The organism is Cryptosporangium phraense, assembly GCF_006912135.1.
Taxonomy (GTDB): Bacteria; Actinomycetota; Actinomycetes; order Mycobacteriales; family Cryptosporangiaceae; genus Cryptosporangium; species Cryptosporangium phraense.
This window is the reverse complement of sequence record NZ_VIRS01000033.1, coordinates 1-57,671: the sequence shown is the minus strand read 5'-3', so window position 1 is coordinate 57,671 and position 57,671 is coordinate 1. Positions and strand designations below refer to the sequence as shown.

Annotated in this window: 46 protein-coding genes, 1 tRNA gene and 2 pseudogenes (1 of these 49 running past the window's edge); 20 read left to right on the top strand and 29 right to left on the bottom strand. The window is 71.1% G+C overall.

Annotation, left to right across the window (positions count from 1 at the left end; genetic code table 11):
• On the bottom strand, positions 1 to 18 hold the start of the coding sequence (locus FL583_RS32775; protein ID WP_142708756.1) for a methylmalonyl-CoA mutase subunit beta. The gene continues 1,833 nt to the left of window position 1, outside the view; 18 of the gene's 1,851 nt are visible here — the first part of the coding sequence; the start codon lies at positions 16 to 18; the stop codon falls past the left edge of the window.
• Positions 19 to 98: 80 nt separating this feature from the next.
• Positions 99 to 710 carry a histidine phosphatase family protein gene (locus FL583_RS32770; RefSeq protein WP_142708755.1) on the bottom strand — a complete coding sequence of 204 codons (612 nt, stop codon included), beginning with the start codon at positions 708 to 710 and terminating at the stop codon, positions 99 to 101.
• A gap of 73 nt (positions 711 to 783) precedes the next feature.
• On the opposite strand from FL583_RS32770, the gene FL583_RS32765 reads away from it, so the two are divergent.
• The gene (locus FL583_RS32765) at positions 784 to 2,226 is read left to right on the top strand and encodes a YibE/F family protein (RefSeq protein ID WP_142708754.1); all 1,443 of its coding nucleotides are present in this window, start codon (positions 784 to 786) and stop codon (positions 2,224 to 2,226) included.
• 3 nt (positions 2,227 to 2,229) lie between these two features.
• Here FL583_RS32765 and FL583_RS32760 read toward each other — a convergent pair whose 3' ends face one another.
• From FL583_RS32760 to FL583_RS32750, 3 genes are read right to left on the bottom strand one after another with little or no spacing between them, the layout of a single operon-like run.
• Positions 2,230 to 2,856: a GOLPH3/VPS74 family protein gene (locus FL583_RS32760; RefSeq protein WP_142708753.1), complete on the bottom strand. Its 627-nt coding sequence runs from the start codon at positions 2,854 to 2,856 to the stop codon at positions 2,230 to 2,232.
• A 3-nt stretch (positions 2,857 to 2,859) separates the two neighbouring features.
• Positions 2,860 to 3,084, bottom strand: a complete 225-nt coding sequence (locus FL583_RS32755; RefSeq protein ID WP_142708752.1) for a type II toxin-antitoxin system antitoxin — start codon at positions 3,082 to 3,084, stop codon at positions 2,860 to 2,862.
• 9 nt (positions 3,085 to 3,093) lie between these two features.
• Positions 3,094 to 4,011: an SPFH domain-containing protein gene (locus FL583_RS32750; RefSeq protein ID WP_142708751.1), complete on the bottom strand. Its 918-nt coding sequence runs from the start codon at positions 4,009 to 4,011 to the stop codon at positions 3,094 to 3,096.
• 152 nt (positions 4,012 to 4,163) lie between these two features.
• Between FL583_RS32750 and FL583_RS32745 the strand changes: the two genes are divergently transcribed.
• The 3 genes from FL583_RS32745 to FL583_RS32735 are packed head-to-tail and all read left to right on the top strand — an operon-like array spanning position 4,164 to position 8,092.
• A complete protein-coding gene (locus tag FL583_RS32745) occupies positions 4,164 to 4,961 on the top strand; it encodes an alpha/beta fold hydrolase (RefSeq protein WP_142708777.1) in 798 nt (265 codons plus the stop codon).
• A 36-nt stretch (positions 4,962 to 4,997) separates the two neighbouring features.
• Positions 4,998 to 7,724, top strand: a complete 2,727-nt coding sequence (locus FL583_RS32740) for a SpoIIE family protein phosphatase (protein WP_142708750.1) — start codon at positions 4,998 to 5,000, stop codon at positions 7,722 to 7,724.
• Positions 7,721 to 8,092, top strand: a complete 372-nt coding sequence (locus tag FL583_RS32735; RefSeq protein ID WP_142708749.1) for an STAS domain-containing protein — start codon at positions 7,721 to 7,723, stop codon at positions 8,090 to 8,092. Before FL583_RS32740 ends, FL583_RS32735 begins: the two co-directional genes overlap by 4 nt.
• On the opposite strand, the gene FL583_RS32730 is transcribed toward FL583_RS32735, so the two are convergent.
• Complete coding sequence (locus tag FL583_RS32730) at positions 8,089 to 9,177, bottom strand: LCP family protein (RefSeq protein WP_142708748.1); 1,089 nt, start codon at positions 9,175 to 9,177, stop codon at positions 8,089 to 8,091. The two genes, FL583_RS32735 and FL583_RS32730, sit on opposite strands and share 4 nt — an antisense overlap.
• Positions 9,178 to 9,667: 490 nt before the next feature.
• Between FL583_RS32730 and FL583_RS32725 the strand changes: the two genes are divergently transcribed.
• Positions 9,668 to 11,518, top strand: coding sequence for an acyltransferase family protein (locus tag FL583_RS32725; protein ID WP_170323987.1), 1,851 nt, complete (start codon positions 9,668 to 9,670; stop codon positions 11,516 to 11,518).
• A gap of 218 nt (positions 11,519 to 11,736) precedes the next feature.
• Positions 11,737 to 12,324, top strand: a complete 588-nt coding sequence (locus FL583_RS32720) for a TMEM165/GDT1 family protein (RefSeq protein WP_142708746.1) — start codon at positions 11,737 to 11,739, stop codon at positions 12,322 to 12,324.
• Here the strand turns inward: FL583_RS32720 and def are convergent.
• Genes def through FL583_RS32705 form a run of 3 tightly spaced genes read right to left on the bottom strand, consistent with a single transcriptional unit; the run spans position 12,321 to position 13,972 of the window.
• The gene (def, locus tag FL583_RS32715; protein WP_240746885.1) at positions 12,321 to 12,893 is read right to left on the bottom strand and encodes a peptide deformylase; all 573 of its coding nucleotides are present in this window, start codon (positions 12,891 to 12,893) and stop codon (positions 12,321 to 12,323) included. The genes FL583_RS32720 and def overlap by 4 nt on opposite strands.
• Complete coding sequence (locus FL583_RS32710) at positions 12,881 to 13,363, bottom strand: ArsR/SmtB family transcription factor (RefSeq protein ID WP_142708745.1); 483 nt, start codon at positions 13,361 to 13,363, stop codon at positions 12,881 to 12,883. Before FL583_RS32710 ends, def begins: the two co-directional genes overlap by 13 nt.
• Positions 13,364 to 13,393: 30 nt before the next feature.
• A complete protein-coding gene (locus FL583_RS32705) occupies positions 13,394 to 13,972 on the bottom strand; it encodes a QsdR family transcriptional regulator (protein WP_205752678.1) in 579 nt (192 codons plus the stop codon).
• A gap of 120 nt (positions 13,973 to 14,092) precedes the next feature.
• Here FL583_RS32705 and FL583_RS32700 point away from each other — a divergent pair, with 120 nt between their 5' ends.
• The gene (locus FL583_RS32700; RefSeq protein WP_205752677.1) at positions 14,093 to 15,595 is read left to right on the top strand and encodes a GGDEF domain-containing protein; all 1,503 of its coding nucleotides are present in this window, start codon (positions 14,093 to 14,095) and stop codon (positions 15,593 to 15,595) included.
• Between the two features lie 430 nt (positions 15,596 to 16,025).
• Here the strand turns inward: FL583_RS32700 and FL583_RS32695 are convergent, their stop codons facing one another.
• Positions 16,026 to 17,234: a lytic polysaccharide monooxygenase gene (locus FL583_RS32695; protein ID WP_170323986.1), complete on the bottom strand. Its 1,209-nt coding sequence runs from the start codon at positions 17,232 to 17,234 to the stop codon at positions 16,026 to 16,028.
• 188 nt (positions 17,235 to 17,422) lie between these two features.
• Here FL583_RS32695 and FL583_RS32690 point away from each other — a divergent pair, with 188 nt between their 5' ends.
• The gene (locus FL583_RS32690; RefSeq protein ID WP_142708742.1) at positions 17,423 to 18,934 is read left to right on the top strand and encodes a CYTH and CHAD domain-containing protein; all 1,512 of its coding nucleotides are present in this window, start codon (positions 17,423 to 17,425) and stop codon (positions 18,932 to 18,934) included.
• Positions 18,935 to 18,999: 65 nt separating this feature from the next.
• A complete protein-coding gene (locus FL583_RS32685; protein WP_142708741.1) occupies positions 19,000 to 20,655 on the top strand; it encodes a carboxylesterase/lipase family protein in 1,656 nt (551 codons plus the stop codon).
• A 19-nt stretch (positions 20,656 to 20,674) separates the two neighbouring features.
• On the opposite strand, the pseudogene FL583_RS32680 reads toward FL583_RS32685, so the two are convergent.
• The 3 genes and pseudogenes from FL583_RS32680 to FL583_RS32670 all read right to left on the bottom strand — a co-directional run bounded on the left by FL583_RS32680 (position 20,675) and on the right by FL583_RS32670 (position 23,029).
• Positions 20,675 to 21,568, bottom strand: a pseudogene (locus FL583_RS32680) (IS5 family transposase).
• Between the two features lie 37 nt (positions 21,569 to 21,605).
• Positions 21,606 to 22,547 (bottom strand): pirin family protein, encoded by a 942-nt coding sequence (locus FL583_RS32675; protein ID WP_142708740.1) that lies wholly within the window; start codon positions 22,545 to 22,547, stop codon positions 21,606 to 21,608.
• 50 nt (positions 22,548 to 22,597) lie between these two features.
• Complete coding sequence (locus FL583_RS32670) at positions 22,598 to 23,029, bottom strand: MarR family winged helix-turn-helix transcriptional regulator (RefSeq protein ID WP_142708739.1); 432 nt, start codon at positions 23,027 to 23,029, stop codon at positions 22,598 to 22,600.
• A gap of 106 nt (positions 23,030 to 23,135) precedes the next feature.
• On the opposite strand from FL583_RS32670, the pseudogene FL583_RS32665 reads away from it, so the two are divergent.
• The 5 genes and pseudogenes from FL583_RS32665 to FL583_RS32645 all read left to right on the top strand — a co-directional run.
• Positions 23,136 to 23,822 (top strand): annotated as a pseudogene (locus FL583_RS32665) (ABC transporter ATP-binding protein); the annotation flags it as partial.
• Positions 23,823 to 23,875: 53 nt separating this feature from the next.
• Entirely contained in the window at positions 23,876 to 24,610 is a 735-nt protein-coding gene (locus tag FL583_RS32660) for an ABC transporter permease (RefSeq protein WP_205752676.1), read from the top strand.
• A gap of 70 nt (positions 24,611 to 24,680) precedes the next feature.
• Positions 24,681 to 25,625 carry a cation diffusion facilitator family transporter gene (locus FL583_RS32655; protein WP_205752675.1) on the top strand — a complete coding sequence of 315 codons (945 nt, stop codon included), beginning with the start codon at positions 24,681 to 24,683 and terminating at the stop codon, positions 25,623 to 25,625.
• A 121-nt stretch (positions 25,626 to 25,746) separates the two neighbouring features.
• Positions 25,747 to 28,758 (top strand): PAS domain S-box protein, encoded by a 3,012-nt coding sequence (locus FL583_RS32650; protein WP_142708736.1) that lies wholly within the window; start codon positions 25,747 to 25,749, stop codon positions 28,756 to 28,758.
• Entirely contained in the window at positions 28,755 to 30,359 is a 1,605-nt protein-coding gene (locus FL583_RS32645; RefSeq protein ID WP_142708735.1) for a chemotaxis protein CheW, read from the top strand. Before FL583_RS32650 ends, FL583_RS32645 begins: the two co-directional genes overlap by 4 nt.
• Here FL583_RS32645 and FL583_RS32640 read toward each other — a convergent pair.
• From FL583_RS32640 to FL583_RS32630, 3 genes are read right to left on the bottom strand one after another with little or no spacing between them, the layout of a single operon-like run.
• Positions 30,345 to 31,616, bottom strand: a complete 1,272-nt coding sequence (locus FL583_RS32640; RefSeq protein ID WP_142708734.1) for an EAL and HDOD domain-containing protein — start codon at positions 31,614 to 31,616, stop codon at positions 30,345 to 30,347. The genes FL583_RS32645 and FL583_RS32640 overlap by 15 nt on opposite strands.
• 35 nt (positions 31,617 to 31,651) lie before the next feature.
• Positions 31,652 to 32,596, bottom strand: a complete 945-nt coding sequence (gene speB / locus FL583_RS32635) for an agmatinase (protein ID WP_142708733.1) — start codon at positions 32,594 to 32,596, stop codon at positions 31,652 to 31,654.
• Positions 32,597 to 32,614: 18 nt separating this feature from the next.
• Positions 32,615 to 33,226 (bottom strand): TetR/AcrR family transcriptional regulator, encoded by a 612-nt coding sequence (locus FL583_RS32630; protein WP_142708732.1) that lies wholly within the window; start codon positions 33,224 to 33,226, stop codon positions 32,615 to 32,617.
• Positions 33,227 to 33,300: 74 nt separating this feature from the next.
• Here FL583_RS32630 and FL583_RS32625 point away from each other — a divergent pair, with 74 nt between their 5' ends.
• Positions 33,301 to 34,704 carry a DHA2 family efflux MFS transporter permease subunit gene (locus tag FL583_RS32625; protein ID WP_170323985.1) on the top strand — a complete coding sequence of 468 codons (1,404 nt, stop codon included), beginning with the start codon at positions 33,301 to 33,303 and terminating at the stop codon, positions 34,702 to 34,704.
• Between the two features lie 85 nt (positions 34,705 to 34,789).
• Here FL583_RS32625 and FL583_RS32620 read toward each other — a convergent pair whose 3' ends face one another.
• Positions 34,790 to 35,191, bottom strand: coding sequence for a hypothetical protein (locus tag FL583_RS32620; protein WP_142708731.1), 402 nt, complete (start codon positions 35,189 to 35,191; stop codon positions 34,790 to 34,792).
• Positions 35,192 to 35,292: 101 nt separating this feature from the next.
• Between FL583_RS32620 and FL583_RS32615 the strand changes: the two genes are divergently transcribed.
• Positions 35,293 to 35,700, top strand: coding sequence for a hypothetical protein (locus FL583_RS32615; RefSeq protein WP_142708730.1), 408 nt, complete (start codon positions 35,293 to 35,295; stop codon positions 35,698 to 35,700).
• Positions 35,701 to 35,750: 50 nt separating this feature from the next.
• On the opposite strand, the gene FL583_RS32610 is transcribed toward FL583_RS32615, so the two are convergent.
• The 3 genes from FL583_RS32610 to FL583_RS32600 all read right to left on the bottom strand — a co-directional run bounded on the left by FL583_RS32610 (position 35,751) and on the right by FL583_RS32600 (position 39,915).
• On the bottom strand, positions 35,751 to 36,911 hold the full coding sequence (locus tag FL583_RS32610) for a damage-control phosphatase ARMT1 family protein (protein WP_170323984.1): 1,161 nt from the start codon (positions 36,909 to 36,911) through the stop codon (positions 35,751 to 35,753).
• Between the two features lie 67 nt (positions 36,912 to 36,978).
• On the bottom strand, positions 36,979 to 37,563 hold the full coding sequence (locus FL583_RS32605; RefSeq protein WP_142708729.1) for a biotin transporter BioY: 585 nt from the start codon (positions 37,561 to 37,563) through the stop codon (positions 36,979 to 36,981).
• Positions 37,564 to 37,614: 51 nt separating this feature from the next.
• Positions 37,615 to 39,915 carry a putative bifunctional diguanylate cyclase/phosphodiesterase gene (locus FL583_RS32600; protein WP_142708728.1) on the bottom strand — a complete coding sequence of 767 codons (2,301 nt, stop codon included), beginning with the start codon at positions 39,913 to 39,915 and terminating at the stop codon, positions 37,615 to 37,617.
• A 174-nt stretch (positions 39,916 to 40,089) separates the two neighbouring features.
• Between FL583_RS32600 and FL583_RS32595 the strand changes: the two genes are divergently transcribed.
• The 3 genes from FL583_RS32595 to FL583_RS32585 all read left to right on the top strand — a co-directional run bounded on the left by FL583_RS32595 (position 40,090) and on the right by FL583_RS32585 (position 44,967).
• Positions 40,090 to 40,860, top strand: a complete 771-nt coding sequence (locus FL583_RS32595; protein WP_142708727.1) for an FAD binding domain-containing protein — start codon at positions 40,090 to 40,092, stop codon at positions 40,858 to 40,860.
• Positions 40,857 to 43,523, top strand: coding sequence for a molybdopterin-dependent oxidoreductase (locus FL583_RS32590; protein ID WP_142708726.1), 2,667 nt, complete (start codon positions 40,857 to 40,859; stop codon positions 43,521 to 43,523). The genes FL583_RS32595 and FL583_RS32590 overlap by 4 nt, the downstream gene beginning before the upstream one ends.
• 721 nt (positions 43,524 to 44,244) lie before the next feature.
• Complete coding sequence (locus FL583_RS32585) at positions 44,245 to 44,967, top strand: toll/interleukin-1 receptor domain-containing protein (protein ID WP_142708725.1); 723 nt, start codon at positions 44,245 to 44,247, stop codon at positions 44,965 to 44,967.
• Positions 44,968 to 45,236: 269 nt separating this feature from the next.
• On the opposite strand, the gene FL583_RS32580 is transcribed toward FL583_RS32585, so the two are convergent.
• The 4 genes from FL583_RS32580 to FL583_RS32565 all read right to left on the bottom strand — a co-directional run bounded on the left by FL583_RS32580 (position 45,237) and on the right by FL583_RS32565 (position 51,741).
• Positions 45,237 to 45,542 carry an STAS domain-containing protein gene (locus FL583_RS32580; protein ID WP_142708724.1) on the bottom strand — a complete coding sequence of 102 codons (306 nt, stop codon included), beginning with the start codon at positions 45,540 to 45,542 and terminating at the stop codon, positions 45,237 to 45,239.
• Positions 45,539 to 49,507, bottom strand: coding sequence for a SpoIIE family protein phosphatase (locus FL583_RS32575; protein ID WP_142708723.1), 3,969 nt, complete (start codon positions 49,505 to 49,507; stop codon positions 45,539 to 45,541). Before FL583_RS32575 ends, FL583_RS32580 begins: the two co-directional genes overlap by 4 nt.
• Before the next feature lie 63 nt (positions 49,508 to 49,570).
• Positions 49,571 to 50,650 carry a CoA transferase gene (locus FL583_RS32570; protein ID WP_205752674.1) on the bottom strand — a complete coding sequence of 360 codons (1,080 nt, stop codon included), beginning with the start codon at positions 50,648 to 50,650 and terminating at the stop codon, positions 49,571 to 49,573.
• Positions 50,651 to 50,886: 236 nt separating this feature from the next.
• Entirely contained in the window at positions 50,887 to 51,741 is an 855-nt protein-coding gene (locus FL583_RS32565; RefSeq protein WP_170323983.1) for an N-acetylmuramoyl-L-alanine amidase, read from the bottom strand.
• 439 nt (positions 51,742 to 52,180) lie between these two features.
• On the opposite strand from FL583_RS32565, the gene FL583_RS32560 reads away from it, so the two are divergent.
• Positions 52,181 to 52,828, top strand: coding sequence for a cyclase family protein (locus FL583_RS32560; protein WP_142708720.1), 648 nt, complete (start codon positions 52,181 to 52,183; stop codon positions 52,826 to 52,828).
• Between the two features lie 120 nt (positions 52,829 to 52,948).
• Here the strand turns inward: FL583_RS32560 and FL583_RS32555 are convergent, their stop codons facing one another.
• The 5 genes from FL583_RS32555 to FL583_RS41225 all read right to left on the bottom strand — a co-directional run.
• A complete protein-coding gene (locus FL583_RS32555; protein ID WP_142708719.1) occupies positions 52,949 to 53,560 on the bottom strand; it encodes a hypothetical protein in 612 nt (203 codons plus the stop codon).
• A 234-nt stretch (positions 53,561 to 53,794) separates the two neighbouring features.
• A tRNA-Arg gene (locus FL583_RS32550) sits at positions 53,795 to 53,866 on the bottom strand.
• 52 nt (positions 53,867 to 53,918) lie between these two features.
• A complete protein-coding gene (locus FL583_RS32545) occupies positions 53,919 to 54,791 on the bottom strand; it encodes a DUF3105 domain-containing protein (protein ID WP_205752673.1) in 873 nt (290 codons plus the stop codon).
• A gap of 752 nt (positions 54,792 to 55,543) precedes the next feature.
• The gene (locus FL583_RS32540; RefSeq protein WP_142708718.1) at positions 55,544 to 56,398 is read right to left on the bottom strand and encodes a DUF305 domain-containing protein; all 855 of its coding nucleotides are present in this window, start codon (positions 56,396 to 56,398) and stop codon (positions 55,544 to 55,546) included.
• Positions 56,399 to 56,416: 18 nt separating this feature from the next.
• On the bottom strand, positions 56,417 to 57,671 hold a 1,255-nt coding region (locus FL583_RS41225; RefSeq protein ID WP_205752672.1), incomplete at its 5' end, for a DUF3105 domain-containing protein.

The window sequence follows — 57,671 nt, the reverse complement described above, 5'->3', positions numbered from 1 at the left end:
CTCGGACGGCACCGTCATGTCCGGATGGTAGGGCCGGATGCGCTCGACCCCCGCGGAAGTGTGGCCCGGGTAACCGCTGGATCGGTTCTGTCCGGGCGCTACTCGGCGTCTGACCGGAGCCGCTCGGCCGTGCGCCGGACCGTCCAGGCCCCGGGCCGGCCGGACAGGTCGGTCCGGGTCAGCGGAGCGACGTCGAGGCGCCAGAACGCCGACGGCGGGGCGTTCAGCGCCACCACCAACACGGCCTTCACGATCGACGCGTGGGTCACCGCGACCGTCCGGACCGGGCCGGTACCGACCTCGTCGAGCCACTTCGTCGCCCGGTACAGCAGGTCGCGCACGGACTCGCCGCCGTGCGGGGCGGCGTCCGGGTCGGTGAGCCAGGCCTCCAAACCGGACGGATCGGCGGCGGCCAGTTCGTCGAGCGTCCGCCCGCGCCAGTGCCCGAAGTCGCACTCGTCGAGGCCGTCGTCGATCGTGACGCCGGTGCCGCCCAACGCGGCGACGGTCTGCCGGCAGCGCAGGGCCGGGCCGCACCGCCAGGCCGCCGAGCGGAACCCGGCCAGCCGCCCCGCCGCGTCCCGGGCCGCCCGCACTCCGGCCGGGAGGAGCGGTTCGTCCTGGGGAAACGCGGTGGTGGCGAGCGCGTCGGTCGCCGGGTGCGTCAGTAACGTCAGCCGGACGCCGTCCGGGCGGCTCTCAGCGGTCACACCCGCTCCTCGCGTTCGGTAGGCACGTCTGCTTTGATTCGGCGGAACTGTAGCCGTGTCGGAGGAGCATCAGATGGCCGACCGGAACGGTCCTCCGCCGGGCTGGCCGCCCGCCGACGATCCGTACGCCTACGGTGCGCCCCCGCCGCAGTACGCGGAAGGTACGTACGACCAGCTCAACTTCCGCAACCCGGGCCACCCACCCGACCACCCGGACCACTCCTCCGGCCGAGCCGCCGTACCGATCCCCCCGCAGCCGGCCCAGCCCCGCCAGGACGCACGCCACCACGAACAGCACCAGCACGTCGGGGCCGGGCTGGCCGAGGGCGAGTACGTGCACAGCCACGTCCACTCGGCCACCAACCCGGTCTCCGAGCGCACCCGCAAAGCCGTGATCGCGATCCTCGTCCCGGCCGTCCTGGCCACGATCGTCGGCCTGATCCTGCTCTGGCCGGGCCAGATCCACTACAGCAGCGCGAACCAGCAGAGCGCCCAGCAGCAGCGCGCCGAGGGCACGGTCACCCAGGTCGTCGAACAGTCGTGCCCGCAGACCTCCGAGGCCGACGCCGGCTCGATCACCGGCCCGTGCGGCACCGCCACGGTCAAGGTCACCGACGGCACCGGCCAGGGCGACACGGTCTCGATGGAACTCCCGCAGGGACCGGGCTCGCCGAGCGTCCACGTCGACGACAAGGTCGTGCTGCTGGTGATCGCCGGCACCGGCGACAACGCGTCCCGCTACACGATCGTCGACAAGCAGCGGGCCGGTTCGCTCTGGCTGCTGGTGGCGCTCTCGGCGGCCGTCGTCATCGCGTTCGGACGGATCCGCGGCCTGGCCGCGATCGGCGGGCTGATCGTCAGCTTCGCGGTCCTGCTGCTCTTCGTCATCCCCGGCATCCTCGGTGGCTCGCCGCCGTTGCTGGTCGCGGTCGTCGGCTCGGCCGCGATCATGTTCGCCGTGCTGTACCTGACGCACGGCGTCTCGGTCCGGACGTCGGTCGCGATCCTGGGGACGCTGGCCAGCCTGGTGCTGACCGGCCTGCTCGGGGCCGGGTTCACCGCGCTGACCGAGCTGACCGGCCTGGGCGACGAGTCGAGCGTCTACCTCTCGACCGTCGAGGGCGGCGTCGACATGCGTGGCCTGTTGCTGGCCGGCATCATCATCGGCTCGCTGGGCGTCCTCGACGACGTGACCGTGACGCAGGCCGAGGTGGTGGCCGAGCTGGCCCGGACGCCCCGCAGCCGCTTCGACCTGTACCGGGCGGCGATCCGGGTCGGGCGGGCGCACGTCGGGTCGGCGGTGAACACGATCGTGCTGGCGTACGCCGGGGCCTCGCTGCCGCTGCTCCTGCTGATCTCGGTGAGCGGCCAGAGCCTCGGCTCGCTGGTGACCGGCCAGTCGATCGCCAGCGAGATCGTCCGCTCGCTGGTCGGCACGATCGGCCTGGTGGCCTCCGTCCCGATCACGACCGCGCTCGCCGCCCTGGTCGCCGAGCCCCCGCTCGAGGACGAGTAGCCGTCAGCCCGACGCGGCCGCCGCCTGCTGTGACTGGACGGCCTTGCGCAGTGCCCGCACGGTCGGCCCGACCTGCTCCGAGAGCGCGTCGATCCGCCGCTTGTACTGCCGCCGATCGCCGCGCGAGACGACGTTGCCCAGCAGCCCGGCCGCGGCCAGCGCCACCACCGCCGCGTCCCGCCGGTCGACGCGTTCGACCGGCTCGCCGCCCCGTAACGTCCGGCGGGCGTTCTCGGCCAGCTTGCTGCGCAGCCTGGTGTCGCGCAGCTCGATGCTCCAGACCGGGAACAGGCCCAGCACCTTGCGTCGCTCGGCCCGGATGACGTGCGAGGCCGCCAGCTGCTCCCGCACCGCGGCGATCGTCGCCGACGTGCGCCGGTCGACCCAGCTCTGCCACTTGCGCGGCCGGGTGCCCGCGGCGACGTCGGCCAGCACCGGCGAGAGCACCGGGTCGCTGGTGGCCCCGCCGGCCACCACCCGGCCGTCGGCGTCGGTCAGTTGCCCGTCGAACACCAACTCGGTCAGTGCGGCCGACCGCAGCAGGACGCCGAGGTGGGTGCGGTTGGTCAGCCGACGCTTCTTCGGGTCGTAGGCGAGCAGGAACAGCCTCGCCGGAAGGGAGAGCTCCATCGTTCATTCCTCCTGTTCGGAGCCGGTCTCGTCGCTCTTGCGGGGCCGGCCGGGGCCGCGCATGCGGCCCGCCTCGCGGGGCAGCCGGCCGGCCTCGCCCAGCGCGCGGCGCAGGACGAACTCGATCTGCGCGTTCGTGCTGCGCAGTTCGTCGGACGCCCACCGCGCCAGCGCGTCGTGCACGGCCGGGTCGAGCCGCAACAAGAGCTTCTTGCGCTCGCTGGCCATCGGGTTACCTCAGTACAGGGTTCCGGCGTTGACGATCGGCTGCGTGCCCCGGTCGCCGCACAGGACGACGAGCAGGTTGCTGACCATCGTGGCCTTCCGTTCCTCGTCCAGGTCGACGACGTCCTGCTCGGCCAGCCGGGCCAGGGCGATCTCGACCATGCCGACCGCGCCCTCGACGATCCGGCGCCGGGCCGCGACCACCGCGTTCGCCTGCTGACGCTGCAACATGACCTGGGCGATCTCCGGGGCGTACGAGAGCCGGGTGATACGCGATTCGATCACTTCGACGCCGGCCGCGGTGACCCGGGCGGCGATCTCGGCCGAGAGCCGGCCGGTGATCTCGTCCGCGTTGTCGCGCAGCGAGAGCTGGTCCTCGGCCGCGTCGTAGGGGTAGCTGTTCGCGATGTGCCGGACCGCGGTCTCGCTCTGGATCGCGACGAACTCGACGAAGTCGTCGACCTCGAACACGGCCTTGGCCGTGTCGGAGACCTGCCAGACGACCACGGCGGCGATCTGGATCGGGTTGCCGTCGGCGTCGTTCACCTTGGCCAGCTCGGTCTCGTGGTTGCGGACCCGGGTCGAGACCTTCTCCCGCTTGGTGAGCGGGTTGACCCAGCGCAGGCCGTCGGTGCGGATCGTCCCGGTGTAGTGGCCGAGCAGCTGGACGACCCGGGCCTCGCCCGGGGCCACCGCGGTGAGCCCGGCCAGGCAGATCAGCACGGCCAGGCCGAGCAGGGCGCCGAGGATCGCCAGCGTCACCGGCACCACGCCCGGCGCGGTCACCCCGCCCACGATCACCAGCGCGACGCTGACCAGCAAACCCAGGAACAACAGACCGGCCATCGGCCAGCCCGGCAACCCGTCGGTGCGCTGCTCGCGGACCTGCGGGGCCGGCATCTCGACGAGCTGTTCGGTGGTGGACATCATGCTCTCCTCCTGTGCGGATAGCTCCAGACTAGCAAAGTGATATCACTTTTTTCAACGGGGATTCTCGCGTCGGACTTCGGTGAAGCGGTAAGGTCACCCCCGGATGACGCTGTGTAGCCACGCCCTTTCGCCCCCCTCGAATGCGAGTCGTGATGAGCATCCTGACCAGGAACAACGTTTCGCTGACCGGACGCGAAGGCGGACCGGCCATGGTGTTCGCGCACGGGTTCGGCTGTGACCAGTCGATGTGGCGGTACCTGATGCCCGCCTTCTCCGACCGCTACCGGATCGTCGCGTTCGACTACGTCGGGCACGGAAAATCGGAACTGGCGGCCTACGACGCCGACCGGTACTCGTCGCTCTCCGGCTACGCCCGGGACGTCCTGGACGTGCTCGAGGAGCTCGACCTGAACGACGTCGTGTTCGTCGGGCATTCGGTGAGCTCGATGATCGGCGGGCTGGCCTCGATCGAGCAGCCCGACCGGTTCAAGAGCCTGGTGATGATCGGTCCGTCGCCGCGCTACCTCGATGACGACTCGACCGGATACGTCGGCGGATTTCGCGAAGAGGACCTGACCGGTTTACTCGACTCGATGGAAAGCAACTACCTGGGATGGTCGAGCTCGATGGCCCCCGTGATCATGGGCAACGGCGATCGTCCGGAGCTCGGTGAGGAGCTGACGAACAGCTTCTGCCGCACCGATCCGGCGATCGCCCAGCAGTTCGCCCGGGTCACGTTCCTCGGCGACAACCGGGGCGACCTGGCCAAGATGCCGGTCCGGTCGCTGGTGCTGCAGTGCACCGCGGACGTGATCGCGCCGGAGGTCGTCGGCGAGTACGTGCACGAGCACCTGCCGGAGAGCGAGTACGTCCTGCTCTCCGCGACCGGTCACTGCCCGCACCTGAGCGCGCCGGCCGAGACGATCTCCGCCATGCAAGGTTTCTGCTGACCGGTCGTAATGCTCTGGGGGGAGTAGGGAGTGGACATGTCGGAGCGGCCGAACCCGGCTGCCGAGATCACGTCGGCCGCTACCGGATCCGGCCGGCGTCGGCCGATGGCCCGTCCGCGTCGGCGGGTGGCCGGCTTCGTCTCGTCGTCGGCCGACGACCCGGCCGCCGCTGATCCCGCGCCGGACGACTCCGAGCTGGCCGAGCCGCTCGACCAGGCCCCCTGCGGCTTCGTCGTCACCGACCCCGGTGGCCTGATCGTCCAGGTCAACCGGCACTTCCTGGCCTCCACCGGGTACGACGCCGACGAGGTGGTCGGCCGGTTGCGCTTCCAGGACCTGCTCGTGCCGGGCGACCAGATCTTCTACGAGACGCACTACTCGCCGCTGCTGCTCATGCAGGGGCACGTCCGCGAGATCGCCGTCGACATCAAGGACGTCCACGGGCAGAGACAGCCGGTCCTGGTCAACGCGGTCCTCGACCGCGACGACGCAGGCAACCCGGCCGTCATCCGGACGACGGTGTTCGGCGCGATCGACCGTCGCCGTTACGAGCTGGAGCTGCTGGCGCAGCGTCAGCGCGCCGAGCGTTCGGAGGCGCGGGTCCGCGCCCTGCAGGCGGTCGCGGCCGAGCTCGCCGCGGCCGGCGACCTGCCCGCGGTCGGACAAGCCCTGGTGGACGCCGCCCTGCTGGTCGTCCAGGGCGACCGGGCCGGGCTCTGGCTGCTCGACCGCAACGAGCTGGCGACCGCGACCGAGGCCGACGAGGCGCTCGGCAACGACACGGCGACGCTCCCGGCCAACGGGCTGATCCAGATCGCCGCGGTGAACATCAGCGACTTCTCCGAGTTCGCGCACATCCCGATGCCCGACCCGGCGACGTTCCGGACGAGACGCAACGGCCCGGTGCTGATCGACTCGCCGGAGTCCATCCAGCCGCACCACCCGCTGATCGCCGCCGCGATGGAGCGCACGAACGTCGGGACGCTCGTCGTCATCCCGCTCGACGTCGGCGACCAGCGTGTCGGCGTGCTGGCCGCTGGCTGCACCGAGCCGCGTCTGCTCGACGAGGAAGACCGCGAGCTGCTGCACGCGCTGGGCCGGCAGGGCGGGCAGGCGCTGGAGCGGGCGGTGCTGCACGCCGAGGCCGAGAAGGCGGCCGAGCGCTCGGACTTCCTGGCCTCCTCGGGCCGGGCGCTGGAGGAGCGGGTCGGGCTGGTCGACCGGGCCGAGAAGCTGGTCGAGATGGTCACCCGGGAGCTGGCCGAGGTCGCGAGCGTCGAGTTCGTCGAGCACGAGGGCACCCGCCGGCTCGCCCACGCCCGCTCGGCCCGGCTGCCGGCCACCGGCATCGGCAACCTGATCGGCATCGAGCCCGGCCGGGCCGGCAACCTGATCGCCCAGGTCGTCGCCGGGAACCGGCCCAAGCTGGTGGCCGAGCGGCTGCCGATCACGCCGTCCGGGCCGCGGCCGGCGAACTGGTGGCTCGCGCTACCGTTGCGCGCCTCCGGCCGCACGCTCGGCGCGCTGGTGCTCGGCCGCTACGGCCGTGCGTTCAGCGTCGACGAGGTCGCGTACTGCGCCGAGGTGGCGGCCACCGCGGCGCTCGCGCTGGACAACGCCCGCCGCTACGAGCAGGAGCGTGAGGTCGCGTACACGCTGCAGCGCAGCCTGCTCTCCGGCGGCCTGCCCCGCCGCCAGGGCCTGCGGATCGCCACCCACTACCGGCCGGCGATGGAGAACCTCGAGGTCGGTGGCGACTGGTACGACGCGTTCGAGCTGGGCGACGACCGCATCGGCATCGTCGTCGGGGACGTCGTCGGCCGAGGGTTGAACGCGGCCAGCGCGATGGGTCAGATCCGCAGCGCGATCCGCGCGCTGGCCGGGGCGGGCCTCGGCCCGGCCGCGCTGCTCGACCAGCTCGACCGGTTCGTCGGTCAGTTCGACGCCGGACGGATGGCGACGCTGATCTACCTGGAGCTCAACCCGCGCACCGGGTTCGTGCGCTACGCCTGCGCCGGCCACTTCCCGCCGTTGCTGGTCCAGGGCGACGAGGAGGCGCAGTACCTCTGGGACGGCCGGTCGACCCCGCTGGACGCCTACGCCGGACAGCCGGGCCGGTCGGAGGCCGAGGTCACGCTGCTGCCGGGCGCGCGGCTGCTGCTCTACACCGACGGGCTGGTCGAGCGCCGGGGCCGGCTGATCTGGCGCGGGCTCGAGCTGCTGCGCGAGGAGATGGAGAAGCACCGGACGTCGTCCGCGGCGGCGATCGTCGAGAGCCTGTCCGAGACGATGCTGCTCGACGAGGGCGCCCGCGACGACGTCTGCCTGCTGGCGCTGTCGCTCGCGGAGTCGACGCCGTTCGAGGAGGAGATCCCGGCCGATCTCGGCGAGCTCACCGGCGTCCGCAACCGGCTCCGGGCCTGGCTGGCCGACCACGAGGTCGACAAGCACGACGGGTTCGCGATCGTCCTGGCCTGCTCGGAGGCGATCGGGAACGCGATCGAACACGGCTACCGCACCGGGGGGAGCGGCGCCGGGCCGCGCACGGTGTCGATCTCGGCCTCGATCGTCGACGAGCGCGTCGACGTGACGATCCGCGACAGCGGACTCTGGCAGCCACGGGAGACCCCGCCCGACCGCGGGCGCGGGCTGATGCTGATGAAACGACTGATGGACGAAGTCACGGTCGATCGGGTCAGCGCCGACCGGAGTCGGGGCACGACCGTGACGATGTCCCGGCGGGTGAGATGGGTGGGGCCATGACGGGGGACGAGGTAGCGATCGAGAGACCGGCGGCCGTCTCGGTCGGCGATCTGGAGAACGGTGCGGCCAGGCTGGTGTCGTTCTCGGGCGAGATCGACCTGGGCACCGCGCCGGAGCTGGGCGACGTCGTGAGTCAGGAGACCGCGGACGCGCTGGCCGTGGTGCTGGACCTGACCGGGGTGACGTTCCTGGACAGCGCCGGAGTGCGGTTGCTCGACACGCTGGTCGGGGCGGCGGAGAGCCGGGGGTGCGTGATGAAGCTGGTTGCGCCGGAGCACGGGGTTGCCCGGTTCACGTTGACGCTCTGCGCGTTCCGGTCCGATCTGCTGGAGTCGACGGTGGCGCGAGCGGTAGCCAGCCTCAACTAGTTGGTCGCGGTGCTGGCGCTCGGGGCGGGAGCGTCGTCGCCGGCGAGGCTCGTCGTCTTGGTGTTCTGCGTCGCCTGCCACTCGGGCAACGCATCCTCGTTGATCGCGGCGAACATCGACGCCATGGCCTTGTCGTCGAGCTTCACCGCGTCGCCGAACGGCGTCCAGTACGAGTCGGACGTATAAGGCAGCGTCGCGAACGTGATGTCGTCGGGACGGAGGTTGCGCAGCGCGAGCGCGAGCCCCTCCACGTTCATGTCGTCGTCGACGGTGATCGCGCCGGTCGCGGCCCGGAGGAACGCGTCGAAGCGCAGCGGGTTGGAGAGCGTGCCGCCGCTGACCGCCCGGGCCAGCAGCGACTTCAGCACCAGCTGCTGGTTGTGGATGCGCCCGAAGTCGCTGCCGGGGACGTTGTAGCGCTGGCGCATGAAGTCCTGGGCCGAGTCGCCGCCCATGTGGTTGCAACCCTTGGGCCAGACCCGCCCGGTGTGGATCGAGCGGACCGTGTACGTCGTGCAGACCCGGATGCCCCCGACCGCGTTCACCATCGTCCGGACGCTGTTGAAATCGACGACCACCGCGCCGTCGAGCGGCAGGCCGGTGAGCTCGTAGACGGTCTTGGCGGCCAGCGCCGGCCCGCCGAACGAGAACGCCGCGTTGATCTTGTTGTTGCCGCCCTGCCAGCCGCCGCCGGCCGGGATGTGCACGTAGCTGTCGCGCGGGATCGAGACGACGTATGCGCTCTTCAGATCCGTAGTGACGTGGACCAGCATGATCGTGTCGGAGCGCTGCCCGATCGTGTCGGCCTCGATCCCGGTGACCGCGAGCCGGGAGTCGGAGCCGAGCACCAGGAAGTTCAGCGGGCCGGTGATGCTCCGGTCGGGAACGACCGTGTTGCCGCTCTCGTCGGTGCGGACCGTCGTCGGGATGTCGCCGAGCAGGTCGGCGCGCTTGATGTTCTTGTCGTAGCGGGCGCTGATCGCCCAGGCGGCACCGATCGTGCCGACCGAGACCAGCAGGAGGGCAACGCCCACGATCAGCCCCACCGTGGTCCACGGCGTGCCGGTCTTCCGCCCTGCTGCCACGCGCCCCGCCCTCGTCCTGCCGGTCGTGTCTCTTCCCGGCTACATCGGCATCATTGCGATGGAGTCAAGCTCTCGATTCGGATACCCGCTGACCCTGGCGATAATCGCTGTTCGCACCCGGGTCTGCCAGGGGTTACGTGGGCTCGAAGCGGCAACGAACAATGGCGGGGTCCAGTTCCGGTAATGGCTGTTTCCCCGGTCGGGAAATGCCGCAGAAATGGCCGCGCCAAATCGTCGACGTAATTCGACGGGAGAAGAATGGGCAAAGCGGGCCCTACCGGACGGGCGCGTGAGCGCCGCTCGCTGACTAAACGGACGAGCCCCACGGGACCGCACCAAATAGCGCATCTCGCTAGCATCCGTTCTGATGCAAACCCGGCGAAATATCACTCAACTACATAATCATTCGCGACAAATAGCGCAATTGTCGCGCCTTGGTGATGTTAGTCGTGTGAAATGGCTCACTACCGAGCTTTCGTACGTTCCGGGTTTGGACGGTGTGCGCGCGCTGGCCGTCATCGCGGTGCTCGTCTACCACCTCGACGCGCGCCTGCTTCCGGGCGGATTCCTCGGCGTCGACGTGTTCTTCGCGCTGTCCGGGTTCCTGATCACGACGCTGCTGGTGCAGCGTCCGGGGCTGACCAGGTTCTACGTCCGGCGGGCCCGCCGGTTGCTGCCCGCGGCGCTGCTGATGGTCGCGGTCGTGTGCGCGGTCGCGGCGTTCACGATGCCCGCTTACCGCCTGAGCTCGTTGCGCGCGGACGGCCTCTGGACCGTGCTCCAGGCCGCGAACTGGCGGTTCGTCGCGTCCGGGCAGTCGTACGTCGACGCGTTCGCGCCGCCGTCGCCGCTGCGTCACGCGTGGTCGCTCGCGGTCGAGGAGCAGTTCTACCTCGTCTGGCCGGTGCTGGTGGTCGTGATCAGGCGTCGGCTGCTGGTCGTCGCCGGCGTCCTGGCGGTCGTCTCCGCGGTGTGGATGGCCGCCCGGTACAGCGCCGACGACCCGTCGCGGGCCTACTACGGCACCGACACGCGAGCCCATGCCCTGCTCGCCGGGGCCGTGGTGGCGCTGCTGCTGCTCGGGCGGTACGGCACGGTGGTGCGTCGGTGGTTGGTCCGGGCCGCGCTGCCGGCCGGGGCCGGGCTGCTGGTGGCGTCGGCGCTCGTGTCGGACTCCTGGGCCGGCTACTACTGGGGGGCCGGGTTCGGGGTCGCGGTGGCGGCGGCGGTGCTGGTCGGAGCGGTGGCGTCCGGGGCCGGGAAACTGCTGGCCGTGGGGCCCCTGCCGCAGATCGGGCGGGTCTCCTACGCGCTGTACCTCTGGCACTGGCCGGTGTACTGCTGGATCGACGGGGCCGCGGTGTTCACGTCGGGGGCGTTCGCGTCGGTGCCGGTGGTGGCCGTGGTCGCCAAGGTCGGGCTCACCGTGGTGCTGGCCGTGTCGTCGTACGTGCTGGTCGAGACCCGGTTCCGGGCCGGGTCGCGGGCCCGGCACCGGCCTCCGCCGAGGCGGAGGCACCTGCTGCTGGCCCCGGCCGCGTTCGCCGTCGTGCTCGCCGTCGTCCTGATCTCGACGATCCGGGCGGCCCCGCCGCTGGTGGACGACCACGTCGAGGCGCCCGGGGAGGCGGCCGCGGACGAGCCCGTCCGGCTGGCCACGGCCGGTGACTCGGTCGCGCGGAGCCTCGCGCCCGCGCTGCGCCGGGTGGCCACCGCGAACGGGTGGGGGTACGCCGACGGTTCGGTCAGCTCCTGTTCGGTCGCCGCGCTGCTGATGGTCGAGTCGGACGGCTCGGCGTACGCGGCCGGCCGCCGCTGCCCGTCGGTCGTCCCGTCGGTGCAGGGTCAGTTGCTGACCCGCTTCCACCCGACGCTGGTCCTCGTCCACTCCCGCTGGGAGGCGTTCGCGGTCCGCCGTCCCGACGGAACGGTCGTCCGCGCCGGCACCCCGGCCCACGTCGCCTACGTCCGCGCCCGGCTCACCGACGCGTTCCAGCGGCTGACCTCGGGCGGAGCCCGGGTCGTGGTGATCGAGCCGGTCCCGCTGGCCGACTCGCTCTGCCGACGTCTCGGACGCTCGCTCGCGACCTGCCGCGCGCAGGCGTCCGACCCGCGGTTCGTGCAGTACAACGCACTCCGACGGTCGGTCGCGGCGAGTTTCGGCGGCCGGATAACCGTGATCCGGATCGACGACCTGGTCTGCCCGCACGGCCGCTGTACCGACGAGGTCGACGGCCGGGTACCGCGCCCGGACGGCCTGCACTTCTCGGCCGAGGGCGCGGCCTGGATCGTGCCCCGCATCCTGCGCCGGGCCGGTCTCGACCCTGGGGTGGGGATGTGATCGGCGTCGCGGTCGCAGGGTTGGTCACTCGGTGAAACCCTCTGCTACGGTTCGTGTCGCGAAGGGGAGTAGCTCCCAATGTCGCGGTCGACATACTGACGTGTTCGCACGTCCGGCCGCGCGGCCTTCACAGGCGAGCGAGACCTTCGACTCAGGCGATTGATCGCCGGGTCGAGGTCGTGCGCGCACCTGATCCGGCAGTGACCGGAAGGTGTTACGTGACTGGATTCCTCGCGGCCCTGGCCGTCAGCTTCGGCGTGATCTTCGTTGCCGAGCTCGGCGACAAGTCGCAGCTCATGGCCTTGACGTTCGCGACCCGGTTCAAGGCCCTCCCGGTGCTGATCGGCATCACGATCGCGACCGCGGTCGTGCACGCGGTCTCGGTCGCGGTCGGCTACGGTCTCGGCGCGACGCTGCCGACCGGCTGGATCGCGCTGGTCGCGGCGATCGCGTTCCTCGTGTTCGGGGCCTGGACGCTCCGCGGCGACAAGCTCACCGACGAGGAGAAGAACAAGGCCGAACAGACGACGCGGTCCGCGATCGTCGCCGCCTCGGTCGCGTTCTTCCTGGCCGAGCTGGGCGACAAGACGATGCTGGCGACGATCACGCTGGCCACCCAGTACGGCTGGTTCGGCACCTGGCTGGGCTCGACGATCGGGATGGTGGCCGCGGACGCGCTGGCGATCGTCGTCGGACGTCAGCTCGGCCGGCATCTTCCGGAGAAGGCGATCAAGTACGGCGCGGCCGCCCTGTTCTTCATCTTCGGCGTCTGGCTCCTGATCGACGCGATCCTGCAGCTGAACTAACCGGTCAGCGGGGGCGCGAGCGACGCCTCACCGGCCCACTCGGCGGCCCGGATCTCTCGCAGGGCCTGCTTGCGCACCTTCCCGCCCAGCCGCTCCACGTACAGGACGCCGTCCAGGTGATCGGTCTCGTGCTGGAAGCAGCGGGCCAGGTACCCGTCGCCGACCACGTCCACCGGGTTGCCGTCGACGTCGACCCCGGTGACGCGGACCTGCGACGCCCGTGGCGTCGGGAAGCGCAGGCCCGGGATGGACAGGCAGCCCTCGCTCTCCTCCTCGAGCTCGGTCGAGAGCCGCTCGAGGACCGGGTTGACGACGTGGCCGCGCTTGCCCGGCCCGCAGTCGTACGTGAACAGCCGCAGGCCGACGCCGACCTGCGGGCCGGCCAGCCCGGCGCCCGGAGCCGCCTTCATCGAGGCCGTCATCTTCTCGACCAGTTCGGCCAGCGTGGCGTCGAACACGGTCACCGGGGCGGCCGGCCGGTGCAGCACGGCCTGCCCGGTCAGGACGATCGGCAGCAGCCCGTCCGGCCCCACCGCGGGGATCACGAGCGCTTCGGTCACGCTGTCCACTGGTCGTCCTCCGGGGGAAGTAGCGGGAAGATGCGGGACACCAGGGCCACGGGCCGGGCGTCCGGCGGCCGGGCGTCGGCCTGTTCTCGGGATGCGTAGGGCTCGGCGACCCGGCGCAGCGCCGCCGCCACCGCGGCCATCTCGTCCGGGGTCAGCCAGAGCACGTGGCTGGCCGCGTCGTCGGTGTGCCAGCGCGGGTCGACCTGATCGCGGCCGGCCCGCCAGCGGCGGTAGCCCTCGTCCTCGAGATCGCGCATCAGCGGATCCAGGACGCGGAGCTGCCACGGCTTGCGACGTCCGCTGCCCGGCGGCACCGGCGCCTCCTCGACCAGCCCGGCCCGGGCCAGCTGGCGCAGGTGGAACGAGCACGACCCCGAGCTCTCACCCAGCCGCCGGGCGGCCTCGTTCGCGGTCACCGGCCCGTCGGCGAGCAGCTCGAGCAGCGCGGTGCGCACCGGGTGGTCGTCCACGCTTTGCAAAGTACCAGCTTTGCAAAGTTGTCACGGCGGCGAGAGCAGCACCCGCACGGTCGAGAGAGCGGTCTCGATCTCCGGCTCACCCCGCCCCAGCAGGTGCGCGTACATGTGGAAGTCGCATACCCGGACGATCGCTATCGCCAGCGCGGGGACCGGCAGCCGCAGCGGCAACCGCCCGGCCGTGTGCTCGCGCTCGAGCAGCTCCTCCATGAGCGCCGCGGCCCGGCTCTCGATCGCGCCCGGCATCGTCGCCAGCCGGATGAACGTCATCGGTTCGCGGTGGGTCAGCGCCTTGAGCCCGGGCGCGCTCAGTACCGCGCGCATGAATCGCGCCAGCACGTCGACCACGTACTCCGGGCCGGCCGCCGCGCCGGCCGACTTCTCGGCGAACCGGAACGTCCGCTCGGTCGCCTCGGCCAGTACCACCGCGAGCAGCTCGTCGCGGTTGCCGACCCACCGGTAGAGCGTCGCCCGGCCGATGCCCAGCTGGTGCGCGAGCGCGGACATGTCGACGGGCTCGCCGTCGAGGTAGGCCCGCGTGGCGAGCACGACGACGTCCGCCGGGCCCTTGGCGTGGAGCACCGGCGCTGATCGCTCGGCCACTGGAACTCCCGGTCACTCGGCTCTGCGCTGCCCGGTCATCGTAGTGGTCCAGGTCACTCCGGCCGCAGGCCACCGGCCCCGGCCAACTCAACTCGGCGGTTGCCGGGTCGATGGACGGTCGTGAACGTCCGCGAGACCGTCCGTGCGTGGTCGCTGCTGCATCGCGTCCGCGCGCTGTTTCTCGTGTTCGCGATCCTGTCCCTGCCCCGGCCCGTGGTCGCGGTCCTGATCGACGGCTGGCCGCCGTGGTGGGCGCGGGCCGCGGTCGCCGGAGGCCTGGTTCTGCTCGCCCCGTGGTGGATCCGCGGCTTCCGGCGCCAGCGATTCGTCCGCTGGGTGGAGCCGCTGGAGTGGGCGGTGCTGGCGGCCGTCTCGGCCACGGCCGCGGACACCAGCCCGGCCGCCGGGATGGTGTTCCCGATGATGTTCTTCCGGACGATGTACGGCACCCGGGCCGACACGATCCGGCGCCTCGTCTACCTGGAGCTCGCGCTGGTGGGGCCGGTCGCGGTCCGCGCGGAGCTGGACCCGGACTTCCGCATGCTCGATCCGGCCGTCCCGATCCAGGTCGCGGTGCTCACCGTCCTGATGTCGGTGCTGAAATTCGCGCTCGCGCAGCACGAGCGGATGGTGGCCCGCGAGCGGCTGCTGGTCGTCGGCGCGAGCGCCGTCGTCGCCGCGACCGACCGGCCGGCGATCTACCAGACCGCGGTCGACATCGCGCTCGGCCTGGTCGGGCCCGGTTCCGGCATCCGGACGACGCTAGCCGTCGGTGAGAGCACGACGACGAAGATCGAGGCCGCGGCCGGGGCGCACATCGATGGCCTGGTCGGGCTGCGCGTCCACCTCGACCGGATGCCGGCCGGCATGCTCACGCGATTCCGGGCCGGCGAACCGATCTACCTCGAGGGCGACGACTGCGGGGCGCTCAACGGGGTCGCGGAGGTGCCGGTCTGCCAGGGCGGCCTCTTCCTCGTCCCGCTGCGGTCGGCCAAGCATCGGCTCGGCACGCTGTCGATCGGATCGGACCGGCCGCTGCGCCCGGAGATCCGCTCCAGCCTCGTCACCTGGGCCGCGCAACTGGCGACCGCGCTGGAGAGCCAGATCCTCAACGAGGAGCTGACCCACCGCGCGTTCCACGATCCGCTGACCGGCCTGCCCAACCGGGCCCTCGTCCACGACCGGCTGCAGGCCGCGTTGACCGCCGGCCGGGATGCCCGCCCGGTCGCGTTCCTGCTCGTCGATCTCGACGGCTTCAAGCAGGTCAACGACGTCTACGGCCACAAGGCCGGAGACGAGCTGCTGTGTTCGGTCGCCGGCCGGCTCTCCGCCTGCGTCCGCCAGGGAGACACGGTCGGACGCCTGGGCGGCGACGAATTCGCGGTGATCCTGCCCGGGCTGACGGACTCCGAGCGCGCCACCGACGTGGCTGCCCGCCTGGTGGACGCGGTCCGGATGCCGGTCGTCGCCGACGGGCACCTGGTCGGCGTGGGCGCCAGCGTCGGGGTCGCGTACGCCGACCCGGGCGCGAACCTCGACGACCTGGTCCGGGCCGCCGACACGGCGATGTACGGCGTCAAGGCAACGAGAGCCGGCGGCTACGCGGTGTCGGCCGGGGTCTAGGGACGGCACCTGCGGCGATCGGGCGGTCTCGCGGCGGGCTGAGCAGCACGATCCGGCCGGCCGCGGCCGGCCGAAGGCCGAACGGCCGAAGGCCGTCCGGCCGACCGCCGGGCAGGCCGGCGATACCCGGCGGCTCCGGCTGCTGCCGGCGGAGGGTTCGGCGCCCCGGCCAGGGCCGAGCGCGGGAGGGACCGGAGCCGGTCGTGGCCGACCACGCCTATTCGCATCCTCGACCCGCGCCGCGCGGCGGCGTCGCGAGATCGCCGCGACGATTTCCGAGCGCTGCGATCGGGTCGCCCGGCGCGCCGGAAAGGGCTCGCCCAGAGGTCGGCCACCGGTGTTCGACCCGGTCGTTACCGAACGCTGCTCCAACCGGCTCGAATTCGGTGCGACGCCGAGCTGGCTGACCTGATTCGTCGGCCGGCGGGGCCTAGTTCGCGGGGGCGGCGTCGGTGGCCAGCTCCCAGAACGCGACCGCGGAGTCGGGCTCCCAGCCGTACACCGACGTGTGCGGCTGCAGGCAGCGGTAGGTCTTGCCCGCGTAGACGACCTCGTCGCCGGCGTCGTACTCGGTGCCGGGCGTCCAGTCCGGGATCCGGTTCCCGTTGTCCTCGACGCCCGAGGACGGCGACGAGCTCGGTTGCCCCGCGCTGGCCGGTGCGGTGCTGGGTTTCGGAGCGGAGCTTGGCGCACTGGCCCGCGGGGTCTTGGCCGGCGGGGCGCTCGCGGCCCCACCGAACACGACGTCCGAGCAGGCGTAGAGCGCCGAGTCGTCGTCGGCGTCCTCCCAGATCGTGTAGATGAGCTGCCGTCCGGACCGGGACGGCAACTGGGCCTCCACCCGGTAGGTATTGTCTCGGCCGGGCTGGCCGCTGGCCTGGCCGAGCGGCGTCGTGTCGAGGTCGGCCCAGGTCAGCGGCTTGTTCGCGTCGTACGTGGTCTTGGTGAGGTAGAAGCGCAGCAGGCCGGCCCGGCGATCGTCCAGGCGGTACTGCAGCGTGATCGTCGCGCCGCTGGTGACCGCGGTGGCCGGCCAGTCGTCGCGGGCGAGGTCGAGGCCGCGGTAGCGCTCCCGGCCGGCGCTGCACAGCCGGGTGTCGGGGATGACCTCGCGGTGCCGGTCGCCGACGTCCGGAATGCCGATGTCGGTGCCGTCGCCCAGGCCGCTGCCGCTGTCGTCACCGGTCGCGGGCCGGACGGCCAGCGCGGCCCGGCAGGCCGCCGACGTGTCCCGGCCCTGGCTGCCCGGGCGGCACGCGTACCCCCGGCTCGGTGGCGAGGTCGTGGTACCGGACGCGTCGGCGCCGGGCGTCCACAAGAGTAGGAGCGGAACCACGATGAGCGCGGCGGCCGCCAGGCAGACGCCCGCGATCACCTGCGTGCGGCGGTCGAACCGCAGGCGTGGGGATTCCGGCTCGGAGGGCGGAGGCGCGGCCGGCTCGGCGTGGTGACGGCCGGGCGCGGGCAGCTCGGACGAGGGAGCGGGCGGCGCGGGTGCCGAGGTCGCCACCGCCCCGGCGGCCCGGACGATGAGCTTGGTCAGGTCACCGGTCAGCTCGGACGGTGACTTCGCCGCCCGGCGGTGTGACCCACGGGCGGGCGGCTGGAGCGACCCCGCCGACCTCGTCTGCCCGTCCACTGGACTCCGTCCTACCCCCATCAGCCCGACCAGCTGACCGCGCTGATGCTAGTGCACCCAGGCGTTCACGCGTTACTGCTGTGCTTGGGGTACGTGTCCCACGCCGCACCAGTTCATCGCTCCCGGCGGGTTTGCTACCCGGGGTCCTCGGGATAGCCCTACCTGAAGCGTTATGTAAGGAGCGATAAGTGGCGCAAACAGCAATCCGAGAGATCGAGCGGAAGTACGAACTGCCGGCCGGAGTGGCGGTGCCGACGCTGGACGACCTGCCCGGAGTGGCGGTCGACCCGGCGGCGGACGTGTTCCGGCTCGAGGCGGTCTACTTCGACACGGCCGACCTGCGGCTCGCCTCGCACCGGATCACGCTGCGCCGCCGCACCGGAGGAGACGACGCCGGCTGGCACCTGAAGCTGCCGGCCGGTCCGGACGGGCGGGACGAGATCCACTGGCCGCTCGGACGCAGCAGCCGCACCGTCCCGGCCGAGCTCGCGTCGCTGGTCACCGCGTACGCGCGGGGGTCGAAACTGGAGCCGGTCGCGCGGATCCGGACCACCAGGACCCGGCGTCGCCTGCGCGACGACGCCGGCGAGGTGCTGGCCGAGCTGGTCGCCGACGACGTGGCCGGTGAGGCGCTCGGCCGCGAGGTGACGGTCTCGTCGTGGTCGGAGATCGAGGTCGAACTGGCCGGGGGCGAGCGGGAGCTGCTGGATCGGGTCGAGCGGCGGCTGCGCCGGGCCGGGGTGCGGCGGTCCGCGCACGTGTCCAAGCTGGCCCGGGTGCTCGGTGACCGGCTGGAGACCGATCGGACGCCTCGCCGGAAGCGGTCGTCGGTCGGCACCGTCGTCGTCGACCACCTGAGCGAGCAGGTCGAGACCCTGCTCGCGTACGACCCGCGGGTGCGCCGCGACGAGCCGGACTCGATCCACAAGATGCGCGTCGCCACCCGTCGGCTGCGCTCGGCGCTGCAGACGTTCGGCACGGTCGTCGAGCGGGAGTCGACCCGGCCGCTGACCGACGAACTCAAGTGGCTGGCCGGCGTGCTCGGCGAGGCCCGCGACCTCGAGGTGCTGCGCGAGCGGTTCGAGTCCGAGGTCGCCGCCACCCCCGACGAGCTCGTGGTCGGGCCGATCAAGGCCCGGATCACCGCACACCTGGCGCACCAGCAGGCCGAGGCGCGCGAGCACGTGCTCGAGGCGCTGGGCAGCCGCCGCTACTTCGACCTGCTCGACGCGCTCGACGCCCTGGTGGACGCCCCGCCGCTGACCGGCGACTCGCGTCGTCCGGCCGGCAAGGCGCTGCCACGCACGCTGCTCAAGAACCACCGCCGGGTGTCCCGGCAGGTGTCGGCCGCGTCCGGTCTGGGGCCGGGCGAGGACCGGGACGTCGCATTGCACGAGGCCCGGAAGGCCGCCAAGCGGGCCAGGTACGCCGGTGAGCTGGCCCAGCCGGCGCTGGGCAAGACGGCCAAGCGGTTCGCGAAGGACATGGAGGACGTCCAGGAGGAGCTCGGCGCCCACCAGGACAGCGTGGTCGCGCGGGGCGTGCTGCGTGAGATCGGCATGCAGGCGCACCTGGCCGGCGAGAACGGGTTCACGTTCGGGCTGCTGTACGGGACCGAGAAGGAGCGGGCGGACAACATCGAGGCCCGGATCCCCGCGGTCCGAAAGGCGGTCAAGGCAGCTCGGCGTCGCCTGAACTGATAGAACTCGTCGCGGTACGCTCCGGTGTTACTGTCCGGTAGCCCGCGATCAGAGAGGCCTCAGCGATGCGGTCGTTCCTGCGCCGAGGATCCGCTGTACTGCTCGCCGCCGTACTGGCGGCCGGTCTGGCCGCCTGCAGCGGCGATTCCGGGAACTCGTCCGGCTCGTCCACAAAGGGCGCGGTCGACGAGTTGGACGCCCCGGTGGTGACCACCGAGGGCGGCGCGCTGAGAGGGGCCAGCGCCGAGGGGTACCGATCATTCCTCGGCGTCCCGTTCGCCGCGCCGCCCGTCGGCCCGCTGCGCTGGCGTCCGCCCCAGCCGGCCGCGAAGTGGTCGGGGGAGCGCGACGCCACGCAGCCGGGCTCGGCCTGCGTCCAGCCCGGGAGCATCGTCAGCGGGGGCGACTCCGGCAACGGGAGCACCACTGAGGACTGTCTCTACCTGAACGTCTACACGCCGACCGCGGGCACCGCGCGCCGCACGCTGCCCGAGCAGGCCGACCAGGGCAAGCTGCCGGTGATGGTGTGGATCCACGGTGGCAGCTACATCAACGGCGCCGGGTCGGACTACGGACCGGGGCGTCTGGTCACGCAGGGCGGCGTGATCGTCGTGACGATCAACTACCGGCTCGGCGCGATGGGCTTCCTCGCGCTTCCGGGGCTCTCGAGCGAGCAGCCGCTGGGTTCGGGCACGTACGGGCTGCTCGACCAGCAGGCCGCGCTGCGCTGGGTGCAGAAGAACATCGGCAACTTCGGCGGCGACGCGAAGAACGTCACGCTGTTCGGCGAGTCGGCCGGTGGCGGCAGCGTCTGCGCCCAGATGGTGTCGCCACAGGCCAAGGGGCTGTTCGCGAAGGCGATCGCGGAGAGTGGATGCGCGCTGCGCGGCCCGACCCAGGCCCGTGCGGAGCAGACCGGCGCGGCGCTGGCGGCCAAGCTCGGCTGCCGCGGTGCGGCGGTGGTGACGTGCCTGCGGGCCAAGTCGCCCGCGGTGATCCGGTCGGCTTCCTCGTCGACCGGCACCTCGCTGACCTACGCGCCGGCGTCCGGCGGGCCGGTGCTGCCGACCGACATGGAGTCGGCGTTCGACCGCGGTGCGTTCCAGGACGTCCCGCTGTTGCAGGGCACCAACCACGACGAGGGCCGGCTGTTCATCCTGTCGCTCGGGTTCCAGAGCCTCGGCCCGGAGCTCTACGCGACCGCGCTGCAGCGCGCGACCGGGTCGCTGGCCGGCCAGATCGCGGCCCGGTACCCGCTGAAGAAGTACGGCACGGTCGGCGACGCGCTCGGAGCGATCGTCACCGATGCGACGTTCTCCTGCCCGGCGCTGCGGACCAACGAGGCCGCGGCCAAGCGCACCAAGGTCTACGCGTACGAGTTCAACGACCCGAACGCGCCGCTGCCCAAGATCGCCGGGTACCCGCTGAAGGCGGCCCACGCGGCCGAGCTGCCGTACCTGTTCGACCTGAAGCGGCTCGGGGCGCTGCCGCCGGCCGCGCAGACGCTCAGCAAGCAGATGATCGCGTACTGGACGAGCTTCGCGATCGACGGTGACCCGAACACCGACGGGGCACCGAAGTGGGCGGAGTTCTCCCCGGGCGGCTCGAGCTTGCAGGCGCTGGTGCCCACCGGGGCCAAGCCGCTCGAGGCGTCGGACTTCGCGACCGACCACAACTGCGACTTCTGGGCCCAGCACCCCACTTTGTCGCTGCGCAGCTAGGGCCTGTTTGTATTGCTGGTCAGCGCAGCCATTCGTTGATCGCGGCGATCAGGAGGGTGGCCAGGTAGCGGACGGCGAGTTTGTCGTATCGGGTGGCCACGCCGCGGTAGCGCTTCAGGCGGTTGATCCCGCACTCGACAGCATGGCGCTGCTTGTAGGTCTCAAGGTCGAAGGCCGGTGGTCGGCCGCCATTGCGGCCGCGGCGTTTGCGGTGGCTGATCCGGTCGGCCGGTTCGGGAATGGTGGCGCGGATCCCGCGTCGGCGCAGGTAGCTGCGGTTGGCGCGGGATCCGTAGGCCTTGTCGGCCAGGACCCGGGTCGGCCAGGACCCGCGTCGGCTGGGTCCTGGGTCGGCCGGGTCCTGGGCCGACCGGCCCGGCCGGTGACGCGGACGGCGTCGGGGACCGGCTGGAACTGCGGCGCGTCACCGGCCTGTCCGGCGGTGATCAGCAGCGACAACGGGCGTTGCCCAGCCTCGGCCGCGAGGTGGATCTTGGTGCTCAGCCCGCCGCGTGACCGTCCCAGACCATGGTCGTTGGGCACCCTCCCGGCGGTTGTTTCTGTTCGCTGCCCCTTGACGAGCGCCAGCGGCGTGCTGGTGGGCCCGGACCACGGTCGAGTCAACCGACACGTCCCAGGTGATCAGACCCCGCGCCTGGGCCCGAGACTGCAGATCGGACACGATCCGTGTCTAGGTCCCGTCACGCTGCCAGTCCCGGAAGAGCCCATACGCAGTCTCCCAGGGTCCGTAGCGTTCGGGCAGGTCACGCCACGGAGCACCGGTCCGGATCCGCCACCGGATCCCGTCAATGACCTGCCGCCGCGGACGCGGCGGGCGGCCGCCCGGCTTCGCCGGCGGCAACACCGCCGACAGAACATCCCACTGCGCGTTCGTCAGATCACCACGAGCCACACATCACCCAACGAGCGACCGGCTTCTCAAACACGCTCTAGCGGGTACGGCCCCGGGGCTTCAGGGGAGTGGTGGGGAGCTCCGGGGCGTGCAACGGGGGGCCGTCGAAGCCGGTGACCTCGCCGAAGCCTCGGCCGGCCTCCCAGCCGGTGCGGAACTCGACGATCTCGTCGTGGTTCCGGCCGACGAAGTTCCACCACATGACGATCTGCTCCTCGAACGGCTCGCCGCCGAGGAGCAGGACGCGACCGGTGCCGTCCAGTGGCAGGGCGGAGCGTCCGGTGCCGAGGTAGACCAGCGCGCCCGCCGGCACCGGCTCGCCGTCGACGACCGGGCCGTCCTCGAACGCCAGCACCGCGTACTCGAAGTCGGTCCGCAGCGTGAGCTCGCCGCCCCCGTCGATCAGGATTTCGGCCCCGACCAGCGGGGTATGGGTCGTGGCCGGTGACGTCGCGCCCTCCAGCGTCCCCATGAGGACGGTCGCGGTGAGCCCGTCGCGCGCCACCACCGGCAGGTCGTCGTGGTGCGCGAACGCGGGCGCGACCGCGCGCGCGGCCTCCGGGAGCGCGACCCACAGCTGAGCGCCGTGCAGGACCGTCGTCCGTCCGGCCGGCGACTCCTCGGAGTGCGAGATCCCGGCGCCCGCGGTCATCAGGTTGAGCTGACCCGGGTGGATCATCTGCTCCGAGCCGAGGCTGTCGCGGTGCAGCACCTCGCCGCGCAGCAGCCAGCTGACGGTCTGCAGACCGGTGTGCGGGTGCGGCGGGACGCGCATGACCGCGCTCTCCGGCCCGTAGTGGTCGACGAAGCACCAGGCGCCGACCATCCGCCGGTGCTTGTGCGGCAGCGTCCGGGTGACGCTCATGCCTCGGGGTCCGCCGAGGACGACGTCGCGGCCGATCAGCAGCTCGCGCACCGGCGCGGCGGTGGCGTCTCCGCTGCCGGTCGACTCGGCCGGGGCCGGATCCAGGTTGCTCACGCCGAGAGCCTACGTCGGCACCGCGTTCGGACTGATGCTGCGAGGTCGGCTCAAGCCAGCCAGGACTCGTCGTCGGTCGTGTGGGCCAGGGTGGCCTGGAGCAGGCGGCGGAGCGCGGCGACCGCGGCCGGGGAGACGCCGTCGAAGAACGCGGCCTCGGCGTCCTCGAGGGTCCCCGCGATCCGGGGCAGCCGGCGCACAGCCAGCGGGGTGAGGGCCAGCCGCCGGGTCCGGCCGGTCGCGCCCGGCGCGCGCACCAGGTAACCGGCCCGTTCGAGCGCGATGACCATCTCGTGCAGCGTCTGACGCGAGACGTCGAGCTGCCGGGCGAGCTCTGACGTGGTCAGCTCCGGCTCCGCGTCGAGCTGGCCGAGCAGCCCGTACTGCCGGGTCGTGAGCTCGTACGGCCGCAGGGCGGCGTCCGCATGACGAACGGCGAGAACCCCGGCGTGCGCGAGCAGGTACGCGAGCGGAAGGGCCATCGACCAAGTCTGTCAGGAACCCTGACGGTCACATGATTTTCCGGCCTACGCTTTCGGGGCTTCCGGCGCCGGAAAGCCTCCCAATTCCTTCCATATCGGAGGTCCCATGATTTCCGCACGGGGGCTGACCCGGCATTTCCGGCTGCGCCGGGGTGAGATCGTCGAGGCGGTGCGCGGCATCGATCTCGACGTGGCGCCGGGCGAGCTCGTCGCGTTCCTCGGCCCGAACGGCGCCGGGAAGTCGACCACGCTGCGCCTGCTCACCACACTGCTGACCCCGACCGCGGGAACCGCCGTCGTCGCCGGCTGCGACGTGCGCACCGACCCGGCCGGTGTCCGTCGCCGGATCGGCTACCTCGGACAGGGCTCCGGCGCCGGGGACTTCTTCCGCGTCGGCGACGAACTGGTCACCCAGGGCCGTCTCCACGGTCTGACCCGCGGTCAGGCCCGCCGCCGCGCCGTCGAACTGCTGTCCCTGCTCGATCTGGACGCACTGGCGCGACGCGTAGTCTCGACGCTCTCCGGCGGCCAGCGGCGGCGGCTCGACCTGGCCATCGGGCTGGTCCATCGTCCGCCGCTGTTGTTCCTGGACGAACCGTCGACCGGGCTGGACCCGCAGAACCGGGCGAACGTCGTCGAGATGATGCGGCGGCTGCGGACCGAGTTCGGGACGACGGTCTTCTTCTCGACCCACTACCTCGAGGAGGCCGACGCGCTGGCCGAGCGCGTCGTCGTGATCGACGACGGGGTGGTGATCGCCGACGACACCCCGGACCGGCTGAAAGCCGGGATCGACGCGGCCACGCTCGACGAGGTGTTCCTCTCGCTGACCGGACGGAGCCTGACGTGAACGCGGCCTGGGTGGTGTTCGTGCGGGAGGTGACGCCGACGGTGCGCAACCCGATCGGCTTGCTGTTCACGATGGCCCAGCCGCTGGTGTTCCTGCTGCTGTTCGGGCCGTTGCTGAGCACGGTGCCGGGCACGGGTTGGCAGTGGTTCGTGCCCGGGATCCTGGTGATGACCGGGTTGTTCGCGACCGCCGGGGCCGGGTGGGCGGTGCAGACGGAGCTGGCCGGCGGGTCGATGGAGCGGGTACTGGTGACGCCGGTGAGCCGGTCGGCGATCCTGGCCGGGAAGACGCTGAAGGAGGTGTTCTCGCTGGCCGCGCAGGCGGTGGTGATCGTGCTGGCGGCTCTGCCGCTGGGGTTCCGGCTGTATCCGCTCAACGTGCTGGCCGGGCTGGTGCTGCTGGCGGTGTTCGGAGTGGGGCTCGGGTCGTTGACGATCGCGCTCGCGATCGTGACGAGGCGGCAGCAGGGCGCGTTCTGGGGGCTGCATCAGTTCCTGTTGTTCCCGCTGGTGCTGCTGTCGGGAGTGCTGTTGCCGGTGGAGACGGGGCCGGGATGGCTGGCGGCGGTGAGCCGGGCGAATCCGCTGACGTATCTCGTGGAAGCGGAGCGCTCGTTGTTCGCGGGCGAGTTCTGGGTGGCGTCGGTGTTCTGGGCCGCGGTGGGAGCGGTGGCCACCGCCGGGGTCGGGCTGGCCGTGGGCACCCGGGCGCTGCGCTCGGCGACGATCTGACCGGCGGAATGAATCGCATTGTCATCGTCGGCTTTGCCACATATAGCGAACTCCGCATATGTTGGATGACATGCACGATCACGACCATGACCACGCGGGTGGGCATTCGCATGCGATCGGGGCCGACGCCGATCGGCGGTGGCTGATCGGGGCGTTGAGCCTGATCCTGGCGTTCATGGCCGGCGAGGTCGTCGTCGGGCTCATCGCCCGGTCGCTGGCCCTGCTCTCGGACGCCGCCCACATGCTCACCGACGCGGCCGCGATCGTGCTCGCCCTGATCGCCATGCGGCTGGCCGCCCGGCCGGCCAAGGGCAATTTCACCTACGGGCTGCGCCGGGTCGAGATCCTCTCGGCGCAGCTCAACGGCGTCACGCTGTGGGCGCTGGCGATCGTGTTCGTGGTCGAGGCGATCGACCGGTTCCGCAACCCGCCCGACGTGTCCGGCGGGCTCGTGCTGGCCACCGCCGTCGTCGGGATCGGGGTGAACGCGCTCGCCACCTGGTGCGTCTCCCGCGCCGACCGCCGCTCGCTGAACGTCGAGGGAGCGTTCCAGCACCTGCTCACCGACCTGTTCGCGTTCGTCGCGACCGCGGTGGCCGGCGCGATCGTGCTGTTCACCGGCTGGGCCAGGGCCGACGCGGTGGCGACGCTGCTGGTCGCGCTGTCGATGGCGTGGGCCGGCTGGGGGCTGCTGCGCGACTCCTGGCGGGTGTTCCTGGAGGCCGCGCCCCGGGGCCTCGACGTGGCCGCGATCGACGGCGACCTGCACGCGGTGGACGGCGTCGTCGACGTGCACGACCTGCACGTCTGGGAGGTCACGTCCGGGTTCCCGAACCTCTCGGCGCACCTCCTGCTGGCCAGCGACCAGGACTGCCATGCCCGGCGCGAACAGATCGCGGCCCTGCTGGCCGAGCGGTACGGGATCCAGCACACGACCCTGCAGGTCGACCACGCCCAGGCGTCGCTGATCGACCCGGCCGAACTGCGCGGCCCCCGGACGCAGACCCCGCACTGAAGCCCCTGCGGAGCGGATCTTCGATAGCCCTCAAGCCGGTCGATCTCGTGCCGACGTTTCGAGTGGTCTCTCTCCACTCCGGCGAGACCAGCCGGTCGAACGTGGTTTCGAAGGAGCAACGGTGACGCAGCCCGCGAGTCTGATCGACGCGACGGCGAGTACCGCGGTCAAGGCCGCGTCTCTGGCGCTGCTCGTCCAGGAACGCCTCGTCCTGATCGTGAACGCGAAAACCGGCGCGCTGGTGTCGGTGAACCAGCGCGCGGTCGACCTGGCCGACCGGCCGATCGAGGCGCTGATCGGGCAGCGACTGGACCAGGTGTGGTCCATCCCGAGCATGGAAGTCGAGAAGATCCTCAGCACGGGCCGCCGCGGCGAGTTCGTCGAAGAGGTCATCCCGATCACCGGCGGCGACGGCAAGCAGCGGTGGCTCCGCCTGAACTGCGGCCCCGTCCTTAATGACGAGTCCGGTCCGACCCTGCCGAGCGCGCCGTCGACGTCGCCTGCGGCGCCCGCCGCCCCGGCGTCCGCCGTGAAGGAACCGGCCGACGGCGGGAAAGCCGAACCCCAGAAGACGACGGCGGCGGCCGCCAAATCGACCCCGGCCAAGGCCGCCGCCACCGCGACCGCGGCGAAAGCCGCCAACGGCAAAGACCCGGACCAGGTCCTCGTCACCGCCTACGACATCACGAAGGACCGCGAGCAGGTCGCCGAGCTCCGCGGACGCTACGCGGCGATCGACCGCTCGCAGGCCGTGATCGAGTTCGACCTCAACGGCAACATCCTCGGCGCCAACGACAACTTCCTGAACCTCACCGGGTACGCGCTCTCCGAGGTCGTCGGCCAGCCGCACCGGATGTTCGTGCAGCCGGCCTACGCCGAGACCGAGGAGTACCGGAAGTTCTGGGAGAAGCTCAAGGCCGGCGAGGTCCAGTCGGGCGAGTACAAGCGGATCGGCAAGGGCGGCAAGGAAGTCTGGATCCGGGCCACCTACAACCCGATCTTCGATCTCGACGGCAAGCCGTACAAGATCGTCAAGTACGCGATGGACGTCACCGACACCAAGCTGGTGAACGCCGAGTACGAGGGCAAGGTCAACGCGATCAGCCGGGCCCAGGCGGTCATCGAGTTCGACCTCGGCGGCAACATCCTCACCGCCAACGAGAACTTCCTGAAGACCGTGAACTACACGCTGGACGAGATCGTCGGCCAGCACCACCGGATGTTCGTCGACGAGGAGCAGGCTCGCGGCAGCCAGTACCGGGTCTTCTGGCAGCGGCTCGCGAACGGCGAGTTCGAGGCCGGCGAGTACAAGCGGTACGGCAAGAACGGCAAGGAAGTCTGGCTCCGCGCGTCGTACAACCCGATCTTCGACCTCGAGGGTCGGCCGGTGAAGGTCGTCAAGTACGCGATCGACGTCACCGCCGAGAAGATGAAGAACGCCGAGTTCGAGGGCAAGGTCAACGCGATCGACCGGTCGCAGGCCGTCATCGAGTTCGACCTCGAGGGCAAGATCCTCGACGCGAACAAGCTGTTCCTGGAGACCACAGGCTACTCGCGCGACGAGATCGTCGGCCAGCACCACCGGATGTTCGTCGACCCGAACTTCGCGAACACCGACTCCTACCGGTCGTTCTGGAAGAAGCTGGGCCAGGGCGAGTACGAGTCGGGCGAGTACAAGCGGTACGGCAAGGGCGGCCGGGAGATCTGGCTGCAGGCGTCGTACAACCCGATCTTCGACCTCGACGGCCGACCGATGAAGATCGTCAAGTACGCCACCGACATCACCCAGCAGAAGCTCAAGAACGCGGAGTTCGAGGGCAAGGTCAAGGCGATCGAGCGGGCTCAGGCGGCGATCGAGTTCGACCTCGAGGGCCGCATCCTCAACGCGAACCAGAACTTCCTCGACACGCTGGGCTACAACCGCGACGAGATCATCGGCCGGCACCACCGGATGTTCGTCGACCCGCAGGAAGCCGCCAGCGAGGCCTACACGAACTTCTGGGAGCGGCTCGGCCGCGGTGAGTACGAGTCGGGCGAGTACAAGCGGATCGGCAAGGACGGCCGCGAGGTCTGGATCCAGGCGACCTACAACCCGATCTACGACCTCGACGGCAAGCCGGTGAAGGTCGTGAAGTACGCCAGCGACATCACCCAGGCCAAGCTCCGCAACGCCGAGTTCGAGGGCAAGGTCAAGGCGATCGACCGGGCCCAGGCGGTGATCGAGTTCGACCTCGAGGGCAACGTGCTCGAGGCCAACGACAACTTCCTGCGGACGATCGGCTACTCGCAGCGCGAGATCAAGGGCCAGCACCACAGCATGTTCTGCGCCCCGGACTACATCACGAGCGCCGAGTACCGCGACTTCTGGCTCCGGCTGCGCAAGGGCGAGTTCATCGCCGGCCGCTTCCACCGCGTCGGCAAGTACAACCGCGACGTCTACATCCAGGCGACGTACAACCCGATCTTCAACCTGGCCGGCGAGCCGGTGAAGGTGGTCAAGTACGCGGCCGACATCACCGAGCAGGTGAAGCTCGAGCAGCTGCTGACGAACAAGACCAGGGAGATGAGCGAGACCGTCGGCGAACTCGCGCTGAGCATCGACGAGATCGTGGTCAGCGCGCAGACGGCCAGCGGCATGGCCGGCTCCACCCAGACCAACGCCGAGACCGGGTTCGACGAACTGCGCAAGTCGATCGAGGCCATCGACCTGATCGAGAAGTCGTCGGAGGAGATCGCGTCGATCGTCAACGTGATCGGCGAGATCGCCAGCCAGACCAACCTGCTCGCGTTCAACGCGTCGATCGAGGCCGCGCGGGCCGGCGAGCACGGCGTCGGCTTCTCGGTCGTCGCCGGTGAGGTGCGGAAGCTGGCCGAGCGCTCGTCGGAGGCGGCCCGGGAGATCAGCAAGCTGATCGCCGAGTCGGCGAACCGGGTGAGCCAGGGCTCGTCGGTCTCGCGGAAGGCCCAGGAGGCGTTCAGCGAGATCCTCAAGAGCGTCCGGCAGACCAGCGACTCGATCTCCCGCATCGCCGAGTCGACGCAGGAGCAGCAGGCCGCGTCGCACAAGGTCAGCGAGATCATCGCCGCGCTCACCGTGGCCAGCGAGGGTGAGAGCAAGGAGGTCACCCGGTGACGCTGCTGGCCGAGCGCCCGGTCGACGTTCCGCAGCTCACCGACGCCGCCGTCCGGGGCGTCACGCTGCCCGGGCTGAGCGCCGACACGACCGTCTACGGCATGTTCACGATCGGGCCGGCGCTGGTCGCGCTGCCGCTCTCGGAACTGCGCGAGGTCATTCCCTGCCCGTCGGAGTTCAGCCAGTTCCCGGCCCAGGCGCCGGGGCTGGTCGGCGCGGTCAACCTGCGGCACCTCGTCATCCCGGTGCTGGATCTGCGCCCCCTGATCGGGATCGAGGACGGCGGCGGCAACGACGTCATCGTCATCGTGGCCCGGGACGGGCAGATGTTCGGCCTGCTCGCCGACGAGATCCGGGGCGTGACCCGGATTCCGCTCGACGGGCTGATGGACATGACCGTCGGCGGCACCGGCGTCTCGCTGTTCCGGCAGACATTCGAGCAGCCCGAGGACGGCAGCGTCGTCTCGGTGCTCGACACGGGGGCGATCTTCGCGCTGCCCGGCGTGCCGGTCGTCCGGGACACCGGCCAGCGGAACCAGAGCGCGCTGGCCGCCGCCGCGGCCGGCGGGCAGGACTCCACCGACGTCGGGTTCATCAAGGCCGGTGACACGAACCGGCGGGTCGTCATGCTGTTGCGGTGCGCCGCGATCGGGCTGGCGATCGACGTCAACCACGTCCACTCGGTCATCCCGAAGCTCGTCATCCGCTCGTCGCCGCTGGTGGGGGAGGCCTGCCTGGGCGTCGTCGCGCTGGGCGGGAAGAACGTGCCGGTCGTCGACTCGCTGCAGATCCTCGGGCTGGGCGTCCTGCCGAAGCACGACACCGAGCGCGGGATCGTGCTCAACATGCCCCGCGGCCTGGTCGTGCTGAGCGTCTCGGACGTCACGAACATCGAGTCGGTGCCGGCCGCCGACGTGCTGCCGCTGCCGATGACCGGGATGGCGAACAACCCGTTCCTGCAGGGTGCGCTGCTGATCCCGGGCAAAGGTCAGAACCTCGTCCTCGACGGTGAGCTGCTCCGGGCCGACCAGCATCTCGACAACCTCGCCAACATGGGCATGCCCATGGAGGGCTCGGCCGAGAGCCAGGCCGAGGAGGAGATGCGCAGCCGCCGTCGCAGCCAGCAGCACGTCAAGACCGACGACGCCCCGGAGGGCCGGCGGGTGGTGCCGGTCGTCAAGAAGCTGCTGACGTACAACGCCGGCGTGGACGTGGCCAGCCCGCTCGTCCAGATCTCGGAGATCCTGCCGTACCCGACCGACTACATCCCGCTCGACGGGCTCGACCCCACGATGCAGGGCGTGTTCACGCACCGGCGGGCCACCGTGCCGCTGATCTGCCTGAGCACGCTGCTCGGGCGGTACGAGGAAGTCGACAAGGCGACCGCGCGGGTGCTGCTGGTCGACGCGTCCGGCGGCGGGTACGTCGGGTTCATCGTTCCGGCGTTGAACGCGATCGAGGAGTCGATCTGGGAAGAGGTCGAGGACGAGTCGCGGGGGATGGGTGCGGATCCGCTCAGTCGTCGGCTGATCAAGGTCGGCACCCCGGAGGCCGGCCGGATGCTCCCGGAGATCGACCTTCAGCGTCTAGCTGCTGCCTGACCCGGGCATCGGGCGGCGGGCGCCTTCGATCCCCACGTCGTCGAGCATCTTCGTCGACCAGGTGATCGCCGAGAGGTAGGCCTCGGTCGGGGCGACCGGGCCGGTCAGCGCGGCCAGCTCGCCGACCGCGCCTTCCTCGTAGTGGCGCACCGCGGTCAGGATCTCGCCCAGGTCGCCGGCCCCGTCGGTCAGCGCCGACCGCACCTCGTCGGCCAGCGGCAGTTCCTCGGCCAGCGCTTCGACCGGACGTCCGACCAGCTCGGCGATGCCCGAGAGCAGCCCGACCGTGAACGCGACCGACCCCGGCAGGTGCTGGAACTCCGCGGTGGTCTGGCACAGCCGGGCTCGGGTCATCGTCGAGGCGAGCTGGTCCTCGGTGGCGTCGGAGAGGTCGGTCAGCAGCATCAGCGTGACCCACTGCCGGACCTTGTCGAGCCCGAGGAACACCGCCGCCTCGTGCACCGACGACACCCGCACGGTCAGCCCGGACGCGGCCGAGTTCGTGGCCCGTAGCAGCCGGTAGGCCAGCGTCGGATCGAGCGCGACGCGGTCGACGACCTCGTCGTAGTTGACCTCTTCGGCGGAGAGCGCGGCCAGCAGCTGCAGCCGGCTGACCCGGGCGGGCGAGAGCCCGCTGGTCGACAGCACGTGCGGGCGGCCGAGGATGTTGCCCCGGAACAGGTCGAACCCGAGCAGGAACGCCACCTGGAGCTGTTCCTCGGTCTCCAGCCGCTCGGCGATCATCCGCAGGTGCGGGAAGTCCCGGCAGCGCTGCAGCGTCTCGTCGACCAGGCGCGGATCGGCCCCACGCATGTCGACCATCGCGTAGCTGGCGATGTCGAGCAGGCGCTCGTGCCCGCTGCCCCACACGAACGCGCTCAGCGCGATCGTGAAACCCCGCTCGACCAGCGCGGTCGCGCCCTTCACGACCTCGTCGTCGATCTCCAGGGTCGGGACGATCTCCAGGGCCGCGTGGCCGGAGTCGAACGGGATCGGCAGCTCGCCGACCAGGAACTCCCTGGTCACGTTGATGAAGCAGGCCTTGCTCCCGACCAGCTGCTCCAGGCCGAAGTCGGTGAACGCGGAGATGATCACCCGGCTGGTCGCGTACGGTCCCCGGCTGGAGGCCCGCGGCGCGTCCGCCGCGTCGCGGAACGACAACTCGTACGCGACGACGTCACCGGTCTGGTCGTAGATCCCCTGCCGGCCCACGTGGACGAGCGGTGCCGACACATCGGTCGGCGGACGGACGAGCATGGGTTCAGGCTAGTACAAAAACCCTATTACGGACGTTATTGAGCGGCACGATTCGCCGCCAGTACCGAGAGCAGCTCGTAGGCGACGTGAGCGGCGGCGATCCCGGTGATCTCGGCGTGGTCGTAGGGCGGCGAGACCTCGACCAGGTCAGCCCCCACCAGGTCGAGCCCGACCAGCCCACGCAGCACGTGGAGCAGTTCCCGGCTGGTCAGGCCACCGGCCTCGGGGGTGCCGGTGCCCGGGGCGTGGGCCGGGTCGAGCACGTCGATGTCGACGCTCACGTAGACGGGGCCGTCGCCGAGCCGGCGGCGGGCGCGTCCCACGAGCTCGGCGACGGGCGTGGTCTCGAAGTCGTCGGACCGGATCACCTGGAACCCGAGGACGCCGTCGTCGGTGAGGTCCTCGGCGGTGTACAGCGGCCCGCGGATGCCCACGTGCAGGCACCGCCCGGGGTCGAGCAGCCCCTCCTCGGACGCCCGGCGGAACGGGGTGCCGTGGGTGGTGGGCTCGCCGAAGTACGTGTCCCAGGTGTCGAGGTGGGCGTCGAAGTGCACGACGCCGATCGGGCCGTGGGATGCATGGGCGGCCCGGAGCAGGGGGAGCGCGATCGTGTGGTCGCCGCCGAGCGTGAGGAGGGTCGTGTTCTGTTCCGCGAACGCCCGGGCCGCGGCCTCGATCGTGGCCACCGCCTCGGAGATGTCGAACGGGTTCACGGCCAGGTCGCCGGCGTCGACGACCTGCTGGGCGGCGAACGGGGCGACGTCGAGGGCCGGGTTATAGGGGCGCAGGAGCTTGCTCGCGGCCCGGATGTGGGAGGGCCCGAATCGGGCGCCGGGCCGGTAACTCACGCCGGAGTCGAACGGGACGCCCAGCACCGCGACGTCGGCGCGCTCGACCTGATCGGCCCGGGGAAGCTGAGCGAACGTCGGCGGCCCGGCGTACCGAGGAATCCGAGTGTTGTCGACGGGACCTATCGGCATGCCCTTACCGTTTCACGTTCAGACGGAGTAGCCGAACAGGAAGGTTCGGACGCCCGCGGCTACGGCGACGTCGGTCTCGGCCGCCGTGAGGTGCCCGGCCTGGTGCAGGCCGCGCGGATTCGCCTCGGCCGTCGTCAGCGTGACGAAGTGCAGCGTGGCCCGCTCCAGGTCGGGCACCACGATCAACCCGCGCTCGGCCAGCCCGGCGAGCCGCTCGGCGACGGCACTCTCCACCCGCAGTGGCCCGGCCTTCTGCCAGGTCCGGAGCATCGCCGCCGGGAAATGCGTCGACTCGGCGTTGATCTGGCGCACCATCGCGAAGTGGTCCCGGTAGTCGATCGCCTGCCGCACCAGCGCGTGCGCGATCGTTTCCAACTCCGCGGCCACGTCGCCGGCCGACTCCGCCACCGGCGCTGACCGGATCCGCTCGACGGTCCCGTCCGCGACCTCGGTGGCGCTCGTCTCGAGCACGAACGCGAACAGCGACTCCTTACTGCTGAAGTGCTTGTAGAGCGTCCGGGTCGAGACCCCGGCCTCGATCGCGATCGCGTCGATGCTCGCCCGCGCGTACCCGTCCCGGCCGAAGATCCGTCGCGCCGCCCGGACGGTCGCGTCCCGTTTCTCCGTCATGGAAAAAGCCTAGACGCCCGGCGCGTCGGTAAAGTAAAACGATTACTGTACCCCTCGCGACCTTGGAGGCTTCCGTGCGCAGTGACATCCCTCCCGAAACCTGGCGGCTGGCCGGGATCATCGCGTCCGGCGCGTTCCTCAGCGGCCTGGACGCTTCGATCGTCAACGTCGGGTTGGACACGATCACCACCCAGCTCGGCACCAGCCTCAGCACCGCCCAGTGGGTGGCCAACGGCTACCTGATCGCGATGGCGTCGTCGCTCCCGCTGTGCGGCTGGACGAGTCGCCGGATCGGCGCCGGCCGGCTCTGGCTGGCCTGCCTGGCCGCGTTCACGCTGGTCTCGGTGGCCTGCGCGTTCGCGCCGACGATCGGCTGGCTGATCGCGCTCCGCGTCGTCCAGGGGCTGTCCGCGGGCATGCTGATCCCGGCTGGACAGACGGCCCTCGGCCAGGCGGTCGGCCCCAGCCGGCTCGGCCGGGTGATGGCGACGCTCGGGGTCGCGGTCACGCTGGCGCCCGCGCTCGGGCCGGTCGTCGGCGGCCTGGTGATCCACGTCGGATCGTGGCCCTGGCTGTTCCTGCTGAACGTCCCGGTGGGGGCGGCCGCGCTGGCACTGGGGCTGCGGTTCGTCCCGCGCGGGGAGGCCGGCGACCCGGGCCGGCTGGACCGGCTCGGGCTCGCGCTGCTCAGCGTCGGCCTGCCGGTGCTGGTGTGGGGGTTCACCCGGTGGGGGGAGGAGGGCGCGTTCGGGCGGCTGGACGTCGCCGGGCCGCTGGCGATCGGGGTGGCCGCGCTGGCGGCCTACGGTGTGCACGGCCGGTACTCCGCGAGCCCGCTGCTCGACCTGCGTCTGTTCCGCAACCGGGCCTACCGCGCGGCCACGCTGACCGCGATGTTCTCCGGCGCCGCCCTGTTCGGGGCCGGGTTGCTGTTCGCGCTCTACTTCCAGATCGGCCGGGGCGCGGACCCGCTCGCCTCCGGTTTGTTGCTGATCGGCGCGAGCGTCGGCACCGTCGTCGCGCTCCCGTTCACCGGCCGGCTGGTCGACCGCTACGGCGGTGGTCCGCTGGCCCTGCTGGGCGGTCTGGTGACCGTCGTGACGACGGTCCCGTTCGCACTGCTCGATCTGGACGCCGGAGAGTGGATCGTTCAGGTGCTGCTGTTCGCCCGCGGAGCCGGCCTGGCGGCCGCGGTGATGCCGGTCATGACGTCGGCCTACAAGGCGGTCACCGCGTCACAGCTGCCGGATGCGGCCACCCAGGTCAACATCCTGAGCCGGGTCGGCGGCGCGCTGGGCGGGGCGATCTTCGCGGTCGTGCTCGCGTCCGCGCTCGGGCGGGGGCCCGAGCCCGCGTTCCACACCGCGTTCTGGTGGCTGGTCGGGGCCTCCGCGCTCGGCACCGCGTCCGCCGCCTGGCTGACGCTGGCCGAGCGCGCGCCGGACCCGGCGCCGCTTCAGTACGCGTCGCGGGGGTAGCGCCGGCCGCCGGCCTGCGGGTCCTGGGCGGGAATCCACCGTCGCCGGGATCATCGCCGAGCAGCACGACGGCGGACGGTTGGCGTCAGTCGTCGTAGGTGATGATCTCGCCGGTCTCGTAGCGGACGCCGTGTGCGTCGAGCCACGCGACGAACGCTCTGATCGTCGCACTCTCGCGCATCGGGCTGGCCGGGTCGACGGTCGATGCAGCGACCGCGGCTTCCAGGGCGCTCGCCGGGTCGTCGCCGAGCCGGCGAACCTGGTCCGCGGGAACGGAGTAGAAGTTCTCCCACGTGTTGCAGTCGTCAGCGACGAAGAGCATCACTGATCGCCCGCCCTTGAGGTCGTGCAGGACGAGTTCGCCGGTGCTCCGCAGCTGCAGGGAGATGATCTGGTCACTCCGAACGCTGGGATCGGCCGGCACCAGCCGTCGCGTGACGGTCACGGTGCCACGGGGAAGGTGACCGCTGATCTGAGGGCGTGACACGCCGGCGACTGTACCCCCATGCCCGGGCGCCCTTGACGGGTTGCTCCCTACAAGCGTCTACTCCAGACGGTCAGGCCTCGGAGGAGAACAGGGTGCGAACGATGTGGCGACGGGCTTTCTCTTTCCTCTTACCGATCGTCGCGCTTCTCGCGGTCGCGTCGACCCCGGCGGCCGCGGCTGACGGTGTTCCGGTCACCGTTCACGTCACCTGCCGGTCGAACGACAACCATTACACCGCGAGCGACATCACCTACGACTCCACGACGCACGTCGTCAGCAAGGTCACGTGGAACACGAACGCAGCGTTCCGCGCGGACCGCATCACCTGGGCGGGCTGGGGAACCGACGGCTGGGTAGTGGTGGCCCAGAGGGGTGGCGACTCCGACACTCACGACGACGTCGATCCGTCGGGGACCATCACCACGGGCATCGACCAGACGACAGGCCTGTCGTTCTTCCGAATCTCGGTGTGGGACGCGAACTGGGGCGACTGCCACAGCGGCAGCTGAAGAGCGTCCGCCACCCAGACGCGGCGGACGAGGCTCGGCGGCGCGGCCGGCTAGCCGCGGACGTGGATGACCGCGTACTCGCCGGTCGTGCGCCACGCCTTCCCGGTGCCGTCCAGCCTCCGGACCGTCTCCTCGGTCAACCCCACCGCGACGTCGCACTTCAGCGTGCGTAGCGCGGCCAGCGGGCCCGGGAAGTGGGCGGTCAGCTCCTCGAACGGCGCCGTCGCGTGCCAGTGTCGGTCGCCGACCAGCCGCCGGTAGTTCAGGTCGCCCTTGGAGATCGTGAGCGACGCCCCGGCGAACTGCTCCCGCAGCCCGCTGGGCATCGCGTCGTAGGTCAGCGGCCCGCAGAAGAACTCGTGGGCCTCGAGCCCGAGCCGGCCGGTGCGCAGGAACCCGAAGAGCCGCCCCCCGACCTCGCCGGCACGGCCCCCGGCGTCCCGGAGCCGGGCGACCGCGGCCCAGACGTCCGCAGGCGTCGCGTCCGAAACGTAGTACGGGAACGGTTTCACGTGGAGCACCACCGCGGTCGCCAGACCGGCGGAGAGCAGGTGCTCGATCAGCACGAGGTCCGGCAGGACCTCCCGCCCGGCATTGTCGGCGAGCACGTGCACCTCGCCCGGCGGACGGTCGTGCAGCAACCCCCGGAGCGCGTCGCTGTCGTCGGCGATCAACCCACCGGTGGCCTCGGACGCCGTGGGGCCGGCCTGAAAGCTGAGGTCGGCCCGATTGCCCCACAGCGCGGAGCCGACCAGCGCGCTCCACTGCTCGTCGGCCGGCAACGCGGCCACGTCGTCGAGCGCGGCCAGCTCCTCCGAAACCGAGGAACCCGCCAGCTCGGCCGCCTTGATCGGCCCGAACGGGTCCAGCCCACGCCACAGCCCGGGCACGAAGTACCCGACGGCATCCAGCACCCGCCGGTAGAAGTAGCTCTCGGCCCACAGGAACGGCGTCTCGCCCCACGGCAGGCCCCGGTACTCCGGACGCCACCAGGGCCAGTGCTCGTGACGCAACGACTCGACGTCCAGCGCGCTCACGACCCCGGACGTGGACTCGGCCAACAGCGCGTCGAGAGCGTCGTGATGGGCGGCCGGGCGGGGCAACGCACCAGCGATCCGCTCGATCAGAACCGGATGGCGATCGTGGAACACGCTCCACGGAAACGACGCCGGGTCGCTGCTGTCGATCTCAGGAGCCAGTAGCTCGGTCACAACCACAGATCCTAGAAACAGCCCGCCCCGGAACGCGCGATCGCTGCCCCGGGGCGGGCAGCCAGGGTTACTTCTCCACGCGGTGCACCAGCGCCCACGCGCTCGGCAGCACCACCGCGGCCAGCACGATCTTCAACGCGTCACCGATCACGAACGGCGTGAAACCGAGCGCGAGCGCCCGCCCCAGCCCCACGTCCAGCGACGCCATCAGCCACGGCACACCGATCGCGTACACCGCGAGGTTGCCCGCGATCATCAGCGGCACGGCCCGCAGCGGCGTGCGGTCGGCACCGCGCCTGGCCAGCGCGCCGACGACGGCCGCGGCCAGCACGTATCCGACGATGTAGCCGAACGACGGCATCGACCAGCCGTGCATCTGCGACGAGAACCACGGCACACCGGCCATACCGGCGAGCAGGTACACGAGCATGCCGAGCACACCGCGAGCCGGCCCGAGGGCGGCGACCGAGAGCAGGACCGCGAACGTCCCGCCGGTCACCGGGACCGGGGTGAACGACAGCGGGATCGAGATCTGCGCGAAGAGCCCGACGAACGCCGCGGAACCCACGACGAGGACGGCATCCCGGACCAGGCCTCCAGGGATCGCGTCGGCGAGAACACGACGAGGGGAAGCAACACTGACGGTAGTCATGGTCCTCCTGTCTTCAACAACAGTCAGACCGTAAGTACACCGACATCCGGGCTACCAGGGAATTTCGCGACGAAGCTCACGCCCCTCGACTTGGAGGAAACCTCCAATCTCGTCCGCGGTGAGCGGCTTGGAGAACAGGTAGCCCTGTCCCTTCCGATAGCCCAGAGCGGCCAGCTCGGCGGCCTGCGCCTCGGTCTCGACGCCCTCGGCCACCGTGCTGAACCGCAGCGTCTGGCTGAGCCGGACGACCGCCTCGGCGATCGCCGCGTACTGCGGGGTGCCGTTCAACCGGCTGACGAACGAGCGGTCGAGCTTCAGGATGTCGACCGGCATCTGGGTGAGGTACTGCAGCGACGAGTAACCGGTGCCGAAGTCGTCGATCGCGATCCGGATCCCGGCCGCGCTCAGCCGGCCGAGCGCCGGGATCGCCAGCTCCGGGTCGACGAGCGCGCTCTCGGTCACCTCGATCACCAGGTTCTCCGCGTCCAGCCCGGCCGCGGTCATCGTCTGCAGGACGACGTCGGTGATGCCGGGTTGGTCGAGGTCGCGGGCCGAGAGGTTGACCGAGAGCGAGAGCCGCTGGTCCTCGGGCACCCACTGCTGCCAGAGCGCGACCTGACGGCAGGCCGTGTCGAGGACCCAGCGCCCGAGCTCGTGGATGACGCCGGTCCGCTCGGCGACCGGGACGAACTCGGCCGGCGACATCGGGCCGCGGGTCGGGTGCGTCCAGCGCACCAGCGCCTCGAACCCCCACAGCGACCGGTCCTCGAGCAGGACGATCGGCTGGTAGACGACCGACAGGCCGCGGCCGGTCGTCAGCGCCACCCGGAGGTCCCGTTCGAGCGCGGCCGCGTTCGACGCCGCGATGTCCGCCTCCGACGGCTCCTCGACGTACTCGCCGCCCGGCCGGTGGCAGACCCAGCGGTGGCGCCCTTGACGTTTGGCCTGGTACATGGCGTGGTCGGCCAGCCGGAGCAGCTCGACGCCGTGCAGGGTCTCCTCGGACGCCAGCGCGATCCCGATGCTCGCGCCGATGCGTACCTCGGCCGACGGCAGGCGCAGCGGCGCCCGCAGCAGCCCGAGCACCCGCTCGGCGACCGCGATCGCCCCCTGCTCGTCGGCGATCCCGCTCAGCAGGACGACGAACTCGTCGCCGCCGAGCCGGGCGACCGTGTCGACGCCGAGCACGTTCCGCTCGAGCAGCCGGGCCACGGACACCAGCAGCGCGTCCCCGACCTCGTGGCCGTAGGTGTCGTTGACCGGCTTGAACCCGTCCAGATCGATGAGGAGGACGGCGACCGCGGGCACCGGCTCGCCGGCGGCGGCCGCCTTGGACGCGGCCCGCAGCAGCAGCGCCTCGTCCAACGCCCGGTTCAGCTCGGCCCGGTTCGCCAGCCCGGTCAACGAGTCGTGGGACGCGTCGAACGCCAGCAGGTCGTGGTACGCGCGCCGCTCGTGGACGTCCCGGTAGTGCAGGACGATGCCCGCGATCTCCGAGTCGTCGAGCAGGTCGTGGGCGGTGGCCTCGTGCCACCGCTGGGTGCCGTCGGCGTACCAGAGCCGCAGCTCGGCGCGGTGGTCGCCGACCGGGAGGCGGACCACCTCGTCCAGGAACGCGGCGAAGGCCGCCCGGTCGGCCGGGTCGACGATCGCGTCGGCCGGCCCGCCGAGGATGTCCGCCGGACGGTGCCCGAGCTGCTGTTCGACCGCCTCGGAGACGTACGTGACCAGCCGGGCCGAGTCGATGACGCTGATGACGTCGCTGGTGTTCTGGACGATCGCGCGGAACCAGCTCTCGCTGCGCCGGGCCGCCGCCCGGGACGCGACCATCTCGGCCTCGGCGTGCTCCAGGTGTTCGAGCACCTCTCCGTAGCTGCGCAGCACGAGGACGTTGACCAGCAGCATCAGCCCGCACAGCACGAACGAGTTGGGCCGGCCGAAGTAGTCGGTGACCAGCCCGGACGCGAGCGCGCCGAGCCCCAGCCCGGCGACCAGGAACGCGTAGACGACCGCGATCCGCCAGACGCCCGCGCCGCTCCAGCGCATGTGCAGCGCGGCCGCGACGACCACTCCGATCATCATCACCGGGCCCCAGCCGGTGACGAACGCCGCCGGGGTGAAGCAGACGACCAGGTGGAGGAACATCCGGAGCGGGATCCGGCGGGTCAGGTCGCCCCCGGAGAGCAGGAGTTGCACGCTGGTGGTGCTCATCAGCAGCACCGGGGCGGTGACCGCCAGCAGCACCGGCGTCGAGTGGCCGCCGTACCAGCCGAGCGCGTTGACGACGCTGATCAGGACGGCCAGCCCGGCGGGCTCGATCAGCTCGCGCAGAGCGTGACGGACGGTCGGCATCCGGCCCGCCTCCCTCTGTGCACGACGTCGTCGGGCGCTCGGTCGAACGCCGAGGAATCAATCGGCAACCGGGAGCCAAAACTGTGGGATCGGCCAGTGTGACCTGCGCTTTCACGTCGGGGTTTGGAGGGAACGCCAGTAGCAGGCGGGTTTGACACGGGAAAAGGTGTGCTCGTGGACCTCAACACGATCGAACAGGTGACGCCGGCCGCCGAGGCCGGCGCGTGGCGCCCCGGCGACGGCTGGCTGGCCGGCGGGACCTACCTGTTCTCGGAGCCGCAGCCGCACCTGCGCCGGCTCCGCGACCTGACGGCGTTCGGCTGGCCGGCGCTGACGTCGGGTCCGGACGGCCTGGAGATCGCCGCGACCTGCACGATCGCCGAGCTGAGTCGGTTTGCCGGGCCGGTCCTGTTCCAGCAGTGCTGCGACGCGTTCCTGGCCAGCTTCAAGGTGCAGAACGTGGCCACGGTCGGCGGCAACATCTGCGCCGCGCTGCCGGCCGGTCCGATGACGTCGCTGACCGCCGCGTTGGACGGCTGGTGCACGCTCGAGGCTCCGGACGGGGGTCGTCGGCGGGTCGCCGTGACCGATTTCGTGACCGGCGACGGCACCACTGACCTGCGCGACGGCGAATTCCTGCGGTCGGTCTTCCTCCCGTCGGCCGCGCTGAGCGGCCGGACCGCGTTCCGGCAGGGCTCCCTGCACCCGCTCGGGCGCTCGGCCGCGCTCGTCGTCGGCCGGATCGATTCAGAAGCCTTGATCCTGACGATCACCGCGTCCACGACCCGCCCGGTCCAGCTGCGCTTCGCGCACCTGCCCAGCGCCGACGAGGTCCGCGCCGCGATCCCGGACGACCTCTGGCTGGACGACGTCCACGGGCGGCCGGCCTGGCGTCGCCACCTGACGCACCTGTTCGCCGAGCAGATCGTGGACGAGCTCCGATGATCGTCGACGGACGGCAGTACGACGAGACCCCCCGCCCGGGCCAGTGCCTGCGCACCCACCTGCGCGACCTCGGCCACTTCGGCGTCAAGAAGGGCTGTGACGCGGGGGACTGCGGTGCGTGCACGGTCCACGTCGACGGGGTGCCGGTGCACAGCTGCATCTATCCGGCCGCCCGGGCCCGGAACGTCACGACGATCGAGGGCCTGGACCACCCGGTGCAGCAGCAGTTCCTCGACGCTCAGGGCTTCCAGTGCGGCTTCTGCACCGCGGGCTTCCTGATGACGAGCGCGGCCCTGACCGACGCCCAGCGCGAGGATCTCCCACGGGCCTTCAAGGGCAACCTCTGCCGATGCACCGGCTACCGGGCGATCGAGGACGCGGTCCGTGGGGTCTCGCACGTCGAGGAGGCCACGGTGGGTGGCAACGCCCCCGCTCCGGCCGGTCCGGCGATCGTCACCGGCACCGCCCGGTACACGTTCGACGTCGACGTCCCCGGCCTGCTGCACCTGAAGGTGCTGCGCTCCCCGCACGCCCACGCGCGGATCCTGCGGATCGACGCGTCCGACGCTTCCGAGGTCCCCGGGGTGCACGCGGTCCTCACCCATGCGGACGCTCCGGCGAAGCGGTTCTCGACCGGGCGCCACGAGCGGGTCCAGGACGATCCGAGCGACACCAGGGTGCTGGACGACGTCGTCCGGTTCGTCGGGCAGCGGGTCGCCGCCGTGGTGGCGGAGTCGGAAGCGGCGGCCGAGGAGGCGTGCCGCCGGATCGTCGTCGAGTACGAGGTGCTGCCGTCGGTGTTCGACCCGTCGGCGGCGATGGCGCCCGGGGCGCCGGTCCTGCACCCCGACAAGGGCACCGGCGACGGGATCGCCCGCGCCGAGGCCAACGTCGCCGGTGAGGTCCACGGCGAGATCGGCGACGTCGCGTCCGGGCTGGCCGAGGCCGACGAGGTGTACACGGCGACGTTCCGCACCCAGCGCGTCCAGCACGCGAGCCTGGAGACGCACGGCTCGCTGGCCTGGCTCGACGACGACGGGCGGCTGATCGTCCGCACCAGCAGCCAGGTGCCGTTCCTCACCCGGCGGGCGCTGTGCGCGCTGTTCGACCTGCCGCTGTCGCGGGTCCGGGTGCTCACCGGCCGGGTCGGCGGCGGCTTCGGAGGGAAGCAGGAGACGCTGGCCGAGGACCTGGTCGCGCTGGCCGTCCTGACGACCGGCCGGCCGGTCAAGTACGAGTACACCCGGACGGAACAGTTCGAGGCCGCGACGACCCGGCACCCGTTCACGATCGACGTCCGCCTCGGGGCCCGGCGCGACGGCACGCTCACCGCGATCGACCTGCGCGTGGTCTCGAACACCGGCGCCTACGGCAACCACGGGCCGGGCGTCCTGTTCCACGCCTGCGGCGAGTCGATGGCCGTCTACCGGTGCGCGAACAAGAAGGTCGAGGGCTACGCGGTCTACACGAACACGGTGCCGGCCGGTGCGTTCCGGGGCTACGGGCTGGGGCAGGTGCTGTTCGCGGTCGAGTCGGCGATCGACGAGCTGGCCCGGAGGATCGGTGTGGACCCCCTGGAGATGCGGGCGAAGAACGTCATCCGGGCCGGTGAGCCGCTGGTGACTCCGGCGGGCCACGAGGCTGATCTGACTGTGGCTAGTTACGGCCTCGATCAGTGCCTGTCGATTTTGCGTGCCTCTTCGACTGACAGGCCGGACATGCCGGGCTGGATCATCGGCGAAGGCGCGGCGATCGCGATGATCGCCACCACCCCGCCCAACGGCCACTACGCCGACGCCAAGCTCACGCTGGCCGGGGATGGTGGGTACGACCTGGCCGTCGGGACCGCGGAGTTCGGCAACGGCAGCACGACGGTGTTCCAGCAGCTCGTTGCCGAGACCCTGAGCACCCGCCCGGGGAACGTCCGCATCCGGCAGTCCGACACCGATCTCGTCGGCCACGACACCGGAGCCTTCGGCTCCACCGGAACGGTCGTCGCCGGCAACGCCGTGCTCGCGGCCGCGCAGGCGCTGCGCGGTCGTCTGCTGACCGCCGCCGCGGCCCGGGCCGAGGTGCCGGTCGAGTCCTGCCGCCTGGAGGCGGACGTCGTCGTGGCCGGTGGCCTGAGGATCGCCCTCAGGGATCTGGCCGCATCCGTGGGCGGCTTGTCGGCGGACGGTCACTTCGGCGGCACACCGCGCTCGGTAGCGTTCAACGCGCACTGGTTCCGGGTCGCGGTCGATCCGTCCACGGGCGAGATTCGGATCCTGAACAGCGTCCACGCGGCCGACGCGGGCCGGGTGATGAACCCGATGCAGTGCCGGGGCCAGATAGAGGGCGGAATAGCCCAAGCACTGGGCGCGACGCTCACCGAGAAGGTGCGCCTGGGCCCGGACGGGGGAGTGGAGAACCCGACGTTCCGGACGTACCACCTACCGACGTTCGCGGATGTGCCCCGAACGGAGGTGCATTTCGTCGAGAACGTGCACGACCCGATCGGGCCGTTGGGGGCCAAGTCGATGAGCGAGAGCCCGTTCAACCCGGTGGCCCCGGCGCTGGCGAATGCGGTGCGAGACGCGACGGGAGTGCGGTTCACCGAGCTGCCGCTGGCCCGGGACGTGGTCTGGGAAGAATTGACCCGAGCGAGGGGCGAGGCGCCGTGAGTGTTGGCAGCCGAACGTTCCCGGCGTAGCCGGGCCGATCGAGTGCGGGGGTGTCTAGGACGGGACAAGATAATTTCTGGAGGCTGGACATCATGAGCGGTTGCTACGACAACTCGTATGATTACGACTGCCGGCCGCGCCGCCACCACAAGAACGACTGCTGGGACTACAGCTACTGCAACTGAACAACCCAGCTGCCGGCCCGGAACGCGACACCGCGCTCCGGGCCGCTCCACGTCTGGACCGAGGAGAACCAGCGAACCAGCGATCCGCGGCAGATGAGTAGGTCGTCGCGCAGTAGACCCTCAAACGCTCGAGTCCGCTGAGGGATATCGCTGGGTCCCGCATATTCGGCTCAGATTAGATCCTGGCCTACCGCGAAGTGAAGCCTAACGCATTGTTGATTGCAGCAACCGTACTGCGGCGGGGAAGTGGGTAACGCTTGCGCCCTAGCTTTATGTCGAGTAGTGTCGCGCTCGCTGGCGACCTGAGCCCACGCGCGCACCCTTGCACACCGCGGGGCGGCGACTCGGGCCGCAGCCACAGTCCCCACGAGGGCGGGTGTGACGATACAGCGGACCACAATGTCCGAAGCTGGGCAAGACAACCGGTTCCTTAGGTTATCTGGTCTTGTTTGGTTTGGTTATCGTCTCTCCTGCCCGTTTGCTGGGGATGCTCCTTGAATTGACGTTTCCCCGGCGTCAGTTGGGGAGCGTTTGTCGTGTCTAAGGTGCTGGAACATCTTGCCGACCGGCTCAATCCGTCGGTCTTGGCGGCGGCGGAGTCGGTTGGCCATGCAGCGGTCGACTATCTGCCCTATGCCGGGGGCCTGCTTCTTGGTGCCCTTCTACTCGGTTATCTGAGGCGGAGGAGGGACCTTCCGTCCATCCCGCCGATCAGCGCTGAGTCTTCTCAACGCGGTCCTGATGCGCAGAGGGGCAAGCTTGAGGAACCGGGCGCCGGGCGGTCAAAGGTTCAGTTTGTAGCCGGCTCTCCACCTGGATTGGTGCCGCGTCCGAGGGCCTTTGTCTCCTATGTTCGCGAGAACTCGGAGGAGGTAGATCGTATCGTCCGCTTTCTCCGGAGCGAGGGTGTCGAGGTATGGCTGGACCGAAGCCATATTAAGGTCGGCGAACGCTGGAAAGACGCGGTGCGAGATGCTATACAGGACGGCGACTTCTTCATCGCGTGCTTCTCGCCCGCTTATATGGCGCGAGGAAGGACCTATATGAATGTGGAGCTCGATATCGCAATAGAGGAACTGCGCCAGCGCCCGCGCGACAAATATTGGTTCTTGCCAGTCACCCTGGGGCCGTGCACGATCCCGCAAATTCCTGTTTCGGGAAATGAGACATTGGCTGATTTTCAGGGTCTTGATCTTAGCGACCAATCGAGCATCCGGCTGCAGACGCTTGCAGACGTGATTCTCGCTAGGGAGCCGTAGCCAAGGCGAAAAACTGCAGGCGGCTATTTCTGCTCTCTCCTAGCGGGAATGTCCTCCATCGGCACGGCGCGCCATTGCTTTGGACAGCACAATCGCTCATCGGCAGAAGAGCGCATCTGTGCGCATCGGCCATGCGAACCGTCAGCATCTGCATTCTCTCGGGCTTCGCCAACCACCAGGCCCGACCTCGCCGTACGGCGTACCCCAACGGCACGAAGCACGAAGCCCGACGCCCCCCTCGCCCGACGCTCAGCCGCCGAAAACCCCGCTCACTCCGGCCTCACCACGTGCACCTCGGTCAACTGCGTCAACCCACACACCTTCAGCAAATACTCGTTCATCGGCGCAATGTGCACCTCGATCTGCTCCGCATGCAGGAACAGCGCCGCCAAGGCGGCGCTGTCCAGGTAATCCACCCCGGTCAGATCCACCACCAACCGCGCATCCGGGCGGACCGCAGCGGCCAGCTGCGTGCGGAACCCGTCGGCGTTACTGAGGTCGATCTCGCCGACCGCGGTGAGCCTCCACCGGCCCTCGGCCGTGCGTCCGGTGCTGATCTCCAGCGGCGTGGTCATGAACTGATCCTCGTTGCCATTTCGACGGTGGTGCCGGCGGCACCCGATTGAACCGTGACTTCGCTCATCAGCGCACGGATGAGGTTGAGGCCGTGACCGCGGCCGACACCGCGGTCGGCGGGCTCGTCCCGCCAGGTGCCGGTGTCGACGACGGTCACGTACAGGCGATCTCCGGCGGCCCGGGCGTCCAGCCGGATCCGGCCGGCGGTGCGGCGATGACCGTGCTCGATCGCGTTGGCGCAGGCCTCCCCGGCCGCGACCAGCACGGCCTGGGCGCGTACTCCCACGACTCCGGCGCGGCCGAGCCAGCGGCGCAGGGTGCCGCGCACGCCGGCGAGCTCGCCCGGGTCGGCCTCGAACGTCAGGCCCAGCGGCGCCGGATGTTGATACAGCAGGAGCGCGACGTCGTCCTCGTACGCGCCCATCTGCTCCAGCACCCGGTCCGCCAGCTCCTCGATCGGCAGCGACGCGTGGTCACGCAGGACCGCGGCCACCTGGTCGATCCCGGCGTCGATCGAGGCGCGACGACGCTCCACCAGCCCGTCGGTATACAGCAGCACGTTCGTCCGGGCGTCCAGGAAGAACTCCGCGTCGGTGCGCGTGCAGGTCCGGTACAGGCCCAGCGGCGTCCCGCGACCCTCCTCGAGCAGCTCGGTGCGACCGTCCGGATGACAGACGATGCCCGGCGGGTGACCGGCGCTGCTGTAGACGAGCCGGCCGCTGGCCGGGTCGACGATGCCGCAGAACGCGGTCGTGCAGGCCGCGCCGGGCAGCATCGCGGCGAACCGGTCGAGCGCGCTCAGCACGGCCGCGGGTCCGGCCGCCTCGAGCAGCAGGGCCCGGCCGGCGCTGCGGAGCTGGCCCATCACCGTCGCCGCGGACAGCCCCCGGCCGACGCAGTCGCCGACCATGATGCCGATCCGTCCGTCGGGCAGCTCGACCGCGTCGTACCAGTCGCCACCGACCTCCAGCGGCCGGCCGGCCGGCTGGTAGCGGACCGCGAAGCCGTCGGGCAGCACGGCCGGCCCGAGGATCGATCGCTGCAGCGTGACCGCGACGTTCCGCTCCTGGTCGAACGCGTAGGCCCGGTGCAGCGCCTGCGCCAGCGACCCGCACAGCAGCAACAGCAGCGTCTGGTCCTCGGTCCCGAACCCGCGGCCCGGGCCGAGGTCCAGCCGGATCCCGACCGGCCCGCTGGGCCCGTCGATCTTCGTCCGTACGACGTTCCCCTCGACGCTGATCGACGACGGCAACCCGTCCGGACCGGAACCGTCGACGACGGCGGACGCGCGCCACTGACGGCCGAGCTGCTCGACGCCGGCCTCCAGCACCTCGGGAACCGTCCGGGCGACGGCCAGCCGGGCGTTGATCGCGTTGAGCGCGGTGTCGCGCTGGGCCGCGTACCGCTCGGCGGTGACGTCCCGGATCGTGCCGACGGTCATCCGGCGGCCCTGGTCGTCGTCGACCGAGCTGATCGACACCGCGGCCCACAGCCGGTGCCCCGACCGGTTCTGCAGCGGCACGACCATGTCGCCGTTGGGCCCGTCCAGGACCCGCTGGAACGCCTCCATCACCAGCGCGTGCGCGGACGGATCGGCCTCCGGGTCCGGCCACCACGGCTGCGGCGCCGGGTACGGCAGCCCGTCCGCCGGGTAGCCGAGGATCTCGGTGAACGCCGCGTTGATCTCGACGACCGACCCCTCGGCGTCGGTGACGAAGAAGCCTTCCTGCAACGACTGGATCAGCGCGGTCCGCCACTGGGCGTGGTGGTTGCGCAGCCGGGCCAGATCGACGTTCGTCCGCACCCGAGCCAGTAATTCCTGAGCCGCGAACGGCTTGACCAGGTAGTCGTCGGCGCCCGCGGAGAGCCCCTCGACCGCGGCCTCCTGACCGGCCCGGGCCGACAGCAGGACGATCGGGATGCCGGCCGTGCGGGGATCGTTGCGCAACGCGTTGACCAGGGCCAACCCGTCGAGACCGGGCATCATCACGTCGCTGACGACCAGGTCGGGGGTGGTCGCCCGGGCCGCGGCCAGCGCGGCCACGCCGTCGTTCACCGCGGTGACGTCGTAGCGGCTGCTCAGCAGGCGCTGAACGTAGTCGCGCATGTCGGCGTTGTCGTCGGCGACCAGGATCCGGGCCGCGGGGGCGTCGGCCGAGACGGTGACGACCGGGGCGTCGCCCAGGCTCGACCCCGGCAACCAGCGCAGCGCCTCGAGGACGAACGGCTCGGCGCCCTCGGTCGGGTGGTCGGTCTCGGTCGACCGGGCGATCTGGTCGGCGGGCAGGTGCGCGGTGCCGAAGAACAGCCGGATCGTGAACGTGGTGCCGACGCCCGGCTCGCTCTCGGCCTCGATCGACCCGCCGTGCAGAGCGACCAGCTCCTGCACCAGCGCCAGGCCGATGCCGCTGCCCTCGTTGGAGCGGGCCCGGGCGGTCGGGATGCGGTGGAAGCGCTCGAACAGCCGCGGGATCTCCGACGCGGGCACGCCGATCCCGGTGTCGGTGATCTTCACCAGCGCGGACTTCGCGTCCTGCCCGACCGACACCCCGATCGTGCCGTCGAACGAGAACTTCAGCGCGTTGCTCAGCAGGTTGAGGACGACCTTCTCCCACATGCCCCGGTCGACGTGGACGGGCTGGTCGAGCGGCGGGCAGTCGACGTCGAGCACCAGCCCGGCCCGCTCGATCGCGGCCCGGAAGACGCTGGCGAGCTCGGCCGTGAACCGGGACAGGTCGACCGGCTCGTAGCGGGCCTCCATCCGGCCGGCCTCGATCCGGGAGAAGTCCAGCAGCGTGTTGACCAGCCGGGTCAGCCGCAGGCTGTTGCGGTGGATCATCTCCAGGTCGTCGTGCGACCGCTGGTCGTCGCTCGGCAGCCGGTTGCGCAGCTCGTGCACCGGGCCGGCGATCAGCGTCAGCGGCGTGCGGAACTCGTGGCTGATGTTGGAGAAGAACGCGGTCTTGGCCCGGTCGAGCTCGGCCAGTTCCTCGGCCCGCTGCTGCTGGGCCTGGTAGCTGCGCGCGCTGGCCAGACCGGCGGCGATGTGCGTCGCGGTCAGCTCGATGAAACCGCGGTAGGCGTCGTCGAACGGGCGGTAGCGGTTGAGGCCGGCGACCAGGAAACCGTGCGGGGCGTCGCCCTGCTGCAGGAGCGGCACCAGCAGCGCCTGGGTGGGTGGTGCCGGCCAGTCGCCGGTCGGCAGATCGGGGCCGTCCAGTTCGACGAGCACCGACTCCTGACGCGCCAGGGCGGCCGCGGGCCAGGTCTCGCCCGGCCCGTCGAGCCGGAGCAGCGGATGCCCGGGCTCGATGCCGGACGTGGCCGCCAGCTCGGCCCGGCCGTCGTCGGTGAACAGGTAGATCGCGCTGAACGGCAGGTCGCGCAGGTTGCCGCGGAGCTGCTGGCTGGAGAACGTCAGCGTCTCGTGCTGGGTGCGAATGACGCTCGGGTCGGAGCCCAGGTCGCGCAGCGTGGCCATCCGCCGGGCGCCGATGACACGCTCGGTGTCTTCGCTGACCACGCACAGCATGCCGACCGTCGTCCCGGCATCGTCGCGGAGCGGGCTGTAGGAGAACGTGTGGTACGTCTCCTCGCTGAAGCCGGACCGCTCCAGGAACAGCAGCAGGGCCTCGTCCCAGGTCGCCCGGCCGGTGGTGAGGACGGTCTCGATCCGCGGCCCGATGTCGCCCCAGATCTCCGCCCACACCTCGTGGGCCGGGCGGCCCAGCGCCCACGGGTACTTCCGGCCGAGTGTGTCCCGCCGGTAGGCGTCGTTGCAGAAGAACGTCAGCTCCGGGCCCCAGGCCATCCACATCGGAAAGCGGGACGGGAGCAGGATGCTGACCGCGGTGCGCAGGCTCTGCGGCCAGCTTTCCGGGGGCCCGAGAGGCGTCGCCGACCAGTCCACCGCCGCGAGGTCGGCACCGACCACCTCATCGAGGCGGAAGAGTCCGTCGGTCATGGTTCGGCAGTCCCCTCAGCGATCGACGAACGGGCCTCACGCTACCGCGCGGAGGCGGAAATTTCAGAGCCAGCGCGGCGGGCTCGTACCCCATCCGACCGGCCCCGACACCCAATCATGGGGCTGCGCGTCGAGGCGGAAGGGCGGCACGGCGTGGCGGATCGTGCCGTAGGGGCTGGGCAGGTCCGCGAGCCAGGGGCCGGGGTCGGGCGTCCGGCCGCCCGAGGCCGGGCGGGGCCGGGACAGCAGCCAGGACGCCGTCCGGGCCAGGGAGGCGGCGATCGCGCTGCCTCCGCCACCCGAGGCTCGTCGGGTCAGGGCCTCGAGAATCGCGGCCGCGAGGAGGTAACCGGTGGCGTGGTCGAGGGCCTGGGCCGGTAGTACGCCCGGATCGTCGGCCGAGCCGGTGACCACCGCGACGCCGGTCGCGACCTGGACCAGGCTGTCGAAGCCCCGGCGGCCGCGCCAGGGCCCGGAGTCGCCCCAGGCGGTGAGGCTCGCGACGACGAGATCGGGGTGGGTGGCGCGGACGGTTCCGGCGTCCAGGCCCAGGGCGTGCATCGCGTCGGACCGGTAGCCGGTGACCAGCACGTCGGCGTCGGCCAGGAGCGTGTCGAACCGGGCGCGGTCGGCCCGGTCGGTGAGGTCGAGCAGCGTCGAGCGTTTGCCGAGGCCGGTGTCGAGGTGCTGGGGGACGAGCTCGGGCAGGCCGGGCGGGTCGACGCGGAGGACGTCGGCACCCAGGTAGGCCAGGGTGCGGGTGGCCACCGGGCCGGCGATCACCCTGGTCAGGTCGAGCACCCGCAGCCCGGCCGCGGGTCCGGCGCCCGGCTCGGGCAACACCCGCAGCGGGCGGCGCGCCTCGCCCGAGTCGGTCACCCGCACGAGGGGCTCCCCGGCCACGGCTCGGCCCGCGTCCGAGGCTGCCCACTCGTCGGGCGTCCGCATGGCTACGGCGAGAGCGCCGGCGGTCGTGGCGTCCGCCTCGAAGGAGAGGGAGGACCGGGTGGCGAGGCGGCCGGCGACGGCGGCGCGGTCGGCGCCGGGCCGGAGCCCGAGCACGGCGAGGAGCCGCTCCGCGTGATGCGGGTAGTTCGCGTGCGTGCGGACCCATCCGTCCCGCGTGCGGAAGAACCCGGACAACGGCGCGAAGCTCTCGAACGCCTCGCCGTCGCGGCGCAGGTGGCGCTCGCTGGTGAACGCGGTCGCGACCGCGGCGCGGTCGACGGTGACCCCGGCCCGCGGCCCGCCGCGGGCCGCGAGCAGGTCTCGCGGCCGTCGCGGCCGCGGTCACGCTCGTGACCGCGAGGTCGGTCACCGGCAGCAGTGACGGCAGCGTCTGTTCCGGTCCGGTGATCCGCGGCTCCATCATGCGGACGCTACGCGCCTCCGAGGTGGTACTGGTCGACGAGAGCGTCGGCGCGGGCCCGCACGGCGGGCAGCACGTCGAGCCTCTCCCCGGGACACGCGGTGGTGCTCGTGGCCTGGTGCGGCACGATCGCCGGCACCCGGACCGCGGTGCGCTGCCGGTAGCGGGTGGACGGTCCGACGTCGAGCGTCTGGGTCGCCCGCGGGTCGGTCCCGCTGGTGCCGAGCTTGTACGCCGCGAAGCGGGCCAGGGCCTCGCGGGCGGCGGCCGACACCGGCGTGTGGTCGTAGTCGCCGATCAGCGCGACGCCCGCGGTGCCGGTGTTGAAGCCCCCGGCGTGCATGCCGATCGTGGGCCGGTCGAGCCCACCGGCCCGGCCCTCCCAGATCCGGCCGTACTTGTCGATCAGCGCGTTGTAGCCGATATCGCCGTAACGCTCGGTGACCGACATGTAGTAGTAGATCGACCGCAGGATGCGCGGGACGTCGTCGGCGTCGTAGTTGTTGGTGGTTGCGGTGTGGTGCACGACGACCGCGCGGACCCGCGGCGCGTAGCGCGGCGTCGTCCGGAGGTAGGCCGGGCTGGCGCCCCAGGCGGCGCGGCCGAAGATCCGGACGACGCCGTTGCCGAGGCTGGCCGGTTGCCTGGCCATCTTCGGGAAGAGGGCGGTCGTCGTGCCCGGGTTGATCAGGTCGGCCGTCACGTCGGTCGGCAGTCGGTTGTTCGGGCTGGTCAGGACGGTTTCGACGGCGGTCGCGTCGCCGGTCCAGATCAGTCCCGGTCCGGCGCGCCCGGCGCGCTTCGCGCGGCCGTGGAACTCGGTGGTCGTCCACTTCGACCAGTGATTCTTTTTCTTGACGCGCACCTTGATGTGGACGTCGGTGAGCTGCGGATCGTGGCGCCAGCTGACGCCGACGGCGGCGAAGTCTACGTTCTCGGATGTGGCGTGGAGTTGGGTGGTGCCGTGAAGGGAGAGGGTCGTGGAGGTGGTGTCTTTTTGGGTGGTTGGTGTTGTGGCGGCTGTGGCTCGGCCGGGCGCGGAGGCGCCGGCGGCGAGGGCTGCCGTGGCTGGGCCGGGCGCGAGAGCGCCTCCGGCGAGCGCGGCCGTGGCCGCGATGACTCCGGCCAGTGTTTTCCGGTGATGTCGCATGACCTCATGCCCCGCGTTCGAGATCGGGAGTGGGCGTCGGCAAAGGCGCCCTGACCCTTCCGTCGGCACCCGGAACTGCGATCTGAGCGGCGCTGACAGTTTTCGTAAGCACCGTTGACGAAGCTCTGATGTGGCCGCGTGAAACGATGGACAGATGCCGATAATCGACCTGAGTCACCGGATTTCCGCGGGCCTGATCACGTATCCGGGCCTGCCCGCGCCCACGATCACGCCGTACCTGACTCGCGAGGAGTCGAGGTCGCGTTATGCGCCCGGCACCGAGTTCGCGATGGACGTGATCACGATGATCGGCAACACCGGGACGTACCTCGATTCACCGTTCCACCGCTACGCGGACGGCGCCGATCTGGCCGGGTTGGACCTGTCGACGCTGGTAGATCTGCGTACCGAGGTTTTCCGGTGTACCGACCGTGGTATCCGAGCGTCGGTCTTCGCCGACCGTGACATACGTGGCGCTGCGGTACTCCTGGATACCGGCTGGAGCCGCCATTTCGGGTTGCCGTCATATGGTTCGGGCGCGCCATTCCTGAGCGCGGACGGTGCGCAATTCCTCGTGGACGCCGGCGCGGTTCTCGTCGGAATCGACTCGGTGAACATCGACGACGTGGAGTCCGGAGGGGAGCGTCCGGCGCACAGCATTCTGCTGGGGGCCGGAGTACATGTCGTGGAGCACCTGACCAACCTCGGGTCGGTGCCGGAGTCGGGGGCGTTCTTCTCCGCGGCGCCGCCGGCGGTGGAGGGATTCGGCACGTTTCCGGTCCGCGCTTACGCGCGGGTCTGACGGTTGTCGCCGGGGGACCGGCGCCCGGCGGACGCCTGGTAGGCCGCCGCCGCAGGGCTTCCTCGCGAGGGTTCGCAGTGATCGCACTGGGCCGACCGGACAGCTGGCACATCCAGCGGCTCACACCTCGTCGGCGTCCAGTTCTTCCAGGCGCTCTGGTTCGCGCCCCTCGAACACGACGAGCACGCCTTCCGAGGACGGAGCACCCTCAGCGAACCGCAGCACCCACTGCTGGCCGGCGTAGAACGTGATCTCCGGCGAAGCCAGATCCTCGGCCTCGATGAGCGTCTCGGCGGCCAGCCGCCGCGCCGCGGCCACATATCGATCGACGTCGAGCAGAACGTCTCCGAGCAGGAGGAGATCGACGTCGGCGAGGTCCTGCCCGCTCTCCAACAGGATGCTGAACCACTCCTCGGTGAGGAAGCGCCACAGCACGATGTCCTCGGGGCCGTCCTCCGGCTCCACCAGGAACCGCAGGGCCTCTACCACCGAGCCGTCGATGCCTTGGCGAGCCTCGGCCCGGCGGGGGTCCGCGTCGAGGGCGTCGATCGCCTCCCGGGAGGGGAAACTGAGCAGGTGCGCCTCCATTGCGCCGTCGGGCGACTTCTCCCGCCGCTCGACCAGCGCGCCATGACTAGGGAGCAGACCCAGCACGAGGTCCTCGTACCGTGTCAGGCTGTTCGCCTGCTCGGTCGGAACGCGAATGAATGCCACCATCGTCACGCCGGACATGATTCGACTCTATCCGTCGGAGTTCGGCACAGCCCATGGGCGAATGGCGCCGCAACCGAAGGTGACGTGCCGGTTCCGCGGGACGGTGGAGTAGCCGACCTGTTCCCGGAAGCGCGGTAGCGCGACGCTGCCCGCCCTGGTCGAACCGCGGTTCTGAATTCAGCAGGCGACGGGCACGTTTTCCGTGTTACCGCAGCGCACGACGTCCTCGCAGGACGTTTCTCTTGCAGTGAGTGCCCCCGGCAGGATTCGAACCTGCGCCCCCGCCTCCGGAGGGCGGTGCTCTATCCCCTGAGCTACGGGGGCTCAGGAACGGCTCAACCTTAGCAGCCGTCCCGAGCGGGTTGTGCATCGGCCGTCAGCCGCTGGCGGTCGTGCCGTTGCTGCAGGGGGCGCCGGGTTCGATGGAGGCCGTCATGCGGTATTTGTTCAAGAATTGGTCGATGCGCTCGTCGTCGGCGGAGTCGACTTTGAGCTGGTAGCCCCAGGCTTGCAGGGAGATCGGCTGATCGAGCGTGGGGTAGGGGCTGAGCATCGTGTACTCGCGGCCGGTGACCTTGCTCTTGAGGGACTCGAGCTGGTCGGCCGGCAGGTCGGGACGGTAGGTGATCCACACCGCGCCGTGTTCGAGGCTGTGGACGGCATGGGCGTCGCCGATCGGGTTCGCGTAGACGTCGCCCTCGCAGTTCTGCCAGGTGGCGTCGTGGTTGCCGCCGACCGGGGGACGGACCGAGTACGTCGGGGTCACGGAGACGTGCTGGCGGGTGAGGATGTCGGGGCGGGTCGTGCGGTAGTCGACGACGCCGTCGATGGTGGCGTTGGCGTTGGTGGTGTCGCTGTCGACGGAGGTCTCGTTGCTGAACAGCAGCAGGGCGGCGGTGACGGCGCCGCCACAGAGCAGGAGCACGACGACGATGCCGATGACGATCCCGGCGATGAGCTTGCCGTGGGTGCGGGGTGGGGCGGGCTGGGGGTAGCCCGTCGGGTAGTAGCTGGGGGTGTTGGCCGCTGGGAAGCCCGGGGGTGGGGTGGGGCTCCCGCCGAAGGCGGCTTGGGGGGTGGCGTAGCCGGGGGTTCCAGGTGGTGGGGGGAACCCCGGGCCGGGGAAGCCGCTTGTTGGGCCGCTGGGGGCGGAGTACCCGGCCGTCAGTCCAGGGGAGTACTCGGACGCCGGGCCGCCGGGAGCGGGGTATCCGGAGGCCGGGCCGCCGGGGGTGGGGTACCCGGCCACCGGGCCGCCCGGGGTGGAGTATCCGGCCGCGGGGTCGCCTGTTGGGGAGTGGTGCGGCGGCGGGATTTCTGGTGGGAAGTATCCAGGCGCTGGGCCGGCCGGGGCGGAGGATCCAGGTGTCTGGCCTCCTGGAGCCGTGAATCCGAGCGGTGGGCTGCCGGGCGGTGGGCTGCCGAGTGGCTGGCTGGCGGGCGGCTGGTCGCCCGGCGGGGCGAAGCCGGTGACCGATGGCTGGGTCGTGCGCGGAGGGAACGGCCCGGCGGGTGGGAAGCTCGGGCTCTCGTCGTCGGGTTCGTCAGCTGAGCCCGAGGTCGAGAGGAAGGCGGGCGGCGCCGGAAGCTCTGGGCTGCTCGTATCCGCTGGGCTGCTGCCGCCGGCCGCGTTGTCGCTGACCGCGTCCTCGTCTGCGGTTTCTGTGCCCGCGACGCCATCGGTAGGCACGCTCCGGCCGGCGGCGCTCGTTCCCGGGTCGCTCTCGGCCGCGGTAGTCCGGTCAGGTGTGCCCTCGCCGACGGCTCGCTCGGGGGACGCTGCGCTCACGGGCGCTGGGCTCTCGCCTGCGGCGTCGGGGGACGCTGCGCCGCTGTTGGTGGGTTCGCTGTCGCTTTCGGGGCCCGGGTCTGTCGGCTCGTCGTGGGTGGGGCTCGCGGGGGCCGGCCGATCGGCTCCATCCGGCACAGGGATCGGCGGCCGTGGAGGGGCGACGTCCGGGTCTGGGGTCGACCCGGAGGCTGGTGGCGGTGGGTCGGCGGTCATTTTTGGCCGGTCAGCCTCTTCTGTTCCTGTTGCAGCGCCTCGATCTCGGACTGCTGCGAATCCTTGATCTGATGGGCCAGGTACAGCACCTGGTCGTCCTTGGCTTGGTTCAGCGCCGCGTCGGCCATGTGGATACCGCCCAGGTGGTGCGCGATCATCAGCTTGATGAACAGCAGGTCGCGGGCGGTGCCGGTCGACGTCTGGAGCTGTTCGAGCTGGGCGTCGGTGGCCATGCCGGGCATGCGGCCGTCGACGATGAGGGCTCGGCCTCCGTCGGGCATCCAGGCCATCTGGGGTTGGGTGCTGGTGGGGTTGAGGTCCCAGTTCCGTAGCCAGGCGATCATGATGCCGATCTGAGCCTGCTGGGTGAGCGTGATGTCGACGGCGATCTGGCGTAGGGGGGCGTCGTCGGTGACTCGGTACTCCAGGGACGCCATCGTGACGGCCTGGGCGTGGTGGGTCATCATGTCGCGGGTGAAGCCGGCGTCGGCTGAGTCGTCGGCCGGGCGGTGCGGGGTGCCTACCCAGACGCCGATTCCGAAGCCCACCGCCAGGACCAGGATCGCGGCCATGACGGCTCGGAAGATGCGCGTCTTCCGGCCGGCTCGCCGCCGCGGCACCTCCGCCGACTCGAGATCCTCCGCCTCCGGTCCGCGATCCGCCTCGTCCGTCGGCCCGCGGTCCGACGGATCTGGGACGTCGTCGTCCGCATCGTGGAGGAGCGCGGTGCGCTCCTCCACGTCCGGATCGTCGTTCGTCTCGGGCTCAGCCGACTCGGCCTCGGCGTCGTCCGCGGCGCCGAGTTCGTCCAGCCGACGCCTCGCGTCGGCGAAACCCCGTCGCTGCGCCACTGCTCTCCCTCTGGACGGTCAGCTGCCGCCGGTCTGCATGTCGGCGTCGCCCTGTTCCTGCGGCGTCGTACCGGTCACCGTAACGCCGTTCGAGCAGACGGCCCCGGACTCCACGCTGGCGTTGAGCCGGAACTGGTTGATGAACTGGTCGATCCGCTTGTCGCTCGCGTTGTCGACCTTGAGCTGGAAGCCCCAGGCCTGCAGCGAGATCGGCTTGTCGAGCCCGGGGTACGGGCTCATCAGCATGTAGTCCTTGCCCTTGACCTTCTTGGCCAGCTCCTCGACCTGCGCGGCGGGCAGGTTCGGGTTGTACGTGACCCAGACCGCGCCGTGTTCGAGGCTGTGCACGGCATGCTCGTTCGGGATCTGCTTGGCGTAGACGTCGCCGTTGCAGTTCTCCCAGGTGCCGTTGTGGTTGCCGCCGACCGGCGGGCTGGTCTGGTACTTCACGGTGCCGGTGACGTGGTTGCGGGTGAGCCACTTCACGTCCTTGGCGCGGTAGTTCACCATGCCGTCGATCTGCTGTGAGCGGCGCTCGCCGAAGGGCTTGCTGGCGTCCCAGGAGTACCAGACGCCGTAGCCGATGATGCTGAGCGCGACGATCGCGACGATGCCGCCCAGCACGATGTTTCCCCAAGGCAGGCCGGCCTTGACGACCTTGACCGGCTGGCGGCCGCGTCCGCCGCCTCCGCCCTTGCCGCCGCCGGTGCCCTTGGCCGGGCCGCGGCCGGTCGGGCCCTTGCCGCCGCCGGAGCCGCTGCGTGCGGGGCCGGTCTTGGCTCCGGTCGTCTTCGAGGCCCCGGTCTTCGCCGGAGCAGCCTTGTCGGCCGTGGCCTTCTCGGAGGCGACGGCGGATTCGAGCTTGTCGGCGGCCTTGGCCGCGGCGGCCTTCGCGGTGGTGGCCTTGGCCGCGGCCGACTTCGCCGCGGCCCGCGGCGCCGCCTTCGCCCCGGTCGCCTTGGCGCCGGCCGCCTTCGCGCCGGCCGCCTTTGCGCCGGTGGCGCGCGTACCGGTGGTCCGGGCGCCGGTGGTGCGGGCCGCGCCGGTGCCGGCCCCGGCAGTGCCGGTGGCCTTCGCCCGGGTGGTGCGGGCGCCGGTGGTCTTCGCCGCGGTGGTCTTCGCGCCGGTCGCTTTGGTGCCCGCCGCCTTCGCCGGCGCCGAGCCCTCTGCCGCCGCGCCTGCGTCTGCTGCCGGCGCCGCGCCCGCAGATGCGTCCGCCGGCACTGCGTCCGCCGGCACTGCGTCCGCCGGCACTGCGTCCGCCGGCACTGCG

What these genes read in the sequence shown, in the direction of transcription:
- FL583_RS32575 (WP_142708723.1), bottom strand. Translation starts at nt 49,507, where the DNA reads ATGACCGACGGACTCTTCCGCCTCGATGAGGTGGTCGGTGCCGACCTC.
- FL583_RS32590 (WP_142708726.1), top strand. Translation starts at nt 40,857, where the DNA reads ATGATCGTCGACGGACGGCAGTACGACGAGACCCCCCGCCCGGGCCAG.
- FL583_RS32655 (WP_205752675.1), top strand. Translation starts at nt 24,681, where the DNA reads ATGCACGATCACGACCATGACCACGCGGGTGGGCATTCGCATGCGATC.
- FL583_RS32600 (WP_142708728.1), bottom strand. Translation starts at nt 39,915, where the DNA reads ATGCCGACCGTCCGTCACGCTCTGCGCGAGCTGATCGAGCCCGCCGGG.
- FL583_RS32615 (WP_142708730.1), top strand. Translation starts at nt 35,293, where the DNA reads ATGTGGCGACGGGCTTTCTCTTTCCTCTTACCGATCGTCGCGCTTCTC.
- FL583_RS32560 (WP_142708720.1), top strand. Translation starts at nt 52,181, where the DNA reads ATGCCGATAATCGACCTGAGTCACCGGATTTCCGCGGGCCTGATCACG.
- FL583_RS32755 (WP_142708752.1), bottom strand. Translation starts at nt 3,084, where the DNA reads ATGGCCAGCGAGCGCAAGAAGCTCTTGTTGCGGCTCGACCCGGCCGTG.
- FL583_RS32750 (WP_142708751.1), bottom strand. Translation starts at nt 4,011, where the DNA reads ATGATGTCCACCACCGAACAGCTCGTCGAGATGCCGGCCCCGCAGGTC.
- FL583_RS32685 (WP_142708741.1), top strand. Translation starts at nt 19,000, where the DNA reads ATGCGGTCGTTCCTGCGCCGAGGATCCGCTGTACTGCTCGCCGCCGTA.
- FL583_RS32555 (WP_142708719.1), bottom strand. Translation starts at nt 53,560, where the DNA reads ATGTCCGGCGTGACGATGGTGGCATTCATTCGCGTTCCGACCGAGCAG.
- FL583_RS32670 (WP_142708739.1), bottom strand. Translation starts at nt 23,029, where the DNA reads ATGGCCCTTCCGCTCGCGTACCTGCTCGCGCACGCCGGGGTTCTCGCC.
- speB (WP_142708733.1), bottom strand. Translation starts at nt 32,596, where the DNA reads ATGCCGATAGGTCCCGTCGACAACACTCGGATTCCTCGGTACGCCGGG.
- FL583_RS32630 (WP_142708732.1), bottom strand. Translation starts at nt 33,226, where the DNA reads ATGACGGAGAAACGGGACGCGACCGTCCGGGCGGCGCGACGGATCTTC.
- FL583_RS32760 (WP_142708753.1), bottom strand. Translation starts at nt 2,856, where the DNA reads ATGGAGCTCTCCCTTCCGGCGAGGCTGTTCCTGCTCGCCTACGACCCG.
- FL583_RS32580 (WP_142708724.1), bottom strand. Translation starts at nt 45,542, where the DNA reads ATGACCACGCCGCTGGAGATCAGCACCGGACGCACGGCCGAGGGCCGG.
- FL583_RS32640 (WP_142708734.1), bottom strand. Translation starts at nt 31,616, where the DNA reads ATGCTCGTCCGTCCGCCGACCGATGTGTCGGCACCGCTCGTCCACGTG.
- FL583_RS32735 (WP_142708749.1), top strand. Translation starts at nt 7,721, where the DNA reads ATGACGGGGGACGAGGTAGCGATCGAGAGACCGGCGGCCGTCTCGGTC.
- FL583_RS32765 (WP_142708754.1), top strand. Translation starts at nt 784, where the DNA reads ATGGCCGACCGGAACGGTCCTCCGCCGGGCTGGCCGCCCGCCGACGAT.
- FL583_RS32605 (WP_142708729.1), bottom strand. Translation starts at nt 37,563, where the DNA reads ATGACTACCGTCAGTGTTGCTTCCCCTCGTCGTGTTCTCGCCGACGCG.
- FL583_RS32740 (WP_142708750.1), top strand. Translation starts at nt 4,998, where the DNA reads ATGTCGGAGCGGCCGAACCCGGCTGCCGAGATCACGTCGGCCGCTACC.
- FL583_RS32745 (WP_142708777.1), top strand. Translation starts at nt 4,164, where the DNA reads ATGAGCATCCTGACCAGGAACAACGTTTCGCTGACCGGACGCGAAGGC.